The 46697-nt window shown below is 51.1% G+C and carries 45 protein-coding genes and 2 pseudogenes (1 of these 47 running past the window's edge); 22 read left to right on the top strand and 25 right to left on the bottom strand.

Annotated features, from left to right (window positions below; all coding sequences use genetic code 11):
• Positions 1-118: 118 nt before the first annotated feature.
• Positions 119-367, bottom strand: a pseudogene (locus LVQ79_RS07850) (AAA family ATPase); the annotation flags it as partial.
• Between the two features lie 198 nt (positions 368-565).
• The gene (locus LVQ79_RS07845) at positions 566-1678 is read right to left on the bottom strand and encodes a cobalamin-independent methionine synthase II family protein (RefSeq protein WP_232864509.1); all 1113 of its coding nucleotides are present in this window, start codon (positions 1676-1678) and stop codon (positions 566-568) included.
• Between the two features lie 237 nt (positions 1679-1915).
• On the opposite strand from LVQ79_RS07845, the gene LVQ79_RS07840 reads away from it, so the two are divergent.
• Positions 1916-2833 carry a bestrophin family protein gene (locus LVQ79_RS07840; RefSeq protein WP_232864523.1) on the top strand — a complete coding sequence of 306 codons (918 nt, stop codon included), beginning with the start codon at positions 1916-1918 and terminating at the stop codon, positions 2831-2833.
• 143 nt (positions 2834-2976) lie between these two features.
• On the opposite strand, the gene LVQ79_RS07835 is transcribed toward LVQ79_RS07840, so the two are convergent.
• Positions 2977-3480 (bottom strand): DUF1993 domain-containing protein, encoded by a 504-nt coding sequence (locus tag LVQ79_RS07835; RefSeq protein ID WP_134182823.1) that lies wholly within the window; start codon positions 3478-3480, stop codon positions 2977-2979.
• Positions 3481-3558: 78 nt separating this feature from the next.
• Positions 3559-3948, bottom strand: coding sequence for a rhodanese-like domain-containing protein (locus LVQ79_RS07830; protein ID WP_151993391.1), 390 nt, complete (start codon positions 3946-3948; stop codon positions 3559-3561).
• 65 nt (positions 3949-4013) lie between these two features.
• Between LVQ79_RS07830 and ftrA the strand changes: the two genes are divergently transcribed.
• Together ftrA and LVQ79_RS07820 are read left to right on the top strand one after the other, a co-directional pair.
• Positions 4014-5048 (top strand): transcriptional regulator FtrA, encoded by a 1035-nt coding sequence (gene ftrA, locus LVQ79_RS07825; RefSeq protein WP_232864522.1) that lies wholly within the window; start codon positions 4014-4016, stop codon positions 5046-5048.
• Positions 5049-5101: 53 nt separating this feature from the next.
• Positions 5102-5464: an RcnB family protein gene (locus LVQ79_RS07820; protein WP_232864508.1), complete on the top strand. Its 363-nt coding sequence runs from the start codon at positions 5102-5104 to the stop codon at positions 5462-5464.
• A 52-nt stretch (positions 5465-5516) separates the two neighbouring features.
• Here the strand turns inward: LVQ79_RS07820 and LVQ79_RS07815 are convergent, their stop codons facing one another.
• Complete coding sequence (locus tag LVQ79_RS07815; RefSeq protein WP_064518695.1) at positions 5517-5810, bottom strand: hypothetical protein; 294 nt, start codon at positions 5808-5810, stop codon at positions 5517-5519.
• Positions 5811-5948: 138 nt separating this feature from the next.
• Between LVQ79_RS07815 and LVQ79_RS07810 the strand changes: the two genes are divergently transcribed.
• Complete coding sequence (locus LVQ79_RS07810) at positions 5949-6356, top strand: GFA family protein (protein ID WP_232864507.1); 408 nt, start codon at positions 5949-5951, stop codon at positions 6354-6356.
• 50 nt (positions 6357-6406) lie between these two features.
• On the opposite strand, the pseudogene LVQ79_RS07805 reads toward LVQ79_RS07810, so the two are convergent.
• A pseudogene (locus LVQ79_RS07805) lies at positions 6407-7425 on the bottom strand (DUF2157 domain-containing protein).
• Between the two features lie 118 nt (positions 7426-7543).
• Between LVQ79_RS07805 and tam the strand changes: the two are divergent.
• On the top strand, positions 7544-8305 hold the full coding sequence (gene tam / locus LVQ79_RS07800; RefSeq protein ID WP_232864506.1) for a trans-aconitate 2-methyltransferase: 762 nt from the start codon (positions 7544-7546) through the stop codon (positions 8303-8305).
• Here tam and LVQ79_RS07795 read toward each other — a convergent pair.
• The 7 genes from LVQ79_RS07795 to LVQ79_RS07765 all read right to left on the bottom strand — a co-directional run bounded on the left by LVQ79_RS07795 (position 8295) and on the right by LVQ79_RS07765 (position 15223).
• Positions 8295-9239, bottom strand: a complete 945-nt coding sequence (locus tag LVQ79_RS07795; RefSeq protein WP_232864505.1) for an AraC family transcriptional regulator — start codon at positions 9237-9239, stop codon at positions 8295-8297. The two genes, tam and LVQ79_RS07795, sit on opposite strands and share 11 nt — an antisense overlap.
• Before the next feature lies 1 nt (position 9240).
• Positions 9241-10641: an aldehyde dehydrogenase family protein gene (locus LVQ79_RS07790; protein WP_232864504.1), complete on the bottom strand. Its 1401-nt coding sequence runs from the start codon at positions 10639-10641 to the stop codon at positions 9241-9243.
• A gap of 104 nt (positions 10642-10745) precedes the next feature.
• Entirely contained in the window at positions 10746-11456 is a 711-nt protein-coding gene (locus LVQ79_RS07785) for a proteasome-type protease (RefSeq protein ID WP_232864503.1), read from the bottom strand.
• A 19-nt stretch (positions 11457-11475) separates the two neighbouring features.
• A complete protein-coding gene (locus tag LVQ79_RS07780; protein ID WP_232864502.1) occupies positions 11476-12276 on the bottom strand; it encodes a transglutaminase family protein in 801 nt (266 codons plus the stop codon).
• The gene (locus LVQ79_RS07775) at positions 12273-13202 is read right to left on the bottom strand and encodes an alpha-E domain-containing protein (protein WP_232864501.1); all 930 of its coding nucleotides are present in this window, start codon (positions 13200-13202) and stop codon (positions 12273-12275) included. The genes LVQ79_RS07780 and LVQ79_RS07775 overlap by 4 nt, the downstream gene beginning before the upstream one ends.
• Positions 13196-14635, bottom strand: coding sequence for a circularly permuted type 2 ATP-grasp protein (locus LVQ79_RS07770; RefSeq protein WP_232864521.1), 1440 nt, complete (start codon positions 14633-14635; stop codon positions 13196-13198). The genes LVQ79_RS07775 and LVQ79_RS07770 overlap by 7 nt, the downstream gene beginning before the upstream one ends.
• 156 nt (positions 14636-14791) lie before the next feature.
• Positions 14792-15223 carry a multidrug/biocide efflux PACE transporter gene (locus LVQ79_RS07765; protein ID WP_232864500.1) on the bottom strand — a complete coding sequence of 144 codons (432 nt, stop codon included), beginning with the start codon at positions 15221-15223 and terminating at the stop codon, positions 14792-14794.
• 102 nt (positions 15224-15325) lie between these two features.
• Here LVQ79_RS07765 and LVQ79_RS07760 point away from each other — a divergent pair, with 102 nt between their 5' ends.
• On the top strand, positions 15326-16189 hold the full coding sequence (locus tag LVQ79_RS07760; protein ID WP_232864499.1) for a LysR family transcriptional regulator: 864 nt from the start codon (positions 15326-15328) through the stop codon (positions 16187-16189).
• A 35-nt stretch (positions 16190-16224) separates the two neighbouring features.
• On the opposite strand, the gene LVQ79_RS07755 is transcribed toward LVQ79_RS07760, so the two are convergent.
• Complete coding sequence (locus LVQ79_RS07755; RefSeq protein WP_232864498.1) at positions 16225-18189, bottom strand: peptidase U32 family protein; 1965 nt, start codon at positions 18187-18189, stop codon at positions 16225-16227.
• Positions 18190-18550: 361 nt separating this feature from the next.
• Here LVQ79_RS07755 and LVQ79_RS07750 point away from each other — a divergent pair, with 361 nt between their 5' ends.
• Positions 18551-20503 (top strand): putative bifunctional diguanylate cyclase/phosphodiesterase, encoded by a 1953-nt coding sequence (locus tag LVQ79_RS07750; protein ID WP_232864497.1) that lies wholly within the window; start codon positions 18551-18553, stop codon positions 20501-20503.
• A 162-nt stretch (positions 20504-20665) separates the two neighbouring features.
• Positions 20666-21832: a benzoate/H(+) symporter BenE family transporter gene (locus tag LVQ79_RS07745; RefSeq protein ID WP_232864496.1), complete on the top strand. Its 1167-nt coding sequence runs from the start codon at positions 20666-20668 to the stop codon at positions 21830-21832.
• Here the strand turns inward: LVQ79_RS07745 and LVQ79_RS07740 are convergent.
• Complete coding sequence (locus tag LVQ79_RS07740) at positions 21812-22684, bottom strand: AraC family transcriptional regulator (RefSeq protein ID WP_232864495.1); 873 nt, start codon at positions 22682-22684, stop codon at positions 21812-21814. The two genes, LVQ79_RS07745 and LVQ79_RS07740, sit on opposite strands and share 21 nt — an antisense overlap.
• Before the next feature lie 176 nt (positions 22685-22860).
• Here LVQ79_RS07740 and LVQ79_RS07735 point away from each other — a divergent pair, with 176 nt between their 5' ends.
• Complete coding sequence (locus tag LVQ79_RS07735) at positions 22861-23766, top strand: DMT family transporter (RefSeq protein ID WP_232864494.1); 906 nt, start codon at positions 22861-22863, stop codon at positions 23764-23766.
• Positions 23767-23812: 46 nt separating this feature from the next.
• Here the strand turns inward: LVQ79_RS07735 and LVQ79_RS07730 are convergent, their stop codons facing one another.
• Entirely contained in the window at positions 23813-24475 is a 663-nt protein-coding gene (locus tag LVQ79_RS07730; RefSeq protein ID WP_232864493.1) for a DUF3313 domain-containing protein, read from the bottom strand.
• 200 nt (positions 24476-24675) lie between these two features.
• Here LVQ79_RS07730 and LVQ79_RS07725 point away from each other — a divergent pair, with 200 nt between their 5' ends.
• Complete coding sequence (locus LVQ79_RS07725) at positions 24676-25068, top strand: VOC family protein (protein ID WP_232864492.1); 393 nt, start codon at positions 24676-24678, stop codon at positions 25066-25068.
• Here the strand turns inward: LVQ79_RS07725 and tehB are convergent.
• On the bottom strand, positions 25065-25652 hold the full coding sequence (gene tehB, locus LVQ79_RS07720; RefSeq protein WP_232864491.1) for a tellurite resistance methyltransferase TehB: 588 nt from the start codon (positions 25650-25652) through the stop codon (positions 25065-25067). The two genes, LVQ79_RS07725 and tehB, sit on opposite strands and share 4 nt — an antisense overlap.
• A gap of 1 nt (position 25653) precedes the next feature.
• Positions 25654-26643, bottom strand: a complete 990-nt coding sequence (gene tehA, locus LVQ79_RS07715) for a dicarboxylate transporter/tellurite-resistance protein TehA (RefSeq protein WP_232864490.1) — start codon at positions 26641-26643, stop codon at positions 25654-25656.
• Positions 26644-26754: 111 nt separating this feature from the next.
• Here tehA and ydcK point away from each other — a divergent pair, with 111 nt between their 5' ends.
• Entirely contained in the window at positions 26755-27687 is a 933-nt protein-coding gene (ydcK, locus tag LVQ79_RS07710) for a YdcK family protein (protein WP_370639839.1), read from the top strand.
• An 11-nt stretch (positions 27688-27698) separates the two neighbouring features.
• On the opposite strand, the gene rimL is transcribed toward ydcK, so the two are convergent.
• Positions 27699-28253: a 50S ribosomal protein L7/L12-serine acetyltransferase gene (gene rimL / locus LVQ79_RS07705; protein WP_151993368.1), complete on the bottom strand. Its 555-nt coding sequence runs from the start codon at positions 28251-28253 to the stop codon at positions 27699-27701.
• Between the two features lie 176 nt (positions 28254-28429).
• Here rimL and hpxO point away from each other — a divergent pair, with 176 nt between their 5' ends.
• The 3 genes from hpxO to LVQ79_RS07690 all read left to right on the top strand — a co-directional run bounded on the left by hpxO (position 28430) and on the right by LVQ79_RS07690 (position 30336).
• Entirely contained in the window at positions 28430-29587 is a 1158-nt protein-coding gene (gene hpxO, locus LVQ79_RS07700; RefSeq protein ID WP_232864489.1) for an FAD-dependent urate hydroxylase HpxO, read from the top strand.
• A 114-nt stretch (positions 29588-29701) separates the two neighbouring features.
• Positions 29702-29977 carry a type II toxin-antitoxin system HicA family toxin gene (locus tag LVQ79_RS07695; protein ID WP_232864488.1) on the top strand — a complete coding sequence of 92 codons (276 nt, stop codon included), beginning with the start codon at positions 29702-29704 and terminating at the stop codon, positions 29975-29977.
• Positions 29974-30336, top strand: a complete 363-nt coding sequence (locus LVQ79_RS07690; RefSeq protein WP_151993365.1) for a type II toxin-antitoxin system HicB family antitoxin — start codon at positions 29974-29976, stop codon at positions 30334-30336. The genes LVQ79_RS07695 and LVQ79_RS07690 overlap by 4 nt, the downstream gene beginning before the upstream one ends.
• Before the next feature lie 73 nt (positions 30337-30409).
• Here the strand turns inward: LVQ79_RS07690 and LVQ79_RS07685 are convergent, their stop codons facing one another.
• The 3 genes from LVQ79_RS07685 to LVQ79_RS07675 form a co-directional block, all read right to left on the bottom strand.
• Entirely contained in the window at positions 30410-32065 is a 1656-nt protein-coding gene (locus tag LVQ79_RS07685; RefSeq protein ID WP_232864519.1) for a glucan biosynthesis protein D, read from the bottom strand.
• A 206-nt stretch (positions 32066-32271) separates the two neighbouring features.
• Positions 32272-33048 (bottom strand): transporter substrate-binding domain-containing protein, encoded by a 777-nt coding sequence (locus LVQ79_RS07680; RefSeq protein ID WP_232864487.1) that lies wholly within the window; start codon positions 33046-33048, stop codon positions 32272-32274.
• Positions 33048-34229, bottom strand: a complete 1182-nt coding sequence (locus LVQ79_RS07675; protein WP_232864486.1) for a pyridoxal phosphate-dependent aminotransferase — start codon at positions 34227-34229, stop codon at positions 33048-33050. Before LVQ79_RS07675 ends, LVQ79_RS07680 begins: the two co-directional genes overlap by 1 nt.
• Positions 34230-34349: 120 nt before the next feature.
• Here LVQ79_RS07675 and LVQ79_RS07670 point away from each other — a divergent pair, with 120 nt between their 5' ends.
• From LVQ79_RS07670 to fbpC, 7 genes are all read left to right on the top strand, one after another.
• Positions 34350-35210 (top strand): LysR substrate-binding domain-containing protein, encoded by an 861-nt coding sequence (locus tag LVQ79_RS07670; RefSeq protein ID WP_232864485.1) that lies wholly within the window; start codon positions 34350-34352, stop codon positions 35208-35210.
• Positions 35211-35934: 724 nt separating this feature from the next.
• Positions 35935-36564: a response regulator transcription factor gene (locus LVQ79_RS07665; protein ID WP_232864484.1), complete on the top strand. Its 630-nt coding sequence runs from the start codon at positions 35935-35937 to the stop codon at positions 36562-36564.
• Positions 36565-38106 carry an MASE1 domain-containing sensor histidine kinase gene (locus LVQ79_RS07660; protein WP_232864483.1) on the top strand — a complete coding sequence of 514 codons (1542 nt, stop codon included), beginning with the start codon at positions 36565-36567 and terminating at the stop codon, positions 38104-38106. It begins immediately after the preceding gene.
• Positions 38107-38193: 87 nt separating this feature from the next.
• Entirely contained in the window at positions 38194-39522 is a 1329-nt protein-coding gene (gene uhpC, locus LVQ79_RS07655) for an MFS transporter family glucose-6-phosphate receptor UhpC (RefSeq protein ID WP_232864482.1), read from the top strand.
• Positions 39523-39531: 9 nt separating this feature from the next.
• Positions 39532-40563, top strand: coding sequence for an ABC transporter substrate-binding protein (locus LVQ79_RS07650; RefSeq protein ID WP_232864481.1), 1032 nt, complete (start codon positions 39532-39534; stop codon positions 40561-40563).
• Between the two features lie 66 nt (positions 40564-40629).
• Positions 40630-42708, top strand: coding sequence for an ABC transporter permease (locus LVQ79_RS07645; RefSeq protein ID WP_232864480.1), 2079 nt, complete (start codon positions 40630-40632; stop codon positions 42706-42708).
• A 14-nt stretch (positions 42709-42722) separates the two neighbouring features.
• Positions 42723-43772, top strand: a complete 1050-nt coding sequence (gene fbpC, locus LVQ79_RS07640) for a ferric ABC transporter ATP-binding protein (RefSeq protein WP_232864479.1) — start codon at positions 42723-42725, stop codon at positions 43770-43772.
• An 83-nt stretch (positions 43773-43855) separates the two neighbouring features.
• Here fbpC and mazF read toward each other — a convergent pair whose 3' ends face one another.
• The 3 genes from mazF to hglS all read right to left on the bottom strand — a co-directional run bounded on the left by mazF (position 43856) and on the right by hglS (position 45939).
• Positions 43856-44188: an endoribonuclease MazF gene (gene mazF, locus LVQ79_RS07635; RefSeq protein ID WP_232864478.1), complete on the bottom strand. Its 333-nt coding sequence runs from the start codon at positions 44186-44188 to the stop codon at positions 43856-43858.
• Entirely contained in the window at positions 44188-44433 is a 246-nt protein-coding gene (locus LVQ79_RS07630; protein WP_064518659.1) for an AbrB/MazE/SpoVT family DNA-binding domain-containing protein, read from the bottom strand. The genes mazF and LVQ79_RS07630 overlap by 1 nt, the downstream gene beginning before the upstream one ends.
• Positions 44434-44595: 162 nt before the next feature.
• Entirely contained in the window at positions 44596-45939 is a 1344-nt protein-coding gene (hglS, locus tag LVQ79_RS07625) for a 2-oxoadipate dioxygenase/decarboxylase HglS (protein WP_154150234.1), read from the bottom strand.
• Between the two features lie 253 nt (positions 45940-46192).
• Here hglS and pcaH point away from each other — a divergent pair, with 253 nt between their 5' ends.
• Positions 46193-46697, top strand: partial view of a protocatechuate 3,4-dioxygenase subunit beta gene (gene pcaH / locus LVQ79_RS07620; protein WP_064518657.1) — the 5' portion only. 233 nt of this gene lie beyond the right edge of the window; the window shows 505 of its 738 coding nt (coding positions 1-505); its start codon is at positions 46193-46195; its stop codon lies off the right edge, out of view.

Genomic DNA, 46697 nt, shown 5'->3' with positions numbered 1-46697 from the left:
AAAGAAATGGAGTATGCCGATCCAAAACTGGCGGCTGGCGATGAGTCGTTTTATTATCGAGTTCGGTGACCGCCTGAGCGATCACCTTTAATACGTTGGCAGTTACACAGAATTATTTACAGGGTCGTGTTTGCCCTTCCGCTTCGTGCCACGAACGCATTTCCCAAGATAGCATGAGCTCTGCAAAAGCTGTTCGATTGGCCCACGGCAATGCATCACCCTCTATGTTAATCTGGTCCTGTATAACACCTCTTCCAGCTTCTTTTGAACACCAATACCCTCGTTTTATGATCGTATCAATTATCGTGCTTTTGCCTGACCCCGGGCCACCCGTCAGAATGAAACGATGTTGTAAAGCTGAAGACATTGAACCCTCCCAAACATTTATAGACGCGATAAAGCAGCAATATTGATGGCGTACTTTCCGCGCGTCGCCATATTACCTGTTGATGGCATGACTAACTACGTTTTATCCTGACTCGCATGTCCTCTTCACGATCCTCGCTGACTGTAAGATGTAATTGTGTCGAATCTCGCGTCAGCAACATCCGACACAGTCACCGTTTTACCAGACCTTTTCGGCAAGTTCCGTCACCAGGCGCACTTTGTCCCACTGCTGCTCGGCAGTCAGGCTGTTACCCTCTTCTGTTGAGGCAAATCCGCACTGTGGACTGAGGCAGATTTGGCTGATATCGACATATTGTGCCGCTTCGTTAATTCGCGCCTGAATCAACTCCGGGTTTTCCAGCTCACCATTTTTGGTGGTGATCAAACCTAAAACGACCTGCTGATGACCCGGACGCACAAAGCGCAGCGGTGCAAAATCACCGGAACGGTCGTTATCGTATTCAAGGAAGAATGCATCCACATTGACGCTGCCGAATAACACTTCCGCAACTGGCTCGTAGCCACCCTCAGAAATCCACGTTGATCGGAAGTTACCGCGACAAACATGCAGGCCGATAACTAAATCGTCCGGCTTTCCTTCCAGCGCTTTATTCAGTACCTGAGCATAGATTTGCGCCAGTTGGTCTGGGTCATCCCCACGCTCGCGGATCTCTTTACGTTGTGCATCGGAACACAGATAAGCCCAAACGGTGTCATCAAGTTGCAGATAGCGGCAACCGGCAGCGTAAAAAGCCTGAATCGCATCACGCCATGTCGTCGCCAGATCGTCAAAATACTCTTTTAAATCAGGGTATACATTACTGTCGATAGCATTGCGGCCGCCACGGAAATGCAGCACGCTTGGGCTTGGAATGGTCATTTTTGGCACCGCGTTGCCGCTGATACTTTTCAGATAACGGAAATCTTCCAGCATTGGGTGCGAACCAAACCCGAGTTTACCCACCACACGCACGCTATGCGCCTTGGTCTGTACCCCATTAAACTGGATACCCTGCTCTGATTCATAACGTTCCACACCTTGCAGGCCGTCGAAGAAATCAAAATGCCACCACGCCCGACGGAACTCGCCATCTGTCACCACATGCAGACCGCAAGCACACTGCTGCTCGACCGAAGCACGAATCGCATCATCTTCAACATTGCGCAACTGGCTGGCATCGATTTCACCTGCAGCAAACGCGAGGCGAGCATTTTTGATAGTGGCTGGACGTAAGAAGCTACCGACGATGTCGGCACGGAATGGAGCGCGATGTAGTGTTGACTGTGTCATGTGTTTTCTCCTTCCCTGCTAATTAATTTAGTCAGGTGATAATTCATTATTTGAATATTTAGCCGTCTGGAAGGCTATTTGTTTGATTGAGAATGGCAGATGCTGAACATGAGGACAAACGAAGATCTTTCATGGTTATTGAAAATAATTCATGTTGTTAAGATGCTGTAAATTCAAAGTTGATCTACATCACACTTTGCCGTCTAATATGACGTCCTGTTTTTGAGCCTCCCGATTATGATTGTTCGCCCGCATCAACACTGGTTTATTCGCTTATTTGTCTGGCATGGTTCGGTTCTACAAAAAATCTATTCACGCCTATTACTGAACCTCGCGCTTTCCATAAGCGTCATTTTCTTTCTCCCCTGGTATGAAACCCTCGGCATTAAGCTGACTACAGCACCCTTTAGTATTCTTGGTGTGGCGATAGCGATTTTTCTCGGGTTCAGAAACAGCGTCTGTTACGCACGCTTTAACGAGGCTCGCACCTTGTGGGGGCAACTGGCAATTACTCAGCGTTCGTTTGTGCGCGAGACAAAAAGTCTGTTGGGTGAAAACCAGAGTCAGATTACGTCGTTTGTGAATTTGCAGATTGCCTTTTGCCATGCGCTCAGGCTCACATTGCGTAAGCGCCCGATGGAAGAAACGCTGAAAAAATTCTTAACTGCCGATGAATTACAGTGGGTGATGAAAAGCCACGCGCCCTGTAACCGCATACTCTTGCTGATGGGTGACTGGCTCGCCGATAAGCGCAAACAGGGCCTGATTTCCGATGTAGTGTGGAGCAGCCTTAACCATCATCTGAACGATCTTTCCGCGGTTGCCGGAGGCTGTGAGCGTATTGCCAACACTCCGTTGCCGTTCGCCTATACGCTGATTTTGCATCGCACCGTTTACCTGTTCTGCATCATGCTGCCGTTCGCTTTGGTCACCGACCTACACTACATGACACCGTTCTTGTCGGTATTTGTTTCATATACCTTTATTTCGCTTGATACGCTGGCTGAAGAGTTGGAAGAACCGTTTGGCACCGAAGACAACGACCTGCCGCTGGATGCAATTTGCAACACTATTGAGCGGGATTTGCAGGATATGGATGAGAGGGAAGAACTGCCTGAGAAGTTGCGCCCGAATCGCTATTATCGGCTGAGCTAGGCGCACTATTTATTCATGCATACCCTAAATAATTCGAGTTACGGGAAGGCGACCAGGCCGTAAGTCCCCAGGAACATAGATAACTATGTGACTGGGGCGCACAGGTGCAGTCAACGCATCAGTAGCTCGAAGTATGATGAGTATTAGAAGATTGGGCCGACAAAATCACGCTTGCCTAACGGCACCCCCGCCTGACGCAAGATGTCGTAAGCGGTAGTGAAGTGGAAATAGAAGTTTGGCGTAGCGAATTTGTACACGTAGTTGCGAGCGGTGAAACGCAATTCGTGTTCACGAGCCATCACAACAATTGGGCGCTCGTCGTCGCCAGCAAGTTGCTCATCGCTAATGCCTTTCATGAACTCAACCGTTGCTTTGATACGGGTCTGAAGCTGTTCAATAGTGGTTTCGTTATCTTCCATCACCGGAGCATCAACACCCGCCAGGCGAGCAACGGCACGTTTAGCCATATCGGTGGTAATTTGCACCTGACGCACCAACGGATACATATCTTCCGCCAGTGATGCAGTCAGCAGGCTCTCTTCCGTTTTGCCGTTCTCTTTCGCCCAGTTAGCCGCTTTCTCAAGGATTGCAGACAGGTTGCTTAGACCCAGGATGAACTGCGCATTGGTTTCACTGTAAATCGACATTGTGGCTTCCTTTAGATATGACAAATTTGAGGCAAAGATTACACCCTGTTAGCGCCCTGCGGATAGCAAATTCACGGCTCAGGCAAAGCTAAATCCTTCATCTGCCCAACCGGTGATTCCACCAATCATAATTTTCACCGGACGGCCCAGACGCGCCAGTTTTAACGCTGCGCGATCCGCACCGTTGCAATGTGGCCCGGCGCAATAAACCACGAATAAAGTATCAGCAGGCCATTCGGCCATGCGTTCAGCCGACATATCCCGATGACGCAAATGCAACGCGCCCGGAATATGGCGACGGGTGAATGCTTCCGGGGAGCCGACCACATGCAGCAGAACAAAATCCATATCTTCATCTTTCATCGCGCTATGGACATCATCGCAGTCTGTTTCGAGACACAAACGCTGGAGAAAATGAGCGGCAGCGATTTCTGGGGCGGCGGCTGGATAGTCAGTAACGTAACTCATAAATACTCCTCATGATGGTGAGATCTCACTATAGAGCGCAGCGTGTAGCTTGACGTATGGCAGAAATGACAGATAACGTGAAGATCATGACAATCGTTCGGGATTCCCCTGTGCAAAACCCTCTAGTTGTTGCGCTGGCATATGACGGTCTGTGTACCTTTGAATTTGGTGTCGTTGTTGAAGTGTTTGGCCTGCCGCGTCCGGAAATGGGTGATAACTGGTATCGGTTTGCGGTCGCAGGAATCGAACCAGGCGAGCTTAGAGCGACCGGCGGTATCCGACTGGCGGTCGATGGTGGCCTTTCTTTGTTGGAAGACGCCGGAACGATTATTGTGCCCGGCTGGCGAGGTGTCGACGAGCCGGTTCCACCACAATTGTGCGAAGCGTTACGCACGGCACATTCACGCGGGGCGCGGATTATGTCGATATGCTCAGGCGTATTCGTGCTGGCAGCCAGCGGCCTGCTCGATGGGTTACAAGCCTCAACCCACTGGCGTTATACCGAAAAACTTCAGCAACGCTATCCTGCCATTCAGGTGATGCCAGATGTGTTGTATATCGATAACGGATCGGTGCTGACCTCTGCCGGAAGCGCCGCCGGTATCGATTTGAGTTTGCATCTGGTGCGGCGTGATTATGGCCAGGCTGCCGCAAACAGCGTGGCTCGCCGCCTGGTCGTCCCCCCTCATCGCGTTGGCGGGCAGGCTCAGTTTATCGAACAACCTATTCCAGTTGCCTATGAGAGCAAGCGTCTAAGCCCACTGTTCGATTATCTGCAAATCCATCTGGCTGATGAACACACTGTAGAGTCGCTGGCGGTGTTTACCGGTATGAGTCCGAGAACATTTTTACGCCGTTTTGCCGCAACAACCGGCACCACGCCCGCACGCTGGCTGCTGAATATGCGCCTGGCGCGCTGTCGGGATTTACTGGAAATCAGCACACTCTCCATTGATGAAATTGCCGAACGTGTTGGATTTGGCAGTGCGGCAACCCTGCGCCACCATTTCCGCGCTAAGTTCTCCACCACACCAGCCGCATACCGCAAGTCATTTACTTCAAGTAACGAAAAATTGATTATCACCAGTGAAACAACGTGATAGAGATAACGGCATTATTTGAAAGTTAGCAGATGAATGTATCTGGAGAAGATATGCGTAAATTGAAGGTGTTTGTTTTTTCTGTGGCCCTGATGGCCGGTTCTTTGCCATTGGCGATGACTGCTCAAGCAGCTGATGCGCCTGCTGTCGCACCTGCGCCAGCCGCTCCACAGCCAGCGTCCTCGTTTGAAATTCAAGAATTTCATGCCGATTACAAGCCATATAAAATTGGCGACATCGTACCGGATTTGTATCGCACCAAGGAGTACCGCATTGATGCCTGGCAAATCAGGCATCTGCCAGCACCAGAGGCGGGAAGCCACTGGACATACATGGGCGGGAATTACGTGTTGATTACCGACGCGGAAGGCAAAATTGTGCGTGCCATGAAAGGTGAGATTTTTTACGGCCACTAACAGAACAAACCCCGGTCATCGCACCGGGGTTTGGTTTTCAAACAGGCGTTAATTAAGCGCGCAGCATAGCTTTAATCTTCGAGTAAGCGTGCTCAAAAATCATATCCGTCGTACACATAAAGACAATCACATCACCGGACTCGCACTCGTCGAGCGCTTCGTTTAATTCCGCATCAAAATCTTTAGATAACTGTGGCATCAACATCTGCATATCGCCCGGATAATCCTCATCTTCATCAGGTGGCATATCGTCAATTTTCGAGCCACGCACCACGTAAATCAGCAGATTTTTATCGTTGGATGTAATTGGGGCGCGCAAATATTTACCCGTTGGATGCTTAGCCATATCGTTACCTTTTGTTGATAGCTGTAAATTCCGCGCTATCCTCGCAAAAGATGACGCGAAAAGACAGCCTGAGCGTAATGACAAGACTCAGTTAACCACTAAACTCAGGAGAATTAAAAATCTGGACTGAGGTGGGCTATGCAACAAAAAGTTTCTGCTCAATGTCATTGTGGTGCTGTCGCTTTTACCGTCGAGCTTAGCGATGGTTTTAACACTATCCGCCGCTGTAACTGTTCATTTTGCCGTATGCGCGGCGCGGTTGCTGTCTCTGCTCCGTTGTCGGGGATTAAGGTTACTAAAGGGCAGGATAAACTCACCGAGTATCGTTTTAACACCGGAGCGGCGGTGCATTTCTTCTGTTCCGTATGCGGGATTTATACTTTTCACCAGCGCCGCTCAAACCCTGAGCAATATGGCGTTAATGTCGCCTGCATTGAAGGCGTTTCACCTTTCGATTTCCCGAAAGTCACGGTGATGGATGGCATCCATCACCCGAAAGATGGCGGCGGTGGCGTGGCCGGGTATCTGACTTTTACACCTGAGTGATCTATGGGATTCGCTGGCGGGTAATGTTGTGCTTACCCGCCAGGCGAATGTCACTTCTCCCCCAGCCGCCAAATCTTCTCGGCATAGCGCCCGACAAGGGCCAGCGAGATGGCGAGCAGCAGGAAGAAAATCACTTTATTGGTGTCGTCCCAGAACATCTCGAAATAGCGGGTGTAGAGGTTAATACCGAGGAACGTTAGACCGAATCCGCGCAGCATGCCATCGTCTGTTTTCAGGCTAATCCAGATACATGCACCTGCCGCCAGGGCGAACAGCAATGACCAGTGCAACAGCTCAATCTGGCGCACACTTTGCCAGATATCCAAATCGTAATTGCCAAAGATCGACAAAATCCACAAGGCGATAAACAGATACAGCAGCCCCATCGCTTTGCTGACTGCAAACACGTTACGTTGCAGTAAAGGTTTTTTAAGCAGGTAACATGCCGCGAGTAATACCCCGCCGAATAATACAAAACGAATTGGGTAGTTCATACCGAGCCAGTAAGCGCCCCAACCAGAAGAATACCCTGTCGATGTCCCGAAATAGCTCCCTAATGCCAGTAGGAAAAATAGCCAGATAAGACCCGAACGGCTCAGGTAGCCAATGACGCCGTAAATCGCGCAGCCGAGCAAAAATAGCGGTGCTACATTTCCGCTGCCGTTATCGAGCGCCATGCCGAGCTGCCATAAAAATAGCGCGGTGAATAATACGCCCAGGAACAGAATAGCCTCATTGCTGTAGCGTTTATCCGGCATCTTTCTCTGGCGGTAGAATCCCCAGCAATAAAAGGCAATAGCGATAAGCAGCAAAATGACCGCACGCGTGAGGTAGCCAAAATTAAATAGCAACGCCATCAAATATTCATCAGCAACCAGGCTGCCCATTGCGATAATGAAGCAGGCCAGCGCTATCCAGAATGCATAGCGGCTCATTCGTTGCCAGTCGAACAGCTGAACCGAGAGGTTTTGTTGCAAACGCTGCTGTTCTGGGGCATCAATCACCCTTCCTTACGCCAGCCCTCCAGTGTGCGCTTGACGATCTTTTCCTGTTTGCGAGTCACTTTCATAGCGGTTTTCCTTACCTGAGTTTAGTCACTACGTTACAGTAATTAATCAGATTCTAAACCATGCACAATTTCTTAATTCATCACTACGCTTAATGCAATTAAGTCACTGGAGAAACCTATGCAGGACTGGAACCCCGCCCTTTACTTGCAGTTTGCAGCTGAACGTACGCGCCCGGCAGCAGAACTCGCCGCTCGCATTCAACACCCCGAAGCAAAACATATTGCAGATTTAGGCTGCGGACCGGGCAACAGTACCGCTTTACTGCACCAGGCCTTCCCGAATGCAACTGTGACCGGCATCGATAGCTCTCCGGCGATGCTGGAAAAAGCTCGGGTCGCCCTGCCCAATTGCCAATTTGAGAGCGCCGATATCGCCCACTGGCAACCGGCGGTGAAACAAGATGTGATTTATGCGAATGCGTCATTGCAGTGGCTGGGGGATCATTCGTCACTGTTTCCACACCTCGTCGCGCAACTGGCTGAAGGCGGCATATTAGCGGTGCAAATGCCGGATAACTGGCAGGAGCCAACGCATACATTAATGCGCCAGGTCGCTGCTGAATTGGGAAGCCCTGACTCCGGGCGAGAAGCGTTGCTACCTGCACAACAGTATTACGATTTGCTGGCGCAGTCGGGCTGTACGGTGGATATCTGGCGTACAACCTATTTCCACGTCATGCCGTCAGCGCAGGCGATTATTGAATGGCTGAGCTCTACCGGTTTACGGCCTTATCTCGCAAACCTGGACGCTATCCAGCAGGAGGCGTTTCTTGAACGTTACCACCAGTTGTTGCAACAGGCCTATCCACCGCGACACGATGGCAATGTGCTGATGCTGTTCCCACGCCTGTTTATTGTGGCAAGAAAAACTATAGCGTAACGCCCATCTGGCGTAGCGTTTCGACATCCTGCAAAGGCGCTGCGCCAAACGAACGACGATATTCACGGTTAAACTGCGACGGCGATTCATAGCCTACTTGCCAGGCGACATTCGCCACATCCTGGCCGCCACTGAGCAACAACCGCCTGGCTTCGAGCAGGCGGACCTGCTTTTGATATTGCAACGGGCTCATCACGGTCAGGGCTTTAAAGCGATGATGCAGGCTTGAAGTACTCATGCCGACACGCTTTGCCAGTTCATCAATTTTTAGCGGCTCAGCGAAATGGCGCTTAATCCAAGCCAGAGCTTCCCCCGCACCTTTGCCCTGGTTCCAGGAGAGCGTCTGTTTCCAGAACGTCGCACCTGATGGCGATGTCACCAGGCGATAAAGAATTTCCTGCTTAATCAGTTTAGACATCACCGGTAAATCATCAGGGGTATCCAACACTTTCACCAGCCGTAAAAAGGCATCCTGCAACGCTTCATCTGATTGCGTGACCCAGGCTCCGACATTCGCCGCTTCTTGCTGTTTTTCTGGCAGGGTGATTTGCAAAGAAACGATTAAGTCGGCGATTTCTTTGCTGTCCAGATCGATACGCAAACCATAATAAGGCGCGGATTCACAAGCTTGCGTGACCTGCCCGGAAACCGGCATATCGACTGCTGCCAGCGAATAACTTCCCGGTCCATATTCGGTGACATTGTCACCGATTAACATCTTTTTGCGCCCTTGCAACACGATGCACATTGAGGGTTGCAACATGCCGCGATTGAGCACAGTCGGTTCAGGCATGCGCACAAAACTCAGCCATGGCAACGCCGTCACAAAATCACGATCCGACGAGCCACTACGCGGATAATGTTCCGCCACGCGCTGGCAGAGTTCCGCTAAAATGCGGCCCTCAGGCCGCTGAATATTCACTGCTTCTGGCATATCACTGCCCCATAATGGCTTTCGGTTCAAGATACCCTTCCAGCCCGTAAGTGCCAAACTCGCGCCCAAGCCCAGATTGTTTAAAGCCGCCAAACGGTGCATTCGGTTCGTCATAAACACCGTTTACAAACACCCGCCCGGCAATTAACTGGTTCGCCACCGCTGCGGTACGCGCCGCATCTTTGCCGCTCACATAAGCCTGTAGGCCGTAAATCGTGTCGTTGGCGATTGCCACAGCCTCGGCGTCATCTTTATAAGTGATTACTGATAATACCGGGCCAAAAATCTCTTGCTGGGCGATAGTCATATCGTTGCGAACATTAACAAAAACAGTCGGTTTGACATAGTAACCGCGTTCGAAACCTTCTGCGCGCCCCTCGCCACCACACAGTAATTCAGCACCTTCCTCTATGCCCTTGCGGATGTAATCCTGCACGCGTTGAAACTGCTGCGCCGTCACCGAAGTACCGATGTTTTCGCCCGGAACCAGTTGCGAAATATGTTTGCGTAGTTGCGCTTTCACCGCCTCGAGTTGGCTTTCCGCCACCAGCAATCGGGTGCCTGCAATGCACGCCTGGCCGCTGTTCCACGACATCACCTGCAACGCGAGCGGAATCGCCCGTTCCAGATCCGCATCGTCGAGCAGCACATTGGCTGACTTCCCACCCAATTCCAGCGTCACACGTTTGAGCGTATCCACCGCGCCACGAGCAATGGTTTTGCCAACAATGGTTGAGCCGGTAAACGAAATTTTCGCGATATCAGGATGGCGTGTAATTTCCGCTCCCACCACGTCGCCACGCCCGGTCACAATGTTAATCACGCCATCCGGCAAGCCCGCGGCGTGCAGGCATTCGGTGATCAGCGCCGTTTGTTGGGCGCTCAGTTCGCTGGGTTTGATTACGGCGGTTGAACCCGAGGCAATCACCGTTGAGAGTTTGCCCGCAATAAAACCGTAATTGGCGTTCCACGGCGTGATCAGGCCGACAACACCGTGTGGCTCCATCACCACGTTTGCGCCGCCGACGCGGGTTTCAAAAGCATAGTCGGCAAGAATATCGCGCATTTGCAAAAAACCGAGGTATGAACGTTGAACGGTACTTTCTGCAAAAAATCGCGGGCAACCATACTCTTCAACCATGGTGTCGATAAGCTCGGCTTCGCGAGCTTTTAGCGCATCATGCAGTTGTTGCAGCCAGGCCATACGCTGTTCACGCGTAGACAGACGCATCGCCGGGAATGCAGCTTTCGCGGCGGCAATGGCGAGGCGCGTATCGTCCACATCAGCCAGTTGAACCTCGGCGGTTTTCTCTTCGTTAGTCGGATTAATCAGGTCGATGATTTCTTCACCGTGCGGGGTAACAAACTGGCCGTTGATATAGATTTTATTGATGATTTTCATGTTGCGCTCCAGGTGTGTTTTGACCGGTTCAGTGTCGCCTGGAGGCTGATTTTTCTTTAGAGCAATGCTGTCAGATGATTGCACAATCCTGCAAATGTGCCGGATTATCCCCTCAGCCGCAGCGGTGGCAACTGGTCAAATACCGAGCGCAGGCAACTGCCCCACATATTGCGAATCTCGCTGAAATACTCATGTTGCGCAGTGATGGCGTATTGTTGTGAATCATCAAAAGTTTCGGCGTGATACATCATCACATCCAGCGGCAGGCCGACGGATAAATTCGAATTAAGCGTTGAGTCCATCGAAATCAGCGCGCACTGCACTGCCTGTTCCAGGCTGGTGTCGTAACTGACGATCCGGTCGATAATTGGTTTGCCATATTTGCTTTCGCCAATCTGGAAATACGGCGTGTCGCTGGTCGCTTCGATGAAATTCCCTTCGGCATAAATGTGGAACAGGCGCGTGGATTCGCCGCGAATTTGCCCGCCGAGAATAAAGGTGGCGGTGAAATCTGCACCGTCCCGGGCGATCACCTCTTTTAAGGTTTGCCCCACCAGAACGGAGGCGTCGTAAAGTGAGCTGACGGTGTAGAGATTTTGCGTGGTGGCGTCTTGTGCGCGGTGCTGCAACAGGTTGATGACGCTTTGAGTGGTCGCCAGATTACCGGCACTTTGCATAATCAGCGTGCGGTCATCGCCACGCTGGAAGACATGCAGTTTTTTGAACGTTGAGATGTGGTCAACGCCCGCGTTAGTGCGCGAGTCGCTGACAAAAATCATGCCGCTGGCTAAGCGCATGGCAACGCAGTAGGTCATGGTTGATTCCTGATGTGAGTTATTGCTGGCCCTGCATGCGCTGCACCGCCGCCACCGTTTCCATCCCTTCGTCGCCACCGCCAATGCGCACGCCGCGCACCGGGCAGGCATCGAGATAATCAAACCCCACCGCCAGCTTCAGGTGGTGGCAGGTGTTGCGCGTATTGTTGGTGATATCAAAACTGCGCCAGCGCCCTTCTACCAGCGCTTCAACCCATGCATGCATCGCCACATGCGCGCTGTCCGGCGTGTAGAGATAACCGCTGATGTAACGCGCCGGGATATTCAGGCTGCGGCAACAGGCGACAAACACATGCGCGTGATCCTGGCAAACGCCCACGCCAGCCTCGAATGCTTGCGCGGCGCTGTCTTTAACGTCGGTTCCGCCCGGTGTATAGGGCATGCGTTCCAGCACTTCACCCATCATTACTGTCAGGCTTTCCAGCGGCGCGGATTCGCGCCAGTGCAGATTGGCAAAGGCCAGAATCGCGCCATCCGGTTGCGTTAACGGCGTATGGCGCAACCACACCAGCGGCGAAAGTGCTTCGTGAGTGCCATCGTCCAGCGCTTCACCTTCGGCAATTTCCACCACGCCCGTGGCTTTAATGCTGATCGACTGATGCGGGCGGTCGAGCGTCAAAACATGCAGAATATTGCCAAAAGCATCGGTGGTTTGTACCGCCTCTTCCGGTAGCGCCAGCTCCCAGGAAATAATGTGCTGATGCAGCGATTCCTGCGGCGTGAGGCGCAAATATTGCGTGCTGTGCTTAACCAACTCGTCATAGCTGTAGTGCGTGCTGTGTTCGATTGTCAGTCTCATTGTGCCTCCAGATAGGTGTATTGGATGCTTTCGGAAATCGCGTTAACCTGGCTTAAAAAGCGCGTCAGCCAGGGTTGCAGCCCGCAATCTATGACGTCATCCAATGTGCTAAAGCGTAGCTCGGCATGCAGAACATGCGCCAGGCGACGTGGAGCGTTGGCGCTGTGGCCGCCGATCAGCTCCAGTTGGTTGACCACTTCTTCGATGCACGACCGCAAAGAACGCGGGCTTTCGCTACGTAATATCAGCAAATCAGCCACCATTTCGCGCACCAGTTGCTGCTTGTAGATACTGTGATACGCCTCGCGCGCACTCACCGCCCGCAGCAATGTGTCCATGCGGTAATGCTCGCGCACCGCGTCCGGGTCGTTATCCAGCAGTTGGTTTTTCACGCCCAATAAACGCGCGGTGCTGTCGGCGCGTTCCAGTAATGTGCCGATGCGGATAAACGACATTGCATCGTTGCGCAGCATGGTGCCAAACATCGCCCCGCGAAACAGGTGCGAACGCTCTTTCACCCAGTCAAAAAAGTCATCGGCATTGCTGCTGTTCACGCCCTCTTTGCGCAGCCGTTTCATCTCAATCCACGCCGAGTTGATGCTTTCCCACACTTCTGATGACAAGCTGCCGCGCACCGCATGGGCGTTCTCCCAGGCCGACTGAAAGCAGCTATAAATGCTGCTCGAGTTGCGCGTATCTAACGCAAAGTAGTCGAAAATCCCCGGCATGGTGAGTTGCTGGTAATACTCCCAGTACGCCGCCCCGCTGCCGGTTAAATTCAGCGGCACCTGCAAATCCTGATGCCCGGTTTCGCGAAATGGCATCATTGATAAACGGTTGGTGACGTCTAATACGCGGGCAATGTTTTCGGCGCGTTCCAGATAACGAGCCATCCAATACAGTTCACTGGCGGTGCGGCTTAGCATGATGTGTCGTCCTCCAGAACCCAGGTGTCTTTGGTGCCGCCGCCTTGCGATGAGTTCACCACCAGCGAGCCTTTTTTGAGCGCCACACGCGTTAAGCCGCCTGCGATTAAACGCGTTTCAGCGCCATACAATGCGAACGGGCGCAGATCGATATGGCGCGGTGCCAACCCTTCTTCGACAAACGTCGGGCATGTTGACAGCGCCAGCGTGTCCTGGGCGATATAGTTTTGCGGGCGAGCTTTGAGCACCGCACGGAAGGCTTCGATTTCCGCTTTGCTGGCCGCCGGGCCAATCAACATGCCGTAACCGCCTGCGCCGTGAACCTCTTTCACCACCATTTGCTCAAGGCGCGATAGCACGTAACCGAGTTGATCCGCATGGCGACACTGCCAGGTTGGCACGTTATTCAGAATCGGTTCTTCGGAGAGATAAAAACGGATCATGGCGGGCACATACGGGTAAATGGATTTGTCGTCGGCCACGCCGGTGCCAATCGCATTCGCCAGCACCACGCCGCCAGTGCGGTACACCGACAGCAAACCCGGCACGCCGAGCATCGAATCCGGGCGAAACGCCAGCGGGTCGAGAAACGCATCGTCCACCCGGCGGTAAATCACATCGACTTTGCATGGCCCAAGCGTAGTGCGCATAAACACCGCACCCTCTTTGACAAACAAATCAGCGCTTTCCACCAACTCGACGCCCATTTGTTGCGCCAGGAAACTGTGTTCAAAATAGGCGCTGTTAAAGCGGCCAGGCGTGAGAACGACGACGGTCGGGTCATTAACCGGCGAGCTTTCCCGCAGGGTTTGCAGCAGGTGCGAAGGGTAACGTTCGACCGGGCGAATGCGCTGTTGAGCAAATAATTCAGGGTATAGCCGCATCATCATTTTGCGGTTTTCCAGCATGTAGGAAACGCCGGATGGCGTGCGCAGGTTGTCTTCCAGCACGTAATATTGCCCGTCACCGCCGCGCACCATATCCACGCCAATGATGTGCGCGTAAATATCGCGATGCAGATTAATGCCCTGCATACACGGCTGATACTGATCGTTTGCCAGCACTTGTTCAGCCGGGATCACGCCCGCTTTGAGGATATTTTGATCGTGATAGATATCGTGCAAAAAGAGGTTTAGCGCCTGCACGCGCTGGCGAATCCCGGCATCGAGCATTGCCCATTCCGTGGCGTGAATGATGCGCGGCACGCTATCAAAAGGAATTAAACGCTCGGCTCCGTCTTCGTCGCCATAGACGTTAAAAGTAATCCCGACGCGGTGAAACAGCAGCGCCGCTTCCTGTTTCTTGCGCATTACCGCCGAGCTATCGGCACGCTGTAACCAGTTCCAGTAATTACCGTAATGGCCACGATGATTGCCGTCGAGGGCAAACATTTCATCAAAAAAAGACGCAGCACCAGGGTCCATATTGATCATAATTCCCTCGCTTAATGTCATGTAGCCCTTTCATGATTTAAGCAGGAAATATGCCATGTAAGTTTTAGTGCATTTTGCGGGGGGATTTGCGCGATTTTGTGGCAAAAGACGCGGGCAGAAAAAAGAACGCACCGTAGCGGTGCGCTCAGAGGGAAATTATTGTGCCTGGCACTGCGTCCAGCGAACACGCAGGGTGTCGTACGCCCAGTTGTAAATCACGCTATACGGCAGGAAGAACAGGAAGAAACCAATCTCCACCATAAACGCCTGCAGCAAGGATATATTCAGCATCCAGGCCGCCAGCGGCAGGCCAATCAGGATAAAGCCCCCTTCAAAGCCCAGCGAGTGCGCGATGCGCAGCGGCAAGCGGCGTTTTTGCCCGACCGGGAAGAATTTGTCGAAACCGGCGTTATAAATCATGTTCCACACCATCGCGACGGTGGACAGCATGATCGCCAGCGCCCCCATCTGGAACAGCGGCTTATTCATAATCCACGCCGCCAGCGGCGCACAAATCGCAATAGCGATAACTTCAAAACCCACCGCATGCAGGATGCGTTCGGCAAATGTTCTCTTTTGGGACTGCATAACTCACTCCAGACGAAATAAAAGCGATATGGCTCTGCGGCGTATTATTATCGTTATTAGTGATAGTATTAAGTTAATACCCATCGAGAAAAGCGATAGACGATGAAATATTCCCCCGAATCCCTCGAAGCGTTTTTACATGCGGTTGAAACCGGGTCGTTTTCTGCGGCGGCTCGCAAACTCAAAAAAAGCCAGTCGACGGTAAGCAGCGCGATTGCCAATCTGGAAGCGGATTTAGGTGTGACGCTGTTTGATCGCCAGAGCCGCCAGCCGATTCTGACCGACCAGGGTAAGCACGTTTTGCCATACATCCAGTCGATCATGGCGGCGAGCGAGCGGTTGAATGAAGTCTCGGTACGCCTTGCAGGCAACGTTGAGCCGCGCCTGAGTTTTGTGCTGTCGGATGTCTGGCAAACGTCACATCACGAGTCCATCCTGCAGCGTTTTTCACAGCGCTTCCCCGATATCGAATTCGAGTGTCTGATTGCTGAGGATGAAGATGTCATCGACCTGATACAAATTGGCCGGGCGCATGTCGGCGTCTTGCGCGTGCAGCCACGCTACCCGGTTGATGTCACGGTGGCGCGTTTGCAGGTCGGTGCGGAGATGGCGATTTTTATTCACCGTCAGCATGAGTTAGCCCGTCTGCCTGCGGTTGAAATGGATATGCTACAGACCGAACGCCAGCTTTGTTTGAGTACATTTACCGATCCGACCCGCAATAAAAGCGGCGGCCCGATGTGGTCATCACCATCGTTATTGATGCTATTGGAAATGGCAGAACAAGGGTTTGGTTGGGGGATTTTACCGCGCTGGCTGGTGGAGCAGTTTGGTCACGATGTGTTGCAGGAATTGCCGGTTGCGGGCTGGCCGCAGCGCATTGATGTGGATGTGTTGTGGTCGAATAAAACGCCGCCAGGCCCCGCCGGGCGTTGGATGATTGACCAGTTGCGGGCGCAGAATTAAAAAGAGAGGGCATTGGATGCCCTCTCTTATATGGCTTACTTGTTGCGCTTCGGCATTGTCTTCAGCAATTCATCCGGGCTGATGGACGCCACAATATCGCTGCCTGGTAATGGCATCTTGAGAATGTGGTTCTTCATCTTGCCGATCACGTGCATCTCACACGGTTTGCAGTCAAATTTCAGCGTCAACACTTCATCCTGATGCACCAGCTGCATTGGAGTGGCTTTCCAGCTTTTCACTGAACCTTTCGCCTGTTTCGGGCACAAGTTAAACGCAAAACGCAGACAGTGCTTAGTGATCATCACCGGCACTTCACCCTTCTCTTCATGGGCTTCATAAGCGGCATCAATCAGTTTCACGCCATAACGCTGATAAAACTCACGCGCTTTATGGTTATAAACGTTGGCAAGGAACGTCAAATGCTCATCCGGATAGACCGGTGGCGGAACGCTAACAGGTTTACGGGTGCCGCGTTGATACTGTTGCAGGCGCGCATCGGTCAGTTCGTCGATAGCTTCACGGCGCAGCTGATTCAACTGGCTGTTTGGCACGAACAATGGAGCGGGAAGATTCAACTCTACTTTTCGTGCCTGATACATGGTTTGACCCAGTTTCGTCAGGCCGTCGCGCAGGTTCGAGTACGCTTTTTCCGGGTTGTTCGCCACTTCGAATTGCCCTTCCAGCGTTTTAGTGACACTGACACCATCTTCACTGGTGAGGGTCAAAATCAGCTGTTCTTCCCAACCACCTAGCTCCAAATCCACCGCAATACGGCGTTCGCTGGACGTTTTCGTCAACGCCTGCTGCCAGTTATGGTCAAGGTTACGGTTGAGCGGATGGTTCGGGCGCACATTTTTTAGTGTCTCCGGCATCTCATTTGGCCAGACGCGATACTGATTTTTACCGGTTTTCTCCACCGTATTGGCACGGAAGCCAACGATATCGCGCTTGATCAACACGTTCAGACCATCACCATTGGTCAGCGTATCGGTGACGTTCACATCGAGGAAGTCTTTGCCGACTTTCAGGACTTCACCTACCGGTAAGCCGATATATTTTGGAGAATCAAAAGCGCCGATATCGATTTTGCGCTCGTTAACAAAATAGTCCGTGCTGCCACGGTGGAAGGTCTTATCCGGCGACGGAATAAAGAAGTGCGAAGTCTTGCCGGCGGAGGCACGAACCAAATCGGTGCGCTGCTCCATTAATTCATCCAGCAACTGGCGATAATAAGCGGTGATATTTTTCACATAACTCATATCTTTGTAGCGCCCTTCAATTTTGAAGGAACGCACGCCAGCATCGACCAATGCTGCAAGGTTGGCGCTTTGATCGTTATCTTTCATCGACAACAGATGTTTTTCATAGGCCACTACGCGGCCCTGATCGTCTTTCAGGGTGTACGGCAAACGACAAGCCTGGGAGCAATCACCTCGGTTTGCGCTGCGCCCGGTCTGAGCGTGGGAAATATTACATTGCCCTGAATAGGCCACACATAGCGCACCGTGAATAAAGAACTCAATCGTCGCGTCAACGTTGTCGTGAATGGCGCGGATTTGGTTGAGGTTCAGCTCACGTGCCAGAACGATTTGCGAGAAGCCCGCATCTGACAAGAATTTGGCTTTTTCTACGCTGCGAATGTCGCACTGGGTGCTGGCATGAATTTCAATCGGCGGCAGGTCCATTTCCAACACGCCCATGTCCTGCACAATCAGCGCATCCACGCCGACCTGATACAGGTCGTGGATCATACGTCGCGCCGGTTCCAGTTCGTTGTCATGCAGGATTGTATTCAGCGTAACAAAAATCTTCGCCCCATAACGGTGAGCAAACGGCACCAGCTCAGCAAGATCTTGCAGACTGTTGCCGGCATTATGGCGAGCGCCAAAGCCAGGCCCACCGATGTAGACCGCATCCGCGCCATGCAGAATGGCTTCGCGGGCGATGGAGGTGTCACGGGCTGGGCTGAGTAATTCAAGATGATTGGCGTGCAGGCGCATAGTGGGTCTGTTTCTATGTTATGGGTGAAAGGCGGGTATTGTAGTCAGATTGGCCGCGTAAGCATATAGCCGTCATACTTCAAGTTGCATGTGCGTTGGCTTCCTGCAACTTAAAGTATTTTGGGTATAGATCTGCACAGGCCAAAGCAAATGAAACATCCAGCAACCTTCAATTTGTTAGTTTCCAACATATATGAAACGGCGCAACAACATAGGCTAATAATAATGCTGGCGGCTGCTAAAGACGGTGTATTACAAAATGTTTTCACCTATACTTCCATAAGGAATAATTACAAAGAGTGATCATATTAGACCTATTAAAGTGGGAGCTAGTTGAATGACTCAGTTACGATGATTGGAAATGACCATAAACATAGAACATTCAAGGCTTTATAAGTCAGAAGGCGTTAAGTTGTTATACAACAACTCATTACCAGGCATTCTGATTACTTTTATTGCGTCTACCACTCTTGCCTTCACTTTTACCGACCATAATAATTTTTACGCCAAAATGACCTGGTGGCTGATCATGACCCTGGTTCTGGTCATTCGAGTCATTGATACCCATATGTGGATAAAAAGTGACGCCGACTGTAAAGGCAGAAAGGACTGGGTGGTGCGCTTTTCAATAGGCTGCTTAATAACGGCCATGTTGTGGAGCGTCTATGCGGTCACTTTCTATCCGCAATTTACTATTGAAGAACTTAGCTCTACGAATGTAATACTTGCCGCGATGGCTGGCGGAGCCACAAGTATCCTCTCGGCAAGCTTTCTGCTATCCGCGCTCTATAACATTATTATTTTAATGCCGATGTCCGTCTTGCTGATGCTGCAGCCAGAACAATATAAAATTAACCTCGGCGGGCTGGGCGTCTGTTTTACTTTAATCATGATTATCTCTTCTGCACGCTCAGCAAATTATATTAAAGAAGCTATCTTGTTGCGTTACCGAAACAAAAAACTTGTTTCCAGCATGGAAGAGACCATCCGAGAAAGAACGCAGGAAGTGTATGTTATATCCAATATAGACTCCCTCACGGGTCTGTATAACCGCACTGCTTTTTTGTCGGCAGTAGAAGGCATTGAGCGCGAATTTGAGCAGAACCATATTGCTGGCTTCTCCATTTTCTTTATCGACCTCGATGGTTTTAAAAATATTAATGACACCCTCGGCCACAATGTTGGCGACAAGGTACTGATTGCATTAAGTACCAGGCTTAAAAGCTTTATCGGGGACGGTAACTTTATGTGCCGTTGGGGTGGTGATGAATTTATTCTGTTGGTTAAGGAAAGTTCTCATGACATTACCAGTGAGCTTGCTGAGAATATCATCGCCAGCCTCTCCCTACCGATCCGTCTTGATGACCAAACCATTGCCCTGAATGCAACAATCGGTATTTCAGTTTGTCCTGAGCATGACTTTTCCATCACGCGACTGATTCAGCTTGCGGATATCGCCATGTATTCGCAAAAAGGCAAATATCCTGAACGTTTTGCTTTCTATAATCTCGAACTAGAACACAACCTGCGCCGCAAGATGACTCTCAATGAAGCACTAAAAGGTGCACTTGAGCGTGATGAGTTCCGCCTTGTGTATCAACCGATTGTTGACGCAACCGGCCAAATAGTCAGTTTTGAAGCCTTGATGCGCTGGCGTTATCAGGAGCAGGAGATTTCGCCAGTTGAATTTATCCCATTAATGGAACAAAGCGGCCGCATTGTTCAGGTGGGAAGCTGGGTACTGGAAGAAGCCTGTAAAACACTGGCGCAAATGCATAAAACAAATGCTCAAATTTGCATGTGCGTAAATATCTCGCTGATTCAATTTTACGACAAAGGGTTCGTCAATAACGTCAACCGGGTTATCGAACGCTATGCAATACCAGGGCATTTACTGCATCTGGAAGTCACTGAATCACTCTTCCAGTCTGAACAGATGATGATTAATGAAAAGGTCAGTCAGTTACAACAATGTGGCGTGAAATTCTCAGTAGATGATTTTGGGACGGGCTACTCAAGTTTGTCAGTTATCCAGAATATGAATATTGATTACATCAAAATTGACCGCTCGTTTATTCAGCATATTGAACACAAAGGTCTATCTATTGTTCAGGCGATGATGAATATGTCCAGAAGCCTCAACTTCAGTGTTATCGCCGAAGGTGTGGAGACGGAAAAACAGCGCCAGTTACTTGAGCAATGTGGCATCCCTTATATGCAGGGTTACTATTTCTCACGACCACTGGAACGCCCAAATGCGTTGGTTTATATCAACAAGGCCGTAGAACAAGAATCCTGTAACGAATACGCATAAGACGTTTAATTGCTCTCCCCCCGGAGAGCAATCCCCCCTATTCTTGCCCTTGCCAAATATTTCGCATAACAACGAACTTGCAGAGTTTTCAACATCATCACGTCTGTTGTTAATGAGTTGTGATGTTATAGTTCGACGACGCTATAAACATGAAGGGATAAAATGCGCACAATATCCATCCCATTGCCGACGATCCTGGCTGGATTCGTTGCTGTTTTAGTTGGCTACGCCAGTTCGGCGGCAATTATCTGGCAGGCGGCGGAAGCTGCTGGTGCTAACACGCTGCAAATCGCGGGTTGGCTGACGATGCTTGGGATAGGCATGGGGGTGAGTACTCTCGTGCTGACGATTTGGTATCGCACCCCTATTCTCACTGCCTGGTCCACTCCGGGTGCGGCTCTGCTCGCGACCAGTTTGCCAGGCCATTCGCTCAATGAAGCTATCGGCGTGTTTATTTTCGCCTCATTTTTAATTCTGCTGTGCGGTGTGACCGGTCTCTTCGCCCGTTTGATGCGCCTTATTCCCTCAACACTTTCCGCTGCGATGCTGGCAGGCATTCTGCTGCGCTTCGGCCTGGACGCATTTACTTCTTTGCAGGGGAATTTCTTACTCTGTGCCAGTATGTTGTTCGGCTGGCTACTGGCAAAAACCTGGGCGCCACGTTATGCCGTTGTGGTGGCAATGGTGGTCGGCCTGCTGGTTTGCATCATGAGCGGAAGCCTACAAAGCGGCAGTGTGCCGGTCGCAATGGTTATGCCAGAATTTACCGCACCACATTTTTCACTTTCGAGCCTGTTAGGCATCGGCATCCCTTTCTTCCTGGTGACCATGGCGTCACAAAACGCACCAGGTATTGCCACACTCAAAGCCTCCGGCTATGAGATTCCGGTATCGCCACTGATTGTGGTCACCGCGGCGATAGCTCTGTTACTGGCACCTTTTGGCGTATTTTCTATTTGTATTGCTGCGATCACTGCCGCAATTTGCCAGGGTTCTGAAGCGCATCCCGATCCGTCGAAGCGCTGGCTTGCCGCCGCTGCGGCGGGCGTGTTTTATTTGCTGGCGGGTGTGTTTGGCGGTTCGATCACCACGCTGCTCACGGCTTTGCCTGTCGCCTATATTCATACGCTGGCGGGGCTGGCGCTGCTGAGTACCATCGCCGGGAGTTTGTATCAGGCGCTTAATCATGAACGTGAGCGTGATGCGGCGATAGTGACGTTTCTGGTCACCGCTTCGGGCGTCAGTTTGCTGGGGATTGGTTCTGCTTTTTGGGGGTTGGTGGCTGGCGGGATATGTTACGCGTTGTTCTCATTTACCCGCCGCGCGTAGCTGTGACGGTGTTACGCCTATCGTCGCTTTAAAACGATTGCTGAAATGGCTTGCCGAGCTAAACCCGCAGGCCATCGCAATATCCGTCAGCGATAACTGGCTATTTTTCACTAATGCTTCGGCGCGTAACATGCGTCTTTGCATCACAAATTGGTGTGGTGCAAGTTGGGTTGATTGCTTAAACATGCGCGCAAAGTGAAACTCGCTGAGCCCTGCTTCTTGAGCCAGTTCGGTCAGTGTTAATGGCTCACTAAGGTGCTGTTCAATATATGCCTGGATATTTCGCAACACCGCAGGTGCCAGGCCTCCGCGCACATTAGGTAAACGCCACTGCACGTTGCTGTACGTCTGAACCAGGTGGGTCAGCAGCAGTGTTGATGCCGTACTCAACATCAAATGGTTCGCCTGCTGTTGCCAATCACTGCTGAGTAGAAAGTGGCGATACAACTGAGTAATACGCGGGTCCTCGCTGAAGATTTTTTCATCGAGCTGAAGAGCGGCCGGGCTGCGATCCCAGATTTGCTCCGCAATATGACGCAGATGTTCATCCGTACAATACAGATGCACAAATGAAAAATGGTTGCGAATATCCCAGGTAGTTTCTCCGTCTTTTGGCATCAGACAGAATCGATCTGGCCCACCACCATTTTTCCAACCTGAATTGGTTTTTTGGTAGGTTTCATAACCTTCATTCACATACATGCTTAACGTATGGTGATCGCTGCATTGCGTCACACGGTCGAGACTGTTTGACCAGGCCGACAGTTGAATCCCGGAACCCAGTTGCACATTATCTTCCAACACGGCGTTGTGCTGGCGAAGATTTTCAAATGCGTGATACGGCTGGGTCATGACTTACACCATCGAAGTTCGGGATAACAGTGTATGTAGTGGCCGCCTCCGTTACCAGCCATTAACAAACCATCAGGTAAAAAAAACCGCAAGAATATGCAAGCCAGGCAAGCAGGTGAAAGCATCTGCACGCGCAGATGTGGATACTCCCGCTATCGGTACAGGGAGATAACAAAATGAATGCAATACTTTATATTTCGGTGGTGGTTATTTGGGGGACGACCTGGCTTGCTATTTACATGCAGCAAGGCGTGGTGTCGGTGCCCGTATCAATTTTCTGGCGGTTTGCCGTGGCGGCAGTCGTGATGCTGGTGGTGTTACTGGCACTTGGGCGCTTGCGCCGTATCAGTTTGCGCGATCATCTGTTTTGTATGCTGCAAGGTGGCTGCGTTTTCGGCTTTAACTTTTTGTGTTTTTACCATGCCGCGGCGTATATCAGCTCAGGTCTTGAGTCGGTGATTTTCTCCATGGCTGTGCTGTTTAATGCAGTCAATAGTATGGTTTTCTTCCGTCAGCGCCCGAGCAAAAATTTACTGCCGGCCGCAGTTCTCGGCATTGCCGGGGTTGTTGCGCTGTTCTGGCATGATTTGGTCGCAACACAACTCGCGCCATCATTGCTGTTGGGCATTGGTTTAAGCGCCCTGGGCACCTTCGGTTTTTCACTGGGGAATATGATCAGCACGCGCCATCAGCGCCGTGGGCTTGAGACACTGTCCACCAATACCTACGCGATGTTTTACGGCACCATTATTATGGGTGTGCTGGCGCTGGTTCGCGGAGATTCGTTTATGCCGGAATTGACGCTGCGCTATCTTGGTTCGCTGTTCTACCTGGCGATTTTTGGTTCGGTGATTGCGTTTGGCGCCTATTTCACGCTGGTTGGGCGTATCGGATCAGGCCCGGCGGCATACAGCACATTGCTGTTCCCGTTAGTGGCGCTGAGTCTGTCAACAATTTATGAAGGCTATGTCTGGCACAGTAATGCCATTATCGGGCTTATCATGATCCTGCTGGGGAATCTGGTGATGTTTTCAAAACCGGGGATGTTTAGTGCACTGCCATGGCGCAAGCGGGCAGCATAAGAGGTAAAAAAAGGGAGCTTAGCTCCCTTTTCCGTGTAATAGCGCGTTATTTAACTTCAAACATGGACGCATCTGTCGCCATGTCATCAATCACTGATTTCAGCGAGTCTACGGTAATCGGTGCACTTTCATTGCTTACCGTTTTACCTTCGCCTTTACGTACGACTTTCATTACAACTTTGTTGGTTGAGGAGTCAATAAGCTCCCCTTCAAAATAGAGGTTTGTTTCCATCGTACGGTGGCCTGTTGCTGCTTCAGTACCCGCAACAATCATTGCCACTGGAATCACTTCATAGAACTGCAAACCTTGTTTGCTGCTGTCTACACCCGTAATTGCACCATGGAAAATCAAAGTACGCGGACCTGGCTTGCTGACCAGTTGGATGCGCTTCTCGGCACTCGCTTTCAACTGTTGATTGGCGTAAGCAAGGATCTTATCCAGTGTCTGAGCACCCAGTTGGGTAGTTGGTTTCGGCACCGGGTAGTAAGTCAGTGGATTGAAGATAAGTTTGTCGTAGTTGCTGCTTTTGAAGCTCGGATCAACCCAACGTAAAATCGTTTTCCCAGATGCAGATTTTGTTTCCTGAATACCGGAATAATTTTTTAAAAAACCCGAATACTTCTCAGGAGCGGTAACAGATGATGAACAGCCGGCCAAGGCTAACAGGCCTGTCAGGCAGGCGGCTTTAACACATAAAGAAGTGCGCATAATTTATCCCTGTAAATTGCATGTAAGCCTTTCAGTTATAGCAAAAAATTGGGAGTGCGCATGAAGTTATAAATGCTATTTTTCATAATTCAGATAACAGCCTCGAAATTTATTTTTAACATGCTCATTATTTAACTCGAACTACATAGTTTTTCGTATATAAAATAATCTTACATACAGTGAATAAATATGGAGTAACCATGATTCCACATCTGCGTATTGCTCGTCCGGTGACCGATCTTGCTCAAAGCAAAGAGATGTACTGTCTGGGATTGGGTTTGCAAGAACTCGGGGATTTTAGCGAGCACGACGGTTTTAGCGGCGTGATGTTGGGTCGTGATGGTTTAAGCTGGCATCTTGAATTTACTGTTTGCCACCGCCATCCGGTTGAACCCGCCGCAACAGTTGATGACCTCTTAGTGCTGTACTATCCGGATAACGCTCAATGGCAAAAAACCTGCCAGCAAATGCTGAATGCAGGTTTTGTAACCATTAACAGTTTTAATCCGTACTGGGATATCGCCGGGCGCACCTTTGTTGATAACGATGGTTATCGCATCGTGCTGCAAAACCGTGCCTGGCCTACAGCTTAGACTTTTCGTGCCAGCATAGTGGCGAATCGCAATTTGATACGGTTACCTTCCGCGTCGGTTTTATGTAATTCACCGACATCTTCGTTGTATTTCAGCAATTCCCAACCCGCGTAATAATGACTCAACTCACCTTCAGTAAAAGCAAACGGGAAGCCGACGGTGCAAGGGAAATCTTCGGTATCCATCGCAGCAACAATCAGGTTGTAACCACCAACTTTGGTGCAGCGCTGCATGTTGCTGATAAGCCCTGGTATGGTATTGCGCTCTAAAAACATCATCACCACGGTTGAGAGAATGAAATCGTATTCACCGTCGAAATGTAATGTATTGAGATCGACCACATCTGCAGTGATGTTTTTCAGCCCTTCCGCTTCAATAATTTTATTCAGGTTGCTAATGCTCATCGGGTTTTTATCCCACGCTGTTACATCAAACCCTTTTTGATTCAGATAAAGGCTGTTACGTCCGCTACCGCAACCGAGATCCAACGTTCTCCCAGGCCTGACAACCGTTACCGCATTCACCACGTCAGAATGGGTGCGAGTTAAGCCATATTTCTCGGTGAAATAATTCTCAGGAAGCATCTTAGTTTGTCCTTTTTGCAGGCCGTTCGACACGCAGCAGTAATTTACCCTGATAAAGCAGGATTACCGTGCGCACCAGCAGCAGGCCAATAATGAAATTAGTGAAGATAAATAGCGGCACAGCGAGTGCGGTAAAAAGCCCGTCGTTACTCCCCGTACCCAGATGAAGGGCTGTGGCAGCAAGTGCTGAAATACCGAACGAGAAGCTCCAGAACGAGGCATTAAAGGGCTGCATCAAATACCACGGCATCAGGCGCAACATAAACAGTAATTGCAGCAACCCGTAGCCAAACAGCATCTTGGCAAAGAAATCAGGTTGCCCACCGTTAACACTCAAATAAGCGTTGCAAGCAACCAGCGCAGGTGCGAGTTGAATGCCAAGTGAAGTTCGCGTCGATTCCGGGAGCTCACCAGCGCTACGTAAACGATGCAAAATCGCCGGTTCCAGGCTTAACCAGGAAAATACCCCCGCACCAAAAAACAAAATACCGAGGTCGTGGAAGCCAAGCGCACCGCAGGCCATCGCACTAATAAAATTGTTGGCAACAGTCGGCAAATAGAGTCCCGGCGTGGTGTCAGTATGCGGATGGCTGCCACGCCACAACCCGGCACTTTGCCATGCGGCGTATACCAATTGCACTGTCGCCCCAAAAGCAAACATACCCACGGCTAACGGGCGAATAAATGGCACTATGGCGATGGACACTAACATCGTTGTCGCAGGAAAGAGACTCACAAAACTGCCCTTTAACGGGTGGCGAACCTCATCGATAACCGTGTGCGGATATTTCACCAGTCGCACTATAAAAGCCAGCGCCAGAGCGAGCCAGATAGCAATTGCCAGGCTTTCGAATGCTTCACCAATCACCGGGGATACAGGCCAAATCGTAGCAGCGTAGCGCCAGGCAAAACCCATTCCGATGGTTCCAAGAACCATACCAAAATACCCGGCTGGGAGATTAAGCATGGTTCGCGTTACTGATTTATTCATTTCGTTTAAAACTTAAAATGTATTTTAGATGCATTTTATGTGATTGCACCGAAGAACTCCATCTGAGGATTTACCTGCTAAGTTTTAAACAGAAAGAAAACTAAGGCGAAGATGATGAACAAGTATCAGTTAACGGGTGATTCGCAGCTACATGATTATCTGGTCGATGGCAAAAAACAGCAGGTCAAACTCTGGCAAGTCATGGCCCTGTGTGATTTCAGCGACATCAAAGCCGGGCAACTGGGCGGCTGGATTGAAAACGAAGACAACCTTAGCCAACAAGGAAATTGCTGGATTTATGGCGGCGATTGCATGGTATATGGCGGCTCAAGTGTTAACGATGATGCGCAAGTTCATGGCAGTTCCACCCTTTGCCACCAGGCGCATATCAGCGGGAAAAGCATCATTAAAGAATCACTGATTAGCGGTGAATGCCGTATTTACGATGCCGCGCGCATTGTTAACGGCAGCCAGGTGATTGCGGTTCGTGGACTGACTGCCGACAACGATAAAGTGCTGCAAATTTATGGCAACGCTACGGTAAACGCATCGCGCGTGGTTCATCAGGCACAGATCTTTGGTAACGCGGTGGTGAACAATGCCTTTATTGAACACCGCGCTGAAGTGTTCGGGCAGGCAATTCTCGAAGGCAATGACGAGAACAATATCTGGATCTGCGACTGCGCCCGAGTGTTCGACAACGCGCGTATTATCGCAGGGCGTGGTGATGACCAGATCCCAACCATTCGCTACTCCTCGCAGGTCTACGGCAATGCGCTTATTGAAGGCGACTGCGTGCTAAAACACCATGTGCATATCTTCGACGATGCCACACTCATTGGTGGCCCTATCCAATTAGATAACCAGGTGCAGATTTACGGCCAGGCGCGGGTCACCGGCAATGTTCTGATAGAGAATAATGTGCAGATCTACGATAAAGCGGCGGTTGATGGGCTGGACGGTGAGCTCATTCATATACGTGGGATTAAGGATATTAACGGCGAGCAGCGTGTTACTCGCTCACCGTTTTATGGCGTGTTTTGAGAACCGTCGCGTTAACCAATAATCCGCGCGTAGATGTTCTGGTCATGGAACTCGCCATTTAAAAACTCAGCTTGTTTCAGGCGCCCTTCAAGCAGGAAACCATTACGCAACGCCACCTGATTACTGGCGACATTACTGACAATGCATTTGATCACAAAACGGCGGGCCAACCCTTCTTTGGAGTACTTACGAATGACCGCGTCTAAAGCTCGCGAAATAATTCCCAATCCCAGGACATCTTTATCCAGCCAATAACCGATATAGGCGGTTTTATTGGTCGGCTCTATCTGGTTAAACGAGAATACTCCTACCATTTTTTTATCCTGGAAAATCAGGAACATTTTCGCATAGCCGCGATGATGGAGGATATAGTTGCCCTGCGCCATTTTGCGCGAGTCCTCAACCGACAACACGAACCTCGGCCAGTCCATCGCTGTTTGTAACCAGGCTTTGTTCTTTTGTACCAAAGCAAAAATCTCATCCACATAACGTTCATTGATTGAATGAAGTGTTATGTGGTCATCAATGTTAATCACGTCGTCTTGCCAGTTATCAGAATCGCGCACGCACCCTCTCCTTCTTTTTATCTGTGGAAAATAATGGTGCAGAAAAATAGATTGCACCACAGACGATCCCCACCAATGCACAAATCAGTTTAACGCACGCCTCGCGCCGCTGCTGGGCTGCTTCACATGCTGGTATAGATATTGCTTAACATCTTTGTAACCCAAAGGAGACTTAGATGAAAGCGATCATAATTGGCGGCGGCATTGGTGGACTTTCGGCGGCAATTGCCCTGAAAAGATGTGGCATTACAACGGAAGTCTATGAAGCGGTCAAAGAAATCAAACCGGTTGGTGCGGCGATTTCGATTTGGCCAAATGGCGTGAAGTGCCTCAACTGGCTCGGCATGAAAGAGCAGCTCCAGCTATTGGGTGGGCCTATGGAATTTATGGCCTATAAAGAATTTGTCCACGGCCAAACCCTGACGCGCTTTAGTCTCGATCCTTTAATTCAAAGTGTTGGCGAGCGCCCCTATCCGGTGGCCCGTGCTGAATTGCAAGATATGCTGATTGATACTTATGGGCGTGCAGATATTCAGTTTGGCAAGCGCGTGGCGCGTATCGAAGAGTTCGATGGCGGCGTGCGGGCTTATTTTGAAGATGGTCATGTTGCCGAGGGCGACGTTTTGATTGCCGCCGACGGTACGCATTCGGTGATCCGCCCCTATGTGCTCGGCCACCAGACAGAGCGCCGTTATGCCGGTTACGTTAACTGGAATGGTCTGGTCGATATTGATGAATCTATTGCACCTGCCAACCAGTGGACGACATTTGTCGGCGAAGGCAAACGCGTGTCGCTGATGCCTGTTGCGGGCAATCGTTTTTACTTCTTCTTTGATGTGCCATTAGAAAAAGGACTGCCGGAAGATCGCAGCACGTTAAAAGCCGATTTAACCCGTTATTTTTCTGGTTGGGCAGATCCGGTGCAAAAGTTGATTTCCACAATTAACCCCGACACCACCAATCGCATAGAAATTCATGATATTGAGCCATTTATGCAATTAGTCCGTGGGCGAGTTGCACTACTTGGTGACTCAGGTCACAGCACCACGCCGGACATCGGCCAGGGCGGATGCGCTGCCATGGAAGACGCCGTTGTACTGGCCGTCGCGCTGCAAACCAACTCGCTAGGCGTAGAAGATGCACTGCTACGCTATCAGGAGAAGCGCGCATATCGCGTAAAAGACCTGGTGCTCAAGGCGCGCAAACGCTGCGATGTGACCCATGGTAAAGATATGAACATCACTCATAGCTGGTATGAAGAACTAAAAAGCGAAACCGGCGAGCGCGTATTGTCGGGCATGCGCGAAACGATTCTCGGTGGGCCGCTGGAATAAGTTGCACAAAATTTCACTCAAATCCTGAAGGATGTTCCAGAAATGACGTCAGAAATTGACGTCATTTTTTTATATGCTAGCATGACTTCATAAATTGACTTCACGGAAGGGTTCATGGGCTATGGCAAGGATTACCTCAGAAATAAACATCAAGGCACGTTAAAGCAGATTTTCAGCAAACCCACGTCAACGAGCGTCAAATGGCAAGATGTGGAGATGTTGATACTCGCGCTGGGTGGCGAAGTCAGTAACGGAAACGGTTCGAGAGTGCGCTTCCTGCTAAAAGGTAGCATTGCACGTTTTCACCGCCCCCACCCATCGCCTGACACTGACAAAGGTGCCATCGTCAATTTACGAGAATGGTTTGAAAGTATTGGAGTAACACCATGACGGATTCACATTCAATTCCAAACACAATGGTGATTTGCGGGCAACCGGCGTTAATCACCTGGGTTCCTGAAATCAGCCTATTTCGCGGCAAATTTCTTGGGCTTTCAGGCTACTGCGATTTTGTGGCAGATAGCGCTAAGGGCTTGATGCAGGAAGGTGAGATTTCGCTGAAAGCGTATCTTGCGGATTGCAAAGAAAGCGGCATTGAGCCGTATGAGCGCGAAGAGAAGATCAAAACCTTTACTCTGCGCTACCCCGAGTCATTTGGCGAACGTCTGGCGATTGCCGCCGCCGAACAGCGCATGTCGGTAAATAGCTATATTGTTGAAATGCTCAGCAAGCAGATGAAACTAAAGTGAATTTGTAGGATGACGCTGCACTTATCCGACCTACAAAAGATAAAGCCCCGTATTTGTTACGGGGCTTAAGCTGTTACTTCATGATCCGGTCATCAACGTATTTACGTTTATCCGGTGCTGGCGGGAAGTAATGATACAGCCAGGTTTCACTGATGGCATCGCCCTGGCAGCGCAGGAACATGCGCATATCGACCGGCGCAGTTGAGTCGTCCGTTGGATACCAGTCAAACAAAATACGATAGCCGTCGAATGGCTCGACATACAGAATTTCAATCTGTCTGGCTTCGCCGTTAGAGAGCGTGATAACCGGCTCGATACCTTTCGGTGCCGCAGCTTTCAAATCCCCGCCGATGAAATCAATGGCGAAACGGCGCGACCATTTTTCCGGGAAGTGTTCGCCAGGTGCCCAACCTTCCGGGAAGCTGCCCATACCGGTGCGGGTCGCGTAAACACGCGCCAACGGCGACTGAATCGGCGGCAAACCGCTCCAGTACAGACGGTATTTGAATTCCAGCTCATCACCGGCTTTCACCGGTTTCTCCGGCTGCCAGAAGCAGACGATATTATCGAGCGTTTCCCCTGTAGTCGGGATCTCCATCAGACCAATCGCGCCTTTACCCCACTTATTCAGCGGCTCAACCCACAGGCTTGGGCGCTTGTTATACCAGCCCATGATGTCCTGGTAATTGGCAAACTCGTGGTCGAGTTGCAGCAAACCGAATCCTTTCGGGTTGTTATCGAGATAAGCGTTGAACTGTAATTTCTGCGGGTTATTCAACGGGCGTGTCACCCACTCGCCGTTGCCACGCCACATTGCCAGGCGGTCGGAGTCATGAATTTGTGGGTGAATGGTGTCGCACATACGACGTTCATTAGTGCCGCAGGCAAACATACTGGTCATCGGTGCGATGCCCAATTGCTTAATATCTTCACGGGCATACAGGTGATTATCGACATCCATCACCACGCGCTCAGCTTCACAGCTGATAGTGAATTTGTACGCACCGGTGACGCTTGCGCTATCTAACAATGCGTAGACCACAAACTTCGTATCGCCTGCTTTCGCGGTTTCAAACCAGAAAGAGGTAAAGTCCGGGAACTCTTCCAACTGATCGGTATAGGTGTTTACCGCGAGGCCTCGAGCAGAAAGCCCATATTGGTATGTATTATCGACCGCACGGAAATAGCTCGCACCGAGGAATGAAACCACGTCACGGCGCGCCAGTTCTGGTGCTTTAAATGCTTTAAACCCGGCAAAGCCAAGATCAATCTGGCCTTCGAGTTGTTTGGTATCAACACCTGCGTCGTTGTAGTTGAACAGCTCAGGGCGGAAGTGAATTTCACGTGCCTGATGGCTTGCTGAATCTACGGAGAACATGCGTACACGGCGACGGAAGCCCATACCAACGTGGAAGAACTGCACGTCAAGTTGGCGGTTTTCGATGTTGTTCCACAGCGAGTGTTCAGCATCATACTGAATCGCGTTGTAGGCCTGTGGGGTTAAGTTTGCCAGTGTGTCCGGCAACGGACGCGGTTTGCCAACCCATGGTTTCTTCGACAAATCATGAGCCATTGACTGGAGCACGGAGAAATCGAATGCGGTGGTGCGACCATCGGCAATTTCAGACTCACCCGCATAAGCTGCGCGCGAGAAAAGCGTGGCAATTGAGGTCGTGCCGCTGACTGCGGCGAGAGCCATTGAGGCTTTGATAAAACGTCTGCGGTTCATGCCTGAAAGATTGTCCTTCATGTCGATGTATTTCGCTCCGCTCGGGCAGCACAGCGGCAAATTCCAGACCGCACACTCTAGACAAAAATCACTGAAAAACCAATCGCAGACACAGACCTTTACGAAGCGTCCGGCATTTTTTTCATGTACATGAGAATTCGATGAAAAAACGGCCCACAAAGTGAGCCGTTGAACGAATAAAGTGGTTACTTCACGGCGACATCAATACCCGGGAAATATTTCTTCGCAAGAGTCGTAATCGTGCCATCAGCACGTACTTTATCGATAGCGGCATCAAGCTGTTTTTTGGTCGCTTCATCGCCTTTACGCAATCCGTAACCAATACCACTGCCCAGAATCGTATCGTCGCTCACCGGCTTGCCGATAAAGCCAAAACCTTTGCCCTGCGGCTTGCTTAAGAAGCCTGCCTGACCTGCTGCTGACATCACCAAAGACGCATCGATACGGCCATTGAGCAAATCGCCCCACGCCATATTTTGGTCTTTATAAGAAACCACTGTTACGCCTTCTTTTTCCCAGTGTTCTTTCGCATAAGTTTCCTGAATGGAACCTTGCAAAACGCCGATAGTTTTACCTTTCAGCCCGGCAGGCGTTGCTTCCATACCGCTGTCAGCCTTGCCGACCAATTGTGATGGAATGCGGTAAATTGGCTGGGTAAAGTCGATGCTTTTACGGCGCTGCTCGGTGATATTCATTGCAGAGTTAATCGCATCGAATTTCTTCGCCATTAGCCCTGGAATCAGCGCATCAAACGACGTTTCAACCCATGAACATTTCAGGCTCGCCGCTTTACAGATCGCGTTGCCTAAATCGATATCAAACCCTTCCAGCTCGCCCGCCGAGTTACGGCTTTCAAACGGTGGGTACTCCGCTTCCACGCCGTAACGCAGTTCGGTTGCTGCGAATGCCGAGAATGACGCACACATCCCAACCAACAAACTTAACGCATAAACTTTTTTCATTATGACCTCGTATAGCGTGGCTTAACCTGGCAAAGTGCTTGAGCACCCGCACGTAACGTAGCTTCATCTTTTGCAAATGACAAACGAATCAACTTGTTGTCTGTTCCGTCGGTATAAAACGCGGAGAGCGGAATGGTCGCCACGCCATATTGAGTAATTAAACGTTTTACTAATTCGCTGTCTGATTCATCAGTGAAATGATCGAATTTCGCCAGCAGGAAGAAAGACCCGGCACTTGGCAGCAATTTAAACGGAGACTCAGCCAACAATGTCTGCATTAAATCGCGTTTGCGTTGGTAAAACGCCGCCAGCGACAGGTAGGTATCTGGGTTCGCCATATATTCAGCAAAAGCATATTGCATAGGAGTATCGGCTGAGAACATCAAAAACTGATGCACTTTGCAGATTTCAGTCATTAATTCTGCCGGAGCCAGGCAATAGCCCACACGCCAACCGGTCACGTGGAAGGTTTTGCCGAATGACGAAACGATAACACTGCGTTCAGCCAGCGCCGGATGTGTTGCCATGCCGTGATGGCGCTCACCATCAAAGACGATGTGTTCGTAGACTTCATCGGACAAAATAATGATGTCGGTATTACGCGTAAGCTCCGCCAACATTTCCAGGTCTTGTGCGCTAAACACCTGCCCGCTTGGGTTGTGCGGTGTGTTAACAATGATCATACGGGTACGAGGCGTAATAGCCGCGCGCACTTCATCCCAGTTGACGGTGAAATCTGGCAACGCCAGTTTCAACGCTACTGGTGTTGCACCTTGCAGGCGAACAATGGGCGCGTAGCTATCAAAAGATGGCTCGAAGTAAATGACTTCATCGCCAGGATGCACTAACCCGCTAATCGCCGAATACAGCCCTTCGCTGGCGCTGGCGGTAATTAAGATTTCATCGTCTACGTCATAATTCGAGCCGTATAGCGTGGCGACCTTTTCTGCAATCAGGGTTTTTAACGGCCTGAAACCGGTCATCGATGCATATTGGTTATGGTTGTCCTGCATCGCTTTGGTGACACCGGCGATTAATTTCGGATCTGGCGAAAAGTTTGGTGCGCCCTGCGAAAGATTAATGGCGTTATGTTGCGCCGAGAGTTGGCCGATAACAGTAAAGATGGTGGTTCCAACATCCGGTAGTTTTGAACGAAATTGCACCGGGGTTTGCATAGTCATGGCCTCTCATGTGAAAACGCGATTTGCATAACTATTCAATATGCAACAGGTTGCTTCCACAACCGAATTGTTGTCATAATAGCCATGCAAAAAACTCATAGCTCAGCGGAGAGCAATCGAATGCGGCGCAACTTCCCTCTTAATACTGTTGATGCTTTCCTGGTGACAGCCAAACATCTGAATCTGACTCGCGCGGCAAAAGAACTCTGTCTGACACAAGGTGCCGTCAGCCGCAAAATCTCCACGCTTGAGGGATGGCTCGGCTATGCCCTCTTCGATCGTCATGCTCGCGGGCTGCATCTCACACCGCAAGGCTCTGCGCTGTTGCCGGAATTGCAGCAATCTTTTGAGCACTTGCTGAATGTCGCCAGTAATGCCTGCCACAAATCCAGCGTTATCCGCCTGAAAGCTCCGACCTGCGCCATGCGCTGGCTAGTGCCGAAACTTGTGCAACTGGAAATTGCATCACCTGAGATTCAGGTTGCGTTAACCACCACTGTTGAACACGGCGTGAATTTCAAAAACGAACCTTTTGATGCAGCGATTATTTTTGGTAAGCCTTCCGCGAACGGCACATTGCTGTTTGAAGAAAGACTCACACCGGTCATCAGCCAGCACTTGTTGCCGGACGGAGAATTAACGCCAGAAGATTTGAGTCGTTATACATTTCTTCATCCGACACGCGATCGCACCGACTGGTCACTGTGGTTTGGGCAAAACGTCCCTAACCCTCCCGCTATGAATAAAAATCAACACTTCGATACTATGGATCTGGCGATCAGTGCCGCGATTCAGGGTTTTGGCATTGCCATTGCCGATGCCACGTTAGTGGCGGAGGATTTGCACCGTGGACGGTTGGTACAGCCGTTCGCCGGCAGCGTGAAGACCGGAGCGTGTTATTGTCTGGCGTTGCGGCCGGGGGAGGAAAGCCATGCGGGGCTTGAGGCGTTCAGGCAAGGGTTGCTAGCAATAAGTGAATAGGGATTTCTATGCGAGTTAGCGGACTATTCCGTTCACTAAACGTTTATTGATCCCTGTATTTACCGAAACGGTGAACGTATCAAGGGTGCTACCCGCAGCACCCTTGATAATCCCGGCTCCCGGCGATTAAATCGCTGCTTCGCAGTAAACCTCCATTTTTCCTTTCAGTCCCAGGGTCGGTTGTGACGCGCTCCCGGCGATCACAACCTCTCGCCGTTCCCGACGGCTCGACCCGGCCTTACAGTCAAAACGGAGGCGATTTATGCCGGACTCAAAGGTCAACAGCAAAACCCAGGGTCAAAAGCCAGTCTGGTTTTGACTTAAGGTTTTGACGTTGACCTTCATCCCCGGCTTCAATCGCGCCGGTTTTTACCCTTCAGTCGTGGTCACGTGGTCGGGAACCACGTGAGTGAGCGATCGCCGGGAGCGAATCGCGAACGACCGCGAATGTTGGGTAAAAAACGGTGTTTACCGCGAAGCGGCGATTGACTTGCCGGGCGCCAGGATTGCCAAGGAGAGGGCGTTCTCTCCTTGGCACGTTCACCGTTCGCTGATCCATGTAGGAACGGTGAACTTTCGGGTGAACGGAAAATCTCGATCCACCATAAGCCATAAGCCTACGCCCCCATTTCTGTTACCCCCGTAACATAATCCCAACATCCCCATTGCGCAGAATCCATTCACCCTCATGATGTCGCCAGACTCCCTTCTGATGAGCAGAACGATGATTGCCGTTGCTTTAGTTGATGACCATGTTGTGGTGCGCTCCGGTTTTGCACAGTTACTTAGCCTCGAAACCGATATCGAAATCGTCGGGCAGTACAGCTCTGCCGCCGAGGCCTGGCCCGCGCTGATAAAAAATCAGCCCGATGTAGCCGTGCTCGACGTGGCGATGCCGGACGAAAACGGTCTAAGCCTGCTCAAACGCCTGCGCCAACAACGCCCCGGTTTCCGCGCCATCATTCTGAGCATTTATGACACCACCGCATTTGTGCAAAGTGCGCTGGATGCCGGTGCCAGCGGTTATCTCACCAAACGCTGCGGCCCGGAGGAGTTAGTACAGGCGGTTCGTTCCGTTGGTATGGGCGGTCATTATTTATGTGCGGATGCATTACGAGCGTTACGCCACGCAGGGCAACCGGCCAAAGTGCTGGAGGTTCTCACTCCACGCGAGCACGAAGTTTTCGACTTGCTGATCAAAGGCGAAAGCGTGAAGCACATTGCCGAACAGCTCAACCTTAGCCACAAAACAGTGCATGTGCATCGCGCTAACATCCTCGGCAAACTGCAATGTGAAAGCACCATCGAACTGGTGCATTTTGCCCTTGAACACCAATTGTTAACCGGGCACTAAATGTCTCGTGCGTGGCGTCATCTGCTGTTATCGCTGTTTATCGTCTTTGCCTGGGGGCTGACCTGGCTTGCCCTGTGGACGATAAGTTTTTACCTCACCGATAACGGCCAGCAGGCTACATTACTGCTACCGCAGGGCGTCCATCTCGCATTATTGATTTTGCTACATCGCCGCTATTGGCCAGCCCTTTTTATTCCGGTGATCGGGCTGCTTATTTGGCTTTGGATGCAACAGTTAATGACAGAACCCGTCATGTTGCTTTCCCCACTACTTAGCGCCATTCCTGCGCTATTAGTTCAGCACTACTGGCACCGTTTTACGCTTTACTGGCAGCGGCTTTCGCTGCTGATGGCGGCAATTACTGGCGATGCGCTACTACACACCCTGGTGCTGACGCCATTTCTGTCGAGTTCCGCTTCACAAACACTGCTGGCGGCGTTTACCGGCGGTGTGGTGCTGACGCCGTTCGTCTATTTGATTTATGAATATCTGCGTCAACAGCATCTGGAAAGCCTGCTGGCACAAGAAACACCCAATCCCCCGCTACGCACGTCGTTGCTGATCTGGTGCAGCCTGTTTTTCATCATCGGTGTAGGCGCGCAAATGGTGGTGTCGCCGGAAATCGAGCGTTTGTTGCTGATTGTGGTTTTCCTGCCAAACGTAGTCATGGCCTACAAATTTGGCTGGCAAGGCGGCGTTCTGGCAGCACTCCTTGGCAGCATGATGATTACCATTGCCCGGCAAATTGGCAGCGGCTTTAACGGCTTGATGGAGATGGAGCTTTTTCTCTCAACCCAGGCACTGTTGGGCATTGGTCTCGGGATTGCCATCAGTCGCCAGCAGCATCTGGCAAATAACCTTCATCGTTACCGCCAACGGCTGGAAGTTGAGTTACAGGCGCGCCGCGAGTTGATGGAACAACTGGTGCACACCGAAGAGGACACGCGCAAAGATCTGGCGCGGGAACTGCACGATGAAATTGGCCAGAATATTACTGCGATTCAAATCCAGTCGATGCTGGTTAAGCGCACTGCCAGCGGTGATGCGACGGTACTCGCCGCCGAGCAAATCAACCAGCTTGCCCAACGAATCCACCACTCGACCCGCCACTTATTGCGCCAGCTTCGCCCGCCGGTACTGGACGAAATTTCCCTCGATAAAGCGCTTCATCATCTGATTCAGGAGTTCGCCTTTGACGAACGCGGTATCACCTGCCGTTTACATTATGATTTACCTGGCCAGCCCGCCAGCGACCCGGTGGTGTTTACGCTCTATCGTCTGGTGCAGGAGTTGCTCAATAACATTTGCAAACACGCTGACGCACACAAGGTTGAGATCGCGTTAACTCAGCAACCCCACGGTGTGCGCCTTGAAGTCAAAGACGATGGTATCGGCTTTAGCGGCAGCACTCACACCGGCCATGGATTACAAGGGATTGCCGAACGAATCCGCGCTTTAGGCGGAGATTTGCAACTCGAAAGCCAGTCCGGCACACGCGTAATTGTTAACCTGCCCACACTTTTCCAACAAACTCAGGGATAACCAGGAATTATTCCTGGTCGGCTAAAACCTTGTCTCATCCCCTTTGCATCCGCGTTTTCTATAGTCATTTCAACCGGGAGGAATCAGATGATTTCCGAGCAAACAATCGGCCGTGATTATCGTTACTGGCGTCCACGTTTGCTGCTGTCGATGGTCGTGGGATACGCCGCATTTTACCTGACACGCAAAAGCGTCAGTTTTGTCCTTCCGGCGATGCAGCTCGATCTGGATTTAAGCAAAAGTGATATCGGCCTGCTGGGCACGCTTTTTTACCTCTCCTACGGCTTGTCGAAATTTGTCGCAGGATTGTGGCACGACCGCCGGGGCGCACGCTGGTTTATGGGCGCGGGATTACTGGCAACCGGGGTACTGAACATTCTTTTTGCCTTCGGCACTAATCTGCCGATGTTGCTGATTATCTGGACGCTCAACGGGTTCTTCCAGGGCTGGGGATGGCCGCCGTGCGCAAGGTTGCTAACGCACTGGTATTCGCGCAACGAACGCGGTTTCTGGTGGGGATGTTGGAATACCTCCATTAACCTTGGTGGTGCTGCCGTTCCGCTGATTTCCGCGCTGATGGCGCTGTGGTTCGGCTGGCAGGCATCGTTATTCGTCTCAGGGACTATTGGCATCGTCATAGGGATTTGGCTGTGCCGAAGCCTAACTGGCACACCGCAAGAGATGGGGTTACCGGCGGTTGGCGTCTGGCGACATGACCCGCTGGAAATGCGCCAGGAACAGCTCAGTCCGCCAATGCCGCAGTGGCAGATGTTTCGCAGCTCGGTGCTGCAAAACCCGATGATCTGGCTACTCGGCGTAAGTTATGTGCTGGTGTACCTGATTCGTATCGCATTGAACGACTGGGGCAACATCTGGCTTTATGAAAGCCACGGCGTGAATTTACTCAGCGCCAACGCCACGGTCATGCTGTTCGAAATGGGCGGGTTACTGGGCGCACTGTTTGCCGGGTGGGGTTCAGATTTACTGTTTCGCGGCCAGCGCGGGCCTATGATTTTACTCTTTGCGCTGGGGCTGTTTGTTTCGGTTGCCGCACTTTGGTTATCGCCAGTGCACCACTACGCATTATTAGCAGTCTGCTTTTTTGCCATCGGCTTTTTTGTTTTTGGCCCGCAGATGCTGATTGGCCTCGCCGCCGTGGAGTGCAGCCATAAACAGGCAGCAGGCAGCGTTACCGGGTTTCTGGGTTTGTTCGCCTATTTAGGTGCTGCCCTGGCTGGATGGCCGTTGTCACAGGTGATTGAGCGTTATGGCTGGTCCGGGATGTTCGCGCTGCTCACCGTTGCCGCCGCATTGATTGGATTTTTGCTGATGCCCCTGTTAATGGCGGGCATCAGCGCGCAGGACAGGAGTGTTGGTGCCATGGATCCGGCAGTTACCTTACCTCAGGACACTTAGGATAATAATATGAAACTGACCGTGCTCTCTTCTCTGGTTGCTGCGGGTGTTGCGTTGGCTACCCTGTCAGGTGCCGCGCAGGCCAAAGGCCGCTTAGTCGTGTATTGCAGCGCTACCAACGAAATGTGTGAAACCGAAACCAAAGCGTTCGGTGAAAAATACGATGTCAAAACCTCGTTTATCCGCAACGGCTCGGGCAGCACATTAGCGAAAGTCGATGCCGAGAAGAAAAACCCGCAGGCTGATGTCTGGTATGGCGGTACGCTAGACCCGCAATCGCAGGCAGGAGAAATGGATCTTCTGGAGCCGTACAAATCGGCAAACCTCGCGCAAATCATGCCAAAATTCCAGGACCCGGCTAAACGCAAAGGCAACTACTCCTCAGCAGTGTATATCGGCATTCTCGGTTTTGGCATTAACACCCAGCGCCTGAAAGAGAAGAACCTGCCGGTGCCGAAATGCTGGAAAGATCTGACCAACCCAATTTATAAAGGCGAAATCCAGGTTGCTGACCCGCAAAGCTCGGGCACCGCTTATACCGCGCTGGCAACGTTCGCCCAACTGTGGGGCGAAGATCAGGCATTCGATTACCTGAAAAAACTCAACGGTAACATCTCTCAGTACACCAAATCTGGTATTGCTCCGGCGCGTAACGCCGCGCGTGGCGAAACGGCGATTGGCATTGGCTTCCTGCACGATTATTCGCTTGAAAAAGAGAATGGCGCACCGCTGGAATTGATTTCCCCATGCGAAGGCACTGGCTATGAAATCGGCGGCGTCAGCATCCTGAAAGGCGCGCGCAATATGGACAACGCCAAACTGTTTGTTGATTGGGTGCTGTCGAAAGAAGCGCAGGAACTCTCCTGGAAAAAAGGCAAGTCTTATCAAATTCTGACCAACACCACCGCCGAAAGCTCACCGTTGTCGCTCAAGCTTGATGACCTGAAGCTCATCAACTATGACATGGACAAATACGGCGCGACTGACATGCGCAAAGCATTGATCAACAAATGGGTTAGCGAAGTAAAAATGGGTGACTAACCCATTCGCAGGTGACGGCGTCACGTCACCTGCTCCCCTCCTTTTCTTTTGGCCGATGAGGCACTTATGTCTGAAACTTTACTTTTGCGACCTACGCGAAAGCGGGACGCTATTATCTGGTGGGTGGCGCTGTGCTGGCTGGCGTTTGCCCTGCTGCCTAGCTGGAGCCTCGATTACGGGTTATTTGAATCGACAAGTGATGAGCTAATCAATGCTTACAGCTGGTCTGAAATTAACATTAGTCTACTGTGGTACGTACTACCTTCGCTGCTGCTGTTGCGCCCGTTTAATGAACTGGGGCCAGAAAAGCGCCAGCGCCACTATTTCGACGCAGGCTGGGCACTCTTTTGCATGGCCTTTGTGGTAGTCAGTGCAACCCTTACCGAGCGGGGAATGGGTTACGCCACTATTGTGCTGTTTATCGCGCTTGGTATGGTTATCACCCTCGCCCTGACCCGCCTCGAATGGCTCGGTGGCGACAGCTTTGTGATTGGTTCGCTGGTCACAATCATCGCACTGATTGGTGTGTTTATTGTCTGGCCGAGCATCGCGATTTTCATTCCGATGTTTACCAATGATGCCGGGGAGTTTGCACCGCTGGCGTTTATGGCGGTACTCAGTCAGGCGCATATCATCCAGGTAATTATCAACTCCATCGCGCTTTCGATTGCGGTGGGAATTGGCTGTACCTTCTTTGGTCTGGTGCTGGCGATTTACACCACGCGCATCGCCAAACGTAGCGCTATTATTGGCCGCATTTTCTCCATTCTGCCTATCGTGACCCCGCCGTTTGTCGTCGGCCTTGGCGTCACGCTGATGATGGGTCGTTCGGGGTATATCACCGAGTTGATGGTCGACTGGTTCGGACTGACCAACACTAACTGGCTGTACGGTTTTACCGGTATCTGGCTGGCGCAGGTTTTAGCCTTCACGCCGATGGCATTTATGATCCTCGATGGCGCGATTAAAACCATTCACCCGTCGCTGGAAGAAGCCTCTTATACCCTACGTGCTACGCGCTGGAAGACCTTTAAAGGGGTGTTTTTACCGCTGCTGAAACCAGCGCTGGCTAACGCCTTCTTGATTGTGATTGTGCAATCGCTGGCGGACTTCAGTAACCCGCTGGTACTTGGCGGTAACTTCGACGTGCTCGCCACACAAATCTATTTCTACATCACCGGCTCGCAACTCGATTACCAGGCCGCCAGCACACTCGGCGCATTCTTGCTGGTCTTCTCACTGCTGGTGTTCTGCATTCAGTATATGTGGATTGGAAAACGCTCCTACGTCACCGTTTCCGGTAAATCCAATCGTGGCGACGTACAGCCGCTTCCAGTGACGCTGGTGTGGGCGGTTGTTGCATTATTAGCGGTGTGGATTGCCTTTAACGCCCTGCTTTACGGCAGCATTTTCTACGGCAGCTTTACCGTCAACTGGGGCGTGGATTACACGCTAACGTTCGATAACTTCATCAAGCTCTTCGGCCAGGGAATGAGCGATGGCGCGTGGCCTTCACTGCTCGACACACTGCTGTACGCCGGGATTGCCGCACCAATCACCGCCTTCTTCGGCTTACTGATTGCCTGGGTTGTGGTGCGCCAGCAGTTCCGTGGCAAAAAGACCATCGAGTTCACCACAATGCTGTGCTTTGCAGTACCTGGCACCGTAGCGGGCGTGTCCTACATCCTGGCGTTTAACAGTGCGCCGGTTTACCTGACCGGAACGGCGGCGATTGTGATTATGTCGATGGTGATGCGTAACGTGCCGGTGGGGATTCGTGCCGGTATTGCCGGGCTTGGGCAAATCGACAAATCGCTCGACGAGGCCTCGCTTAGCCTGCGTGCCGGTTCAATGCGCACCATTATCAACATCCTGCTGCCATTGCTACGCCCGGCGATTCTATCCGCGCTGATTTACAGCTTTGTGCGTGCCATTACGACCGTGAGTGCCATTGTCTTCCTCGTCACACCGGATACCCGTGTGGCAACCGCCTACATTCTTAACCGCGTGGAAGATGGCGAATACGGGGTGGCGATAGCCTACGGCTCGATACTTATCGTCGTAATGCTGACCATCATTTTCATTTTTGACTGGCTGATTGGTGAAGCGCGCATTTCGCGTTCAAAAGCCAAAACCAACGCGTGATTATGGAGTAACACATGACACAACCTCATTTTGTAGAACTGCGCAATGTCACGAAGCGGTTTGGTAATAACACCGTCATTGCAGGCATTAATCTGGCAATCCCTAAAGGGGAAATGGTAACCCTGCTTGGGCCATCCGGCTGCGGGAAAACCACGGTTCTGCGCCTGGTTGCCGGGCTTGAAAAACCCACTGAAGGGCAGATTTTTATTGATGGCGAAGATGTGACACACCGTTCCATTCAACAGCGTGACATCTGCATGGTGTTCCAGTCCTACGCCCTGTTCCCGCATATGTCGCTAGGCGATAACGTCGGTTACGGGCTGAAAATGCTGGGCACGTCGCGGGGAGAAATTAAAATACGCGTCAAAGAAGCGCTGGCAATGGTGGATTTAGAGGGTTTCGAAGACCGATTTGTTGACCAGATTTCCGGCGGCCAGCAGCAACGCGTGGCACTGGCGCGTGCACTGATCCTGAAGCCGAAAGTACTGCTGTTTGATGAGCCGCTCAGTAACCTTGACGCCAACCTGCGCCGTAGCATGCGTGACAAAATCCGCGAGCTACAAAAGCAGTTCAACATCACGTCGCTGTACGTTACTCACGATCAGAGTGAAGCGTTTGCCGTGTCGGATACGGTACTGGTGATGAACAAAGGTGAAATCATGCAGATTGGCAGCCCGCAAACGCTATATCGCCAGCCCGCCTCACGCTTTATGGCGAGCTTTATGGGGGATGCAAACGTCTTCCCGGCGCGTTTTGGCAGCGATTTTGTCGAGATCCATGGCTACCGTTTACCACGCCCGCCGCAGTTGACCATCACGCAGGCGGAAGGCACGGTTGGCGTGCGTCCGGAAGCGATAACGCTGAGTGAACACGGCGACGAAAGCCAGCGTTGCGTGGTACGACATGTGGCATATATGGGGCCGCAATATGAAGTGACTGTGGAGTGGCATGGCCAGGCGCTGTTATTGCAGGTGAACGCAACACGCTTACAGCCTGACGTAGGTGACAATTATTATCTGGAGATCCATCCGTACGGCATGTTTATGCTGGCTGATGCGGCGTAAAAATAAGGGCCGCAAAATGCGGCCCTACTGGTGATGACAAGCTGTTCAGAAATGGCCACCGTGACGGGAGGCCATTTTCGATATCAACCGATCAACGCTTTTGCTTTCGCCCGGATATCAGCCAGTTCTGTGGCGTTAACTTTGCTTTTTTTCTCGACTTTTCGCGCTCGCCAGTCCACACAGGTGACTTGATCTGCTAGTGCGACGCCTTCCCGGCTCTCGGTTATTTCGACCTCAAAAGGATATCCCTTTGCTTTTGTGGTGCAAGGCACACACAACAACAGCCCCGTTTTGTTGTTATAAGCAAACGGGCTAAGTACAACCGCCGGGCGATTCACCCCTTGTTCATGCCCTTCAACAGGGTCAAAATTAATCCAGATTAAATCGCCTGCATCTGGTACATAGCGAGAAACCATCAGAGCATTTCCTTGCCAACTGGTGCGCCAAACTCCGCTTTCTCATGCTGATTTTCCGGGGTGATTCCGGCTAACAACGCATCAAGCGAATAGGCTTTCGCTCTCACCGGAACAATAATGATACGGCCATCTTCTACGGCAATATCCACAGTATCATCAACATTCAAACTAGCGGCCTGCATGATAGCGGCGGGAATGCGAACTGAAGGGCTATTACCCCATTTTTTGACGACAGATTGTGCCATGCGAGAATTCCTTTGTTGATACGTTTGTAGCAACACTAATTCAGCCAATCCAACGTGTCAACAATGTATCTACACTGTAGATTGGCAGACTAAACGGAAGAGCTCTGACTGAGTGGTCGGTATTGCGCACAATACCGACCTTTCTCTGAAGTTTTGACGTCGCTACAGCAACCCGCAGCGCTTTTTACTGCGGTCTGTAGCCTGTTGGTACAACTCAAACTCATTTGCAACCGGTGCACCGAGCGCTTGTTCAAACTCCTGGCGGCTGGAGTGACCGTGGCTGCGCGCCCCACCTTCACTCCCCAGATTCGACTGGAAAATTCCCGCAGCACTCACCGGGAGGAAATCTTCATAAATAATCGGCTGCGCCACCAACCAACCCCGTTCAATCAGCGACTGCGGATCATCACCTGGTTTGATCGCCTGGCGATGCATCTCGCCCACAGGGGTTAAACGGTAGCGGAAATAAGCCAGATCCTGGCAGCGCATTAGCGTTTCACTATCGGGCAAGCGGCTGAATACTTCCTGCAAATGCTGCTGATGGCTGAAATTATCCTGCCCGTTACCTGCTTCGTTTAGCAACTCATCGTATAACGCACGCCCTTTTGGCGTTAACGCTACACCACGCTGCTCAATTTCCCCGAAACGGGCAGTATGTGTGCCGTGATGCACACCGGCGAAAATAATCGGTTCTTCCAGCGCTTTAAAGCTGGTCTGGCGCAGCAAGATTGGGAATGTGCGGCGTGGTGGGCCTTCAATAATCGCTTTTGGCGCAATACCATATTCCGGCATCAATGCCTGAACGCGGTCGATATCTAACGTGCGCGGAGTCAGATGATTAATGTGGCAGCCACGGAAACAGACGACATCGGCAATCAGGCGATGCTGCTGGTGAAATGCCTGGTAAGTTTGCGCATCGACCGTGGCATGACTGTGCCAACGGAAGGTTTCCAGCGCCTGGCTCACAAACTCGTCGGCTTGCTCTTCGCTAAATACGCCCTGCTGGTCGTAAATATCCAGTAATGCCCGGCAACGAGGAGTGAAAATGTCACGTTCTGCGAGAATAGCTGCCGCCGTTTTACGCAATTCAGCATCGTCAATCAGCTCAAGGCGTAGCAACGAGGTGAAAATACGGAACGGATTACGTGCCAGGGCCGCGTCATCAATTGGACGAAACGCAGTGGAATGCACCGGTACGCCCGCCTGCGAAAGGTCGTAATAGCCGACTGGATACATCCCCATTACCGCAAAAATGCGCCGTAAGGTTGCCAGTTCTTCCGCTTTACCCACCCGAATTGCGCCGTGGCGCTCCACATTCAGGCGCGCCAGTTCATCGGCATTTTCTAATTGCTGTTGCAGATCGGGGTTATTTTCCAACACCGCCAGATTTACGTCAGCGACTAACTCTAACAAGGTTCCGTATTGAGGTACTTCTTGCTGGTACATCGCCGACATTGCGTGCGAAAATTTTTCCCGAATATCATCAGCCGTGATGTTGTTCGCCATAATGTCGTACTCCTGTGAATATTGCTCAAAGAGTAGAATGTCGCGCGGGGGTTTTGGGCTAAGAATTTTCGTTTTGTGATCGACTATACAGCCATAGATTATAAGTAATGTTTTTCGGGTATTTCATAGCTACAGGTTATGTAAATCAGTCTTTAAATTCACTTTAATTTAACAAGCCATTAACTGAGACTGTCGGTGGCGATATTTAAAATTAGAATGCATCGCCTCCTGTATCCCACAACTGGAGCTGGCTATGTCACAGATTTGGCAACCTCGTGAGCTTGTACATCGCGACTACGATTCCCATCCTCCGGCTTTCGCGCCGGGGTATAAAACCAGCGTGTTACGCTCACCGCGCAATGCGCTGATCTCCTTGCAGAACTCGTTGTCTGAAATTACCGGGCCAATATTTGGCGCCAAAGATCTCGACCCGCTTGATAACGACCTGATTATGAATTACGCCAAAGACGGCCTGCCAATTGGCGAACGCATTATTGTGCATGGCTACGTTCGCGATGGATTCGGCCGCCCGATGAAAAACACCCTTGTGGAGGTGTGGCAAGCCAACGCAGGCGGGCGTTATCGCCACAAGAAAGATAAGTATCTCGCCCCTATCGACCCAAACTTTGGCGGATGTGGACGTGTGTTGACCGATGAAAACGGCTATTACTTCTTCCGCACCATCAAGCCTGGCCCTTATCCGTGGCGTAACCAGGCAAGTGACTGGCGCCCTTCCCACATTCACTTTTCACTCTCCG

This window comes from Buttiauxella cochleicola (assembly GCF_021282405.1).
In the GTDB taxonomy this organism is placed as follows: Bacteria; Pseudomonadota; Gammaproteobacteria; order Enterobacterales; family Enterobacteriaceae; genus Buttiauxella; species Buttiauxella massiliensis.
Note: the sequence above shows the minus strand (reverse complement) of the source record. Positions and strands in the feature narration are given on the sequence as shown.

Coding starts and splice junctions, on each gene's coding strand:
- LVQ79_RS07740 (WP_232864495.1), bottom strand. CDS start 22,684: ATGACCCAGCCGTATCACGCATTTGAAAATCTTCGCCAGCACAACGCC.
- LVQ79_RS07690 (WP_151993365.1), top strand. CDS start 29,974: ATGACGGATTCACATTCAATTCCAAACACAATGGTGATTTGCGGGCAA.
- LVQ79_RS07780 (WP_232864502.1), bottom strand. CDS start 12,276: ATGAGACTGACAATCGAACACAGCACGCACTACAGCTATGACGAGTTG.
- LVQ79_RS07770 (WP_232864521.1), bottom strand. CDS start 14,635: ATGATCAATATGGACCCTGGTGCTGCGTCTTTTTTTGATGAAATGTTT.
- LVQ79_RS07680 (WP_232864487.1), bottom strand. CDS start 33,048: ATGAAAAAAGTTTATGCGTTAAGTTTGTTGGTTGGGATGTGTGCGTCA.
- LVQ79_RS07645 (WP_232864480.1), top strand. CDS start 40,630: ATGTCTGAAACTTTACTTTTGCGACCTACGCGAAAGCGGGACGCTATT.
- ydcK (WP_370639839.1), top strand. CDS start 26,755: ATGATGAACAAGTATCAGTTAACGGGTGATTCGCAGCTACATGATTAT.
- tam (WP_232864506.1), top strand. CDS start 7,544: ATGCAGGACTGGAACCCCGCCCTTTACTTGCAGTTTGCAGCTGAACGT.
- LVQ79_RS07790 (WP_232864504.1), bottom strand. CDS start 10,641: ATGAAAATCATCAATAAAATCTATATCAACGGCCAGTTTGTTACCCCG.
- LVQ79_RS07785 (WP_232864503.1), bottom strand. CDS start 11,456: ATGACCTACTGCGTTGCCATGCGCTTAGCCAGCGGCATGATTTTTGTC.
- hglS (WP_154150234.1), bottom strand. CDS start 45,939: ATGGCGAACAACATCACGGCTGATGATATTCGGGAAAAATTTTCGCAC.
- LVQ79_RS07725 (WP_232864492.1), top strand. CDS start 24,676: ATGATTCCACATCTGCGTATTGCTCGTCCGGTGACCGATCTTGCTCAA.
- tehB (WP_232864491.1), bottom strand. CDS start 25,652: ATGCTTCCTGAGAATTATTTCACCGAGAAATATGGCTTAACTCGCACC.
- LVQ79_RS07765 (WP_232864500.1), bottom strand. CDS start 15,223: ATGCAGTCCCAAAAGAGAACATTTGCCGAACGCATCCTGCATGCGGTG.
- uhpC (WP_232864482.1), top strand. CDS start 38,194: ATGATTTCCGAGCAAACAATCGGCCGTGATTATCGTTACTGGCGTCCA.
- LVQ79_RS07795 (WP_232864505.1), bottom strand. CDS start 9,239: ATGCCAGAAGCAGTGAATATTCAGCGGCCTGAGGGCCGCATTTTAGCG.
- LVQ79_RS07815 (WP_064518695.1), bottom strand. CDS start 5,810: ATGGCTAAGCATCCAACGGGTAAATATTTGCGCGCCCCAATTACATCC.
- LVQ79_RS07760 (WP_232864499.1), top strand. CDS start 15,326: ATGAAATATTCCCCCGAATCCCTCGAAGCGTTTTTACATGCGGTTGAA.
- fbpC (WP_232864479.1), top strand. CDS start 42,723: ATGACACAACCTCATTTTGTAGAACTGCGCAATGTCACGAAGCGGTTT.
- tehA (WP_232864490.1), bottom strand. CDS start 26,643: ATGAATAAATCAGTAACGCGAACCATGCTTAATCTCCCAGCCGGGTAT.
- LVQ79_RS07775 (WP_232864501.1), bottom strand. CDS start 13,202: ATGCTAAGCCGCACCGCCAGTGAACTGTATTGGATGGCTCGTTATCTG.
- LVQ79_RS07745 (WP_232864496.1), top strand. CDS start 20,666: ATGCGCACAATATCCATCCCATTGCCGACGATCCTGGCTGGATTCGTT.
- LVQ79_RS07670 (WP_232864485.1), top strand. CDS start 34,350: ATGCGGCGCAACTTCCCTCTTAATACTGTTGATGCTTTCCTGGTGACA.
- LVQ79_RS07695 (WP_232864488.1), top strand. CDS start 29,702: ATGGGCTATGGCAAGGATTACCTCAGAAATAAACATCAAGGCACGTTA.
- mazF (WP_232864478.1), bottom strand. CDS start 44,188: ATGGTTTCTCGCTATGTACCAGATGCAGGCGATTTAATCTGGATTAAT.
- LVQ79_RS07650 (WP_232864481.1), top strand. CDS start 39,532: ATGAAACTGACCGTGCTCTCTTCTCTGGTTGCTGCGGGTGTTGCGTTG.
- LVQ79_RS07845 (WP_232864509.1), bottom strand. CDS start 1,678: ATGACACAGTCAACACTACATCGCGCTCCATTCCGTGCCGACATCGTC.
- LVQ79_RS07735 (WP_232864494.1), top strand. CDS start 22,861: ATGAATGCAATACTTTATATTTCGGTGGTGGTTATTTGGGGGACGACC.
- LVQ79_RS07630 (WP_064518659.1), bottom strand. CDS start 44,433: ATGGCACAATCTGTCGTCAAAAAATGGGGTAATAGCCCTTCAGTTCGC.
- hpxO (WP_232864489.1), top strand. CDS start 28,430: ATGAAAGCGATCATAATTGGCGGCGGCATTGGTGGACTTTCGGCGGCA.
- LVQ79_RS07675 (WP_232864486.1), bottom strand. CDS start 34,229: ATGACTATGCAAACCCCGGTGCAATTTCGTTCAAAACTACCGGATGTT.
- LVQ79_RS07730 (WP_232864493.1), bottom strand. CDS start 24,475: ATGCGCACTTCTTTATGTGTTAAAGCCGCCTGCCTGACAGGCCTGTTA.
- ftrA (WP_232864522.1), top strand. CDS start 4,014: ATGACAGATAACGTGAAGATCATGACAATCGTTCGGGATTCCCCTGTG.
- LVQ79_RS07835 (WP_134182823.1), bottom strand. CDS start 3,480: ATGTCGATTTACAGTGAAACCAATGCGCAGTTCATCCTGGGTCTAAGC.
- LVQ79_RS07830 (WP_151993391.1), bottom strand. CDS start 3,948: ATGAGTTACGTTACTGACTATCCAGCCGCCGCCCCAGAAATCGCTGCC.
- LVQ79_RS07755 (WP_232864498.1), bottom strand. CDS start 18,189: ATGCGCCTGCACGCCAATCATCTTGAATTACTCAGCCCAGCCCGTGAC.
- LVQ79_RS07810 (WP_232864507.1), top strand. CDS start 5,949: ATGCAACAAAAAGTTTCTGCTCAATGTCATTGTGGTGCTGTCGCTTTT.
- LVQ79_RS07665 (WP_232864484.1), top strand. CDS start 35,935: ATGATTGCCGTTGCTTTAGTTGATGACCATGTTGTGGTGCGCTCCGGT.
- LVQ79_RS07820 (WP_232864508.1), top strand. CDS start 5,102: ATGCGTAAATTGAAGGTGTTTGTTTTTTCTGTGGCCCTGATGGCCGGT.
- LVQ79_RS07685 (WP_232864519.1), bottom strand. CDS start 32,065: ATGAACCGCAGACGTTTTATCAAAGCCTCAATGGCTCTCGCCGCAGTC.
- LVQ79_RS07840 (WP_232864523.1), top strand. CDS start 1,916: ATGATTGTTCGCCCGCATCAACACTGGTTTATTCGCTTATTTGTCTGG.
- LVQ79_RS07750 (WP_232864497.1), top strand. CDS start 18,551: ATGACCATAAACATAGAACATTCAAGGCTTTATAAGTCAGAAGGCGTT.
- LVQ79_RS07660 (WP_232864483.1), top strand. CDS start 36,565: ATGTCTCGTGCGTGGCGTCATCTGCTGTTATCGCTGTTTATCGTCTTT.